Here is a 57,185-nt window from a genome sequence, read left to right on the forward strand (position 1 = left end):
CATTCCTCTGTAACCTCGTAAAAATCGGAAATCATGATAATACAGGCAGTAAGTTGGGGCTGGTCCGAGATCCTGTGGGCTTCACTCATCGGCTTCGTGCTGGTATTCGTCGTGCTGGTGGCGCTGATCTTCATCATGAAGGGCCTCGGTGTCTGCTTCCAGCGGATGGCGACCACCAGCAAGAAGCAGGCGGTTGCTCCGCAGCCGATGATCAGCCAGGAGGAGATCGCGGCGATAGCCACGGCCCTGAAGATCTACAAGAGCGTGCTGCACGACCGCGAGTCGGAGGTGGTGACGATCCTCAGCATCAAACGGGCCTATTCGCCCTGGAATTCGAAAATTCATGGTTTAACCCAGCTTCCCGAGCGGAAATAGCGTTTTTCGTCGGAATCTGACAATCCAGAAACAACAATGAAAGATTACTCACTGAAAATCAACGGACATAATTACAACGTCCAGATCGACGACGTGAACGACAGCTCGACGGTAGCCCATGTGATCGTCAACGGTGTGGACTACGAAGTGGAGATCGAGGGGGGCAAGAAACCCAAGGTCTCCAAACCGCAGGTTGCTCCGGCTCCGAAGTCGGCCAACAGCGGTATGATCATGCCTTCGACGGCGACTCCTTCGCCGCGGCTGTCGGCGATTCCGCCCTCGTCGGGTTACAGCGTGAAGTGCCCGCTGCCGGGTACGGTGCTGAGCGTGAAGGTCGCCGTGGGCGACACGATCTCCCAGGGCCAGACGCTTGTGGTGCTCGAAGCCATGAAGATGGAGAACAACATCGATGCCGACCGCGGCGGCGTTGTGAAGCAGATTCTCGTGCAGCAGGGCGCCACGGTCATGGAGGGCGATACGTTACTTGTAATCGAATAGCCTTATGTGGACTTTGTTGACATCCAGTTCCGATTTCGTATGGGACAGCCTGCAGACCTTTGTCGAATCGACGGGTATATCGGCCCTGGTCGAAAGCATGGGATGGGGGCCTCTGGCGATGATCGTTGTGGCCTTCGTGCTGCTCTACCTGGCCATCAAGCACAAGTTTGAGCCGCTGCTGCTGCTCACGATCGCCTTCGGTATGCTGCTGACGAACCTTCCGGGCGCCAATATGTTCCATACCGAGCTCTTCGCAGGCGGGCAAGTCCACTGGGATATCTTTGTGGCCAACGCCGGGCTGCTCGACTACCTCTATTTGGGCGTCAAGCTGGGTATCTATCCCTGTTTGATTTTCCTCGGGGTGGGGGCCATGACCGACTTCGGTCCGCTGATCGCCAATCCGAAGAGTTTCCTGCTGGGCGCAGCCGCCCAGTTGGGTATCTTCCTGACCTTCATCGGCGCCTATGCGCTGAATTTTTCGCCGGAACAGGCCGCTTCGATCGGTATCATCGGCGGAGCCGACGGCCCGACGTCGATCTACCTGACGGCCATTCTGGCCCCGGAGCTGCTGGGCCCGATTGCCGTGGCGGCCTACTCCTATATGGCGCTTGTGCCGGTGATCCAGCCGCCGATCATGCGTCTGCTCACCACGGAGAAGGAGCGTAAGATCAAGATGCGCCAGCTGCGTCCGGTCTCGAAGACCGAGAAGATCCTCTTCCCGCTGATCATTACGGTGATCATCGCGCTGCTGCTGCCGTCGGCGGCGCCGCTGGTAGGCAGCCTGATGCTGGGCAACCTGATGAAGGAGTGCGGGGTCGTGGACCGTCTGTCGAAGACCGTTCAGAACGAACTGATGAATATCGTGGTGATCTTCCTGGGCATCACGGTGGGTGCTACGGCCACGGCCGAAGCGTTCCTCAATCCCCAGACGCTGAAGATCCTGGTGCTGGGTGTGCTTGCATTCAGCTTCGGAACGGCGGGCGGTGTTCTGCTGGCCAAGGTGATGAACATCTTCCTGAAGGAGGGCAACAAGATCAATCCGTTGATCGGTTCGGCCGGGGTTTCGGCGGTTCCGATGGCGGCCCGCGTGTCGCAGACCGAGGGTCAGAAGGCCGATCCTTCGAACTTCCTGCTGATGCACGCCATGGGCCCGAACGTGGCCGGCGTGGTCGGTTCGGCGGTAGCTGCGGGTATTCTGCTCTCGTTCCTGGCCTAATAGCCGGGGAGGTGGAGGCCCGGCCGGATGAATTCCGGTTTCGGAATCCGCCGTCGATATATGAGAGAAAAAAGCCGGAGTTGTTCCGGCTTTTTTCGTCCCTTTCTTAAAGGAGCTTTTTGGATCGGCAAAAAGCCCCCGGTTCTTAGCCGGGTACCTTTTGATGGCAAAAGGTACCCAAAACCAGCCGCAAGTTGCTTTTTGCGGGGCCGCAGTTTGGCGTCGCGGAAACGGGCGCCTGACGCGGGTTTGCGAGCAAACCGGCCCCGTTTCTTATCGCGCCGCCTGCACTGCGTCCTCTTTCCGCAAAAAGCAAAGTGCGGCGGCAAGGCCCGCCTAAGAGGCGGCTTTTAGGAGCTGCTGGGCCTTTAGCGGTTTCCGAGCCTTGAATCCGCTCCGACCGACGGTCGGGAGCGGTGATTTGCTTCCGAACCTTTCAACATCCCTCCGCCTCTAAAACCGGCTTCTTAAACCGGTCATTTCCGCCTTGAGCGGAAATCCACCCAAAGGTCTCGAAACCGGTATATTTCGAAAAGGGCCTCTGTTTTCGGACCGTTTTCCCCTTCGGTTTCGGCGCCGGGGATCGGAAATCATCGGGGACCGGGACGGACTTTTGTCCGGGAAACGAACGGGTCGGAAAAATATTTGCGAAATGATTTTCAACCTGTTTTGCAGAAACAAAACTTTTTCGTACCTTTGCGCACCCGCAAAGTGCGGGAAACGGATTACAATAAGTTAAATTACACGTAATGGATTCTTTAAGCTACAAGACTATCTCGGCGAACGCTGCGACCGTCACCAAGGAATGGGTGGTGATCGACGCGACGAACGAGGTACTGGGACGTCTTGCATCGCAGGTCGCGAAGATCCTCCGAGGCAAGAACAAGCCCTGCTACACGCCTCACGTGGATTGCGGTGACTACGTCATCGTCATCAACGCGGAGAAGGTGAAGCTCACGGGCAACAAAGTGACCGACAAGGTCTACACGCGCCACACCGGATACCCCGGCGGCCAGCGTTACGCCACGCCTGCCGACTATCTGGCTAAAAAACCGACGTTCCTCATCGAGAAGGCCGTCAAGGGAATGCTTCCCAAGACCCGCCTGGGTGAGAAACTGCTCACGAACCTGAAGGTTTATGTCGGCCCGGAGCACCCGCACGCCGCCCAGAACCCGAAGACCATTAAATTAAACGAGATTAAGTAAGAGTTATGGAAGTTGTAAACACCGTAGGTCGTCGTAAGGCCGCTGTGGCTCGCGTATTCGTGAAGCCGGGGAATGGTCAGATTACAATCAACCACAAGGAACTCGCCGTATATTTCCCGCTCGAAATTCTCCAGTTCCAGGTGAAGCAGCCGCTGCTCGCCACGAACACTGCCGAGAGCTATGACATCACCATCAACCTCGAAGGGGGTGGTATCAAGGGACAGGCCGAGGCCGCTCGTCTGGGTATCGCACGTGCGCTGTGCGAGATCGACGCCGAGATGCGTCCGGTGCTGAAGAAGGCCGGATTCCTGACGCGCGATCCCCGCGAGGTTGAGCGTAAGAAGCCCGGACAGCCCGGAGCACGTCGCAAGTTCCAGTTCAGCAAGCGTTAATACGCACGACCGGAATTTCGGCAACGCACGGTGTCGGTTTTCAAATCGGGAGGACTACTTATATTATATATGTATTACCCTTCGGTTGCCGCGCCGCGGAAAACTCCCGGGATCGACAAGGTCGCTACCCGCCGGAGTTGAAGAAAAGAGAATTAGAATCAATTAACGAAGAGAATTAAAATGTCACGTACAGATTTTAATACATTACTGGAAGCCCGTGTGCACTTCGGTCACCTGAAGCGCAAATGGAACCCGAAAATGGCTCCGTACATCTTCATGGAGAAGAACGGCATCCACATCATCGACCTGCACAAGACGGTGCTGAAGGTCGATGAGGCTGCTGCAGCGCTGAAGCAGATCGCCAAGAGCGGTCGCCGGGTGCTGTTCGTAGCCACGAAGAAACAGGCCAAGGAGATTGTTGCCGAAAAGGTGGCAGCCGTCGGGATGCCCTACGTCACGGAGCGTTGGGCAGGCGGTATGCTGACCAACTTCCCCACCATACGTAAAGCCGTCAAGAAAATGTCCACCATCGACAAGATGACCAACGACGGCACGTTCGATAACTTCTCGAAGCGCGAGAAACTCCAGATTGCCCGTCAGCGTGCGAAACTGGAGAAGAACCTCGGTTCGATTGCCGACCTGACCCGTCTTCCGGCCGCACTGTTCGTCGTCGACGTACAGAAGGAGGCCAACGCCGTGAAGGAGGCCAAGCGGCTGAGCATCCCCGTCTTTGCAATGGTAGATACTTGTTGTGATCCGACCGACATTGATTACGTAATTCCTGCAAATGACGATGCTGCGAAGTCGATTGCGGTGATCGTGGATGCCATGTGCGCCGCCATCGCCGAGGGAACGGAGGAGCGCAAGCTGGAGAAGGAGAAGGAGGCACAGGAGGCTGAGGCCGAGGGTGCCAAGAAGGAGGGCAAACCCCGCATCAAGAAGGCCGTGAAGGCTTCGATCGACGCCGAGGAGGCTGCTGTAGCGGAGGTTGTCGCTGCCGTAGAGACTCCTTACGAGGAGCCGGCCACGGAGGCTGAGGCTGAGGCTGCTGAGGCTCCCGCCGAGGAGGCCGCTGCAGAAAAGGCAGAGTAATTTGCCGCAGGGACCGGATCGGGAGGGGACGTTCTGACCGAGTAGCCGGGGAAGTCCTGACCGAGCAATTGGGGAGGGAAAATTCCGACTGAGTAATTGGGGAAGTTCCGACCGGGTAATCGGCCCCCGGCCGGGTAATTGAAAAATAGAAACAATCGAAAAAGAATAAAGACTATGGAAATCAAAGCTGCTGATGTAATGAAGCTCCGCAAGATGACCGGTGCCGGTATGATGGACTGCAAGAAGGCGCTCATCGAGGCTGAAGGCGACTATGCACGGGCTCAGGACATTATCCGCGAAAAGGGCAAGCTCGTCGTGGCAAAGCGTGCGGACCGCACGGCTTCGGAGGGTGTTGTCGTTACGAAGATCGTGGGTCAGAAGGCCTACATCCTCTGCCTGGCCTGCGAAACGGACTTCGTGGCACAGAATGCCGAGTACACGGCTTCTGCCGAGGCAATGCTGGAGGTAGCGGTTGCTGCCGACGCAGCCGACCGCGACGCGCTGCTGGCTGCGAAGAACGCCGAGGGCCACACTGTCGAGGAGATGGTTACCGAGAAGTCGGGCCAGACGGGCGAGAAGATCGAGCTGGCATACTATGCCCGCATCGAGGCTCCCTACTGCGCTGCCTACGTACACTTCAACAAGAAGCTGGGTACGCTGCTGGGCTTCAACAAGGAGGTTCCGGCCGAGGTTGCCCACACGGTAGCCATGCAGGCTACGGCTATGGCCCCGGTATCGATTTCGGAGGCTGACTGCCCGGCCGAGGTTGTCGAGCACGAGCGCAAGATCGCCGTGGAGGCCATGAAGCAGGATCCGAAGAACGCCAACAAGCCGGAGGCCATTCTGGAGAAGATCGCCGAGGGCAAGATGCGCAAGTTCTTCGAGGAGAATACGCTGCTGAACCAGACCGTGGTTGGCGAGAAGGAGACGATCGCCGAGTTCATCCACAAGGCCGACAAGGAGGCTACGGTAATTGCCTACAAGCGTTTCGCACTGGGCGAGTAATCGTACCGACATACCGTCAGAAACAGGCCGGGGTAGGGAGAAAACCTGCTCCGGTCTGTTTTTTTGTGCAAGGCGGGCGGGGGTGTTGGAGGCTCCAGTATCAACAGCCGTTTGGTGGCGGGGTAAAACCTGCTCCGGTCTGTTTTTTTGTGCTTGGAGGGGTGGGGCGTTAGAGCCCGTACCGTTTCAGCAGCCACAGAGGGTATTTGCGAAAGGATCCGAGCCGCATCCAGAGCCGGCCTAACAGCAGGTGGAGGGGGCTGCACGCCACGGCGCCGTAGATTCGTCCGCGGGGGATGGATTCGGTGCCGACGGGGTTGCCGTCGCCCTGGAGGATGATCCGCTCCGCTCCGATGCGGCGGACCCGATGGATGACGAAACTCCCGGCGTCGGTTTGGCCCAGCACGACGTGCCCGCGCTGCAGGTCGTCCGGCCGGATCGGATGCAGCCGGATGCGGGCTCCGCTCCGGAAGAAGGGGAGCATACTCCGCCCTTCGATCCGCACGGTGACTTCACGCCCTTCGGCGAGGAGGTCACGGAGGAGTTCGAAACCGGCCTGATGGGAAGTTATCTGCATTGTCGGTCGGGATTTTCCGGACCGGACCGGAGTGGGGTGAGGGGTCCCCCGAAGAGGGTCTCGCAGGCGAGCCGGGCGGCATCGGCATCGGGACGGCACTCCAACAGGTAGACGGGAACCAGCCCGATTACCTGCCCGAGCAGGGTGCAGACGGCATCCTGAAGGCGTGTGGCGTGGATGAAGGCAGGGGGAGTCGAGGGAAAGAGCGCTCCGAAAGCTTCGATCGGAGAGAGGCGCCGGATCCGGTTTTCGGGGGCCTGGACGAGCCGCACGATGGCTGCGACGGGACAGGACTCGTTGCGGTAGCAGGGGACCTTGCCGCTCCAGGGGGATCCCCAGACGCGGACCGTACCGTCCGCAAGCCCGAGAATGGGGCTGTCGTCGTTGAGCAGGGCGGAGCCGGGGATGTTTTCGCGCCACAGTCGGCTGTGGGTGCTCTTGCCGGTCCCGGATTCGCCGAGGAAGAGGACTCCGCGGCCTCGGTAACGGATTGCCGAGGCGTGGATGGCCACGGCGTTCCGATGGAGTGCCGTAAGGTTGAAGAGGGTCCAGATCCCGAACCGGAAGAGGGCGGGGTGGTGTGCGGGTGTAAAGTCGCAGCAGGCGAGGAGGCCTTGTTCCGGGATCCGGAATCGGGCCGGGAGTGAACCGTCCCGGGGTGACATTTCGAGGAGAAAACCGGCCTTGTCGTATCCGAAACGGCAGTCGGCATTGGCATCCGCGAAGTCGAAACGGTGGAGTTCGTGCCATCCGGCGGCTTTATGGATACGGACGCCGGATTCCAGAATCAGTTCCGGCTCGGAACCGGTTTTCGGGGCGACCTCGGACGCTGCGGTCCTCGCCCGCGCGACAGCCTCCCCCGGGGCGACCTCGACCCTTGCGGTCCTCGCCCGCCCGGCCTCCTCTCTCCCTTCTTTTCCCTCACTTGCAGCTTCTGCCCCCGCAACGGCAAACGCCTGCAACGCCCCGGCGAAACGGGGCGGAATCAACGAATCCGGAAGCGAAAGCCGGAGTCCGGCAATGATGTATTCCATAAGCGCAGGTTTTTTAATTTTCGAGTTCGATGATCCTCTGGCACCCGGCGAGGGAGTGCCCGTTGTGGGCGATTACGAAGAGCGTCATGCGGGGATTCCGCGCGGCAAGCTCCTCCAGCGAGCGGAGCAGTTCGGCTTCGGTGCGGGGATCAAGCGACGAGGTGGCCTCGTCGAACAGGAGCACGTCGGCATTCCGGTAGAGGGCCCTTGCAATGGCGATCCGCTGCCGCTGTCCGCCCGAAATCCGGGCTCCGCATTCGCCGACCGGCGTGTCGATGCCCCGGGGCAGCGTGGCGGCGAATGCTTCGAGGCGTGCCGTCCGGATGACCTCCAGGACCCGCTTGCGGTCGATGTCGTGCGGAGGAACCTCCGGTGCGATATTTTCGGCCAGGGATGCGTTGCGGAGAAAGGCGCGTTGCGAGACGTATCCGATCCGTTGCTGCCAGGCCCGGCGGTTGGCGGCGGTGAGCGGTACGCCGTCGATGCGGATCTCGCCCAGTGTGGGTTCGTAGAGTCCCGCCAGCAGATGGAGAAGGGTGGTTTTCCCGACTCCCGAAGCGCCGCGAATGCCGATCCGGTCGCCTTTCCGGAATGTAAAGTCGACGCCGTGCAACACCTCCCGGCTGCACCCCGGATAGCGGAACGCGAGTTGCCGCACCTCGATCGTCCGCTCGAAGGGTAGAGGCCCGGACTCCTCCGGCGTTGTTGTGCCGGATGCGATGGCGGGGTTCTCTTCGGTTTTTGCCTCGGTTTCCGCCGTGAGGGCCTGTCGCAGGATGTCGAGCGTATAGCGGTTGTAGCGGATCGAGACCCAGCCGTTCAGAATGGCCCGCACCGCGGGCATCAGGCGCAGGGCAGCCACGGCCGACACCCCGAACCACAGAGCGGAACCCTCCTTCCCGAAACTCCCGACAGCCAGCAGGGCCAGCCCGATGGCCAGTGCGGTTTCGACGACAAGCGGCGGCAGGCGGTTCAGGTCGGCTTCCCGTGCGCGGGCGCGGATCGCTTCGTCGAGCGAACGGTCGAAGGCCCGCAGCATCTCCGGGAATGCGCCGTTGAGTTCGATGTCGGCGTATCCGCGGAAGGTTTCGCCGACGATCCTTGCCTTTTCGCGCAGCGCCCGATTTTCCGCAGTACCGTATCGTGCGCAGCGCCTGCGGAAGCAGCGGATGTACCCCCATCCGACCGGAAGGAATACCGCAAGGGCCAGCAGGACGGCCTGCGGAGCATACGGGAACAGGACCGCGGCAGTCACTCCCAGCAGGGCGGTTTCGGCGACGATCACGGCAGCGGGGCGCAGAACGCCGGTGGTAAAACTCCGGGTGACGGCGTTCACGTTCCGGACGAGCGTCGCGGAGTCGGAGGCGTCGACGAAGGCCATGCCGCGGTCGTGACAGGCGATGAAGATCCGTCGGGAGAGCGCCCGGTAGAGGTCGAGCAGACAGCGGTTTTCGATCCGGGCGAGATGAAAGGTCGCCGCGCCCTTCAGCAGCGTGAAGAGCACGACCCCTCCGCAAACCATCCCGGCGAAGAGCCGGGTTGAAGCGATTCCCGAACTGCGGTAAGCCGCAGCCAGGCATCCGTCTCCGGTGAAGGCTTCTGGGTCGAGCAGCAGGGCCAGCAGGGGCAGCAGCAGGGCCAGTCCGGCGAAGTCGAGCACGGCCCGTGCGAGGAGCGTGGCGACCACGCCGCAACTCCGGCGGCGGAAGCCGTCGGGAAGGATGTCGAGGATTTTTTTCAAAGGCTCACGGACTCGATTTTATCGAGGAGGACATACCACAAAAACCCTTCCGTTTTTGTATATCCCATTTCGTGCAGCAGTTGCATGTATTCGCGGATCTGGCGCCGGTATCGTTCGGCGTCTCGTTCTCCGAACTTGTAGTCCACGACGACGGCGCGACCCTCCTCGCCGAGCATCACGCGGTCGGGGCGGCGTGTGGAGGCGCTTCCGGGGAGGATGATCTCCTGTTCGTTGCGCACGCGGCGCCACTTTCCGCCGAACCATTCGCGGGCTTCGGGGTGTTCGAGGGCCCGGGCGATCTTTTGTCTCAGGGTTTCGGCCTCGGTCTCCGAGAGTATGCCGTCGGCCTGCATCTGCACGACGGCCTCGTCGATCTGTGTTTCGTTGTCGGCCTGTTCGAAGGCGCGGTGCATCAGGATCCCGAAATCGCGGGGCGAGAGCCCGCTTTCCCCCTCCTCGAAGTAGCGCTGCGAGGGGAGCCGCAGCCGCAGGTCGGCCTGTGCCGTGGGATACTCCTCCAGAACGATGTGCCGGACCTCGGCCTGCTCCTTTTTTTCGGCAGCGGGGCCCGCGAACTCCCCGAATGCGAAGTGCTCGCCCGCCTCATCCGCCGAGTATCGGCCTTCGAGGTCGTCGAGCATGGCCTTGTTGCCCTCGACGCGGATGCTCCGGAGCAGCAGGGCGCCGACCGTCCGGTCGTTTTTCCGGGGAATGAAGAGGTGCAGGGACTCGGCGGCCCGGGTAAGGGCCACGTAGAGGAGGTTGATGTTGTCGACGTGCGAATAGACCAGTTCGCGGTAGTACTCCGGGGAGAACTCCGAATCGGCCATTGCCTTGCGGTAACGCACCGGGAAACGTCCGATTGCCTCGGCCTCGCCTTCGCGGGCTTCGGCCCAGACGATATTTCGGATCGAGCCGCTTGTCTTGGGCTCCAGCTGCCACGAGCAGTAGGGGATCACGACGGCCGGTTTTTCGAGCCCCTTGGCCTTGTGAATGGTGGTGATTTCGACCGTCGAGCGGCTTTCGTCGACGCTCAGCGAGCGGTTGCAGCCCGTTTCGTCCCACCAGCGCAGGAAGAGTTCGATATCGGCTACCTTCGTTGCGCAGAAGGCGATGATCTGTTCGTGAATGGCCTGGAGATAGGCCGTCTGGGAGCGGTCGCCCTGGAGGTCGAACGCCATGACGATCCGCTCGAAGGCCTCTTCGGGCGAGAGCAGGCGGATCGAACGGAAGAATTCGTTTTCGGGATCGCTCAGCGGTCGGTCGAAATCGCGGCGGAGGTAGTGGTTGAACTGGGCCCGGGCGAGGGAGTCGTCGGGATTCAGGGCGAGCCGGAGCGCTGCGGCGATGAATGCACTGACGGGGGCATTTCCCACGATGAGGGCCTCCTGCGTCATGACGTCGAAGCGGTAGCGGGGATCGGTGTTCCGCTGCTTGAAGTCGAGCAACTCGGCGGCGATGCGTGCGCCGTCCGAGGCGCTGCGCACGAGGATCAGGATGTCGCAGGGCCGGAATCCGCGGTCGAGCAGTGCGCAGATGCGCTCCACGACGGGCGGGCGTTCGTCGAAGGTCTCGACCGAGACGTAACCCGGATGTTCGGCTTTCCGGCGTGAGGTCTGGGCATGGTCGCGGTAGGCTGCGGCGAGCGTGCCGCGCAGGGCGTCGGCATCGGCGGGAGCGATTCCGTGCTTTTCGACCGCCTGGTCGAGGGCGGTGTCGAGTGCGCGGTCGTCGGTTTCGACGATCCGGGCGATGATGCGGTTGTTGAACTCCACGATTTGCGGCAGGCTCCGCCAGTTTTCGCGCAGGACCTCCACCTGGGTCTCGGCGGGTCCCAGGGCCTGCCGGGCCTGCTCGTGGAGGATGCGCCAGTCGCCGCCGCGCCAGCGGTAGATCGACTGCTTGATGTCGCCGACGAGCAGGACGGCCGTCTGCTGCTCCTCGGTCTGGGCCATGGCGTTGCGGAGCAGCGGGAGGAAGTTCTCCCACTCCTTGGCCGAGGTGTCCTGGAACTCGTCGATCATGAATCGGTCGAAGCGGTTTCCGACCTTTTCGTAGATGAACGGCGCGTCGTTGTGGTCGATGAATTCCGCGAGGATGTATTTGGTTTCGGAGAGCAGCATGAGGTTCTGCTCCTCGCAGAGCTGCTGCACGCGGGCGTAGAGGTCGGCGAGGAGTGCGAAGCTGCGGTAGTTTTCGCGCAGCAGGTCGCACGTGTTCCAGTGTCGGAGGTTCGCGTCGTAGATGTCGCGCATCCGCTGCAGCAGGGGCCTCAGCTGCGGGGCGAGGTTGCGGGAGGGCGAACCCTTTTTGCCCCACTTGTCGTCCGAGTCGACGGCCTCCGCGACGCGGGTTTTGTAGGGTTCGAGCGAGCCCTCGGCCGCGGTGTAGAACCATTTGGCGAATCCCGTTGCCTTGTATGGGAAGTCGTCGAGGGAGAGTCCCGCGGCGCCGATGATCCCGAGGGCCTGGCGGGCGGTTTCGCGGAGCTCCTTTTTGGAGGCTTCGGCCAGGTGCGTGGCGCGGGCGACGATGCGTCCCAGTTCTTCGCGGGAGCGTGCGTCGGTCAGTGCCGACTTGTTTTTCTCCTTGAAGATCTCGCCCGCGAGTGAGAGGATTCCGTCGCGGACATCCCATTTGAGCCCGTCGTCGATGCGCTCCTGGACGAATTCCGAGAGCCAGCGCTGGAGGTCGCGGTCGACGGTGATCTGTTCGATCAGGGCGTCGGCGCCCTTCGAGAGCACCGACGAGGTTTCGATCTCGACGTTGTAGTTCAGGTCGATCCCCAGCTCCTTGATGAAGGCGCGGAGGATGCGCTGGAAGAAGGTGTCGATGGTGAGGACCGTGAAGCGCGAATAATCGTGGAGGATCTTTGCGCGGACTTCGGCGGCGCGTTTGCGGATGGTTTGTTCGTCGAGGGCGAGCTCTTCCGAGAGTTGCGTCAGATAGGAGCTGTCGTTTCCGGCCGCGAGGTTGTGAATCTCCTTCAGGATGCGGGATTTCATCTCCTCGGTGGCCTTGTTGGTGAAGGTTACGGCGAGGATATGCCTGTAAAGTTCGGGCTCCTCGATCACGTCGCGGACGTACTGGAAGGCCAGTTGGTAGGTTTTTCCGGAGCCGGCGCTGGCATTCAGGATCTTCGCTCTCTTCGTTTGCACTGTTCGGAAATTCTTTTTGGAAGGTAAAAATACGAAACAAAACCCGAATTTCGCAAGAAATTCGTAAATTAGCCGGACAAAACAGAACCGAAACATGAAAAAAATGCTTTTTAGTCTGCTGCTGCTGACGGTTTTCGGTGCGCTGCAGGCCCAGACTCCGGCGGACGGCGGAGCGCAACGCGAATGGCTCACCTCGTTTACGGCCGTGGAGGTTACGGCACCGCTCGACATCCGTTTCATCCGGGTTCCCGACAGCGAGGCTCCGAAGATCATCTACGATACGAAAGGTTCCTATACGACTCGTTTCCGGTTTGAAGTCCGGGACAAGGTGCTCCGGATCATGGAGCGGCCCGATTCGCGGCGTCCGGAGCGCACGCAGGTCGAGGTTTACTACAATTCGCTGGAGCGTATTGCCGTGGCGGATGCGGTTGCGACGTTCGACAGCACGTTGGTGTCGACGGTCCTCGACCTTACGATCGGGGGTATGGCCCAGGTGACGGTGCCGCTCGACGTGAAGGATCTCCAGTTGGAGCAGACGGGCAAGAGCCGTGCGACGCTGACCGGGTCTGCGCGTTATCTTTCGCTGTTTGTTTCGGCGGGGACGCTCGATGCTTCGGCGCTGGAGGTGATGTCCGCGGAGGTGAACGTGACGGGTTCGGGTTCGGCATCGCTGTGGGTGACCGACCGTTTCGAGGGGAAGACCTCGACGGGCGGCAAGATCACCTACAAGGGAACCCCGACGGTGATCCGCGGGGGCATGAAGTTCATGGGCGGCGACATCACCCGAACCGGGGAGTAAGACGCGCGTCGGGAGGCTCCGCAGGGGTGCCCTGTCCGCTGCGTGCTGCACATTCTGAATCATGAAGAGTTTCCTTTACGAAGTTGCTGCGGACCTCTATGCCCGCTACGGGGAGGGATTGTCGGAATGTTCCGTTCTCTTCCCGTCGCGTCGTGCGCGGCTGTTCTTCATCGACGCGCTGTCGCAGATTGCCGGGCGTCCGATGTGGCAGCCGACGTGGGCAACGATCGACAGCCTGATGGAAGAGATCTCGGGGCTGCGGCCCGGGGACCGCGTGCGGCTCATCACGGAACTCTACAAAATCTATTCGCAATACCACGCCGAACCGTTCGACCGGTTCTACTTCTGGGGCGACATGCTTCTGACGGACTTCGACACGATCGACAAATACGGCGTGAATGCCGACCGGCTTTTTCGCAACATCACGGACATCAAGGAGTTGGAGGCCGATATTTCGTACCTCACGCCGCGTCAGCTGCAGATCGTGAAGGCCTTCTGGTCGACGTTGGGCGACGAGTCCGACCTTTCGGCCGAGAAGCGGCGGTTCCTGGCGATCTGGAAGAGCCTGGGACCGATCTACCATCGGCTGCGGGAGCGCCTTTCCGAGCTGGGCATCGCCTACAACGGCATGATCCAGCGTGCGGCGGCCGACCGGCTGCGGGCGGGCGGCTACTCGTTTCCGGAGCCGCGGCGTTACGTCGTGGCGGGCTTCAACGCCCTGTCGGAGTGCGAGAAGCAGCTTTTCCGCTTTTTGTCGACGGCTGCCGAGACCGATTTCTACTGGGATTACGACACCTATTACAGGGATGCCCCCGAACAGGAGGCGGGGATGTTCGTGCGCGAGAATACCGTGCAGTTCCCGGCGCGGAGCGACATCTCCCACGACAACATGGCCCGGGAGAAGGAGCTGACGGCCGTGGCTGCGGTTTCGAATGCCGTGCAGTGCAAGGCTGCGGCGGGGATCCTGCGCGAACTGGCGGCTGCGGGCCCGCTCGACAAGCGCACGGCCGTGGTGCTGACCGACGAAAACCTGCTGCTGCCGCTGCTCTACGCGCTGCCGCCGGAGATCGGGCGGGTGAACGTCACGATGGGCTACCCGCTGCGCACGACCCTGGCCTATACGTTTGTCGAACGTCTTGTGGCATTGCAGTCGCACCGCCGCCGGAAGGGGGAGGGGTGGAGCTTTTACCACGCCGACGTGGTGGGGATCCTCGCACACCCCTACGTCTCGGAGAGCGATTCTGCGGAGACCCGCCGGATGCAGGAGGAGATTGTCCGCGAACGGCGCATTTCGGTCGATGCCGCGTGGCTCGGGCGCAACGACCTGCTGCGGCAGATCTTCTCGGCGGCCGAGTCGTGGCGCGACCTTTCGGAGTGGCTGCTGGGGGTGGTCGGGGCCGTGGCCCGCATCCCCTGCGAGGGGACGGATGCGCGTCAGCGGGTGGAGTTCCTGGCCGTCATTGCCGGGGAGTTGACCAAACTGCGCAACTCGCTCGAAGCGTGCGACATCGCGCTGACGCCCGAGATCTACGCCTCGCTGCTGCGGCGCCACCTCCAGACGCTGCGCATCCCCTATGAGGGCGAACCGCTCGAAGGGCTTCAGGTCATGGGCATCCTCGAAACGCGCAACCTCGATTTCGACAACGTGATCCTGCTGTCGATGAACGACGACAACTTTCCGGGCAACCACATGGCGCAGGCGTCGTTCATTCCCTACAACCTGCGGGCGGCCTACGGGCTTCCGACGCCCGAGCACCACGAAGGGGTCTACGCCTACTACTTCTACCGGTTGCTGCAACGGGCGCGGCGGGTATGGATGCTCTACTGCTCGCATGCCGACGACAAGTCGACGGGCGAACCGAGCCGCTATATCTACCAGTTGGATTACGAGAGCGGTTTCCCGGTCCGGCGGGTGGAGGTAGGCGTGGACGTGAACCTCGCGGAGACGGCTCCGATCGAGGTGGCGAAGGACGAGCGGGTGCTGCGGAGTCTGGAGCGCTTCACCGATCCCGCCTCTCCGGCGACGCTCTCGCCGACGGCCTTTTTCCGCTATGTGGCGTGTCCGCTCCGCTTCTATTTCCACTCCATAGCGCGCCTGGAGAGCGACGACGAGATTTCGGAGGAGGTCGACGCCCCGATGTTCGGTACGATCCTCCACGCCGCGGTGCAGAAACTCTACGCGCGGATTGCCGGGGAGCACCGCCCGGGCGGGACCCTGCGGGCGCTGCTCCGCACGGGCGAGGTCGCGGCGGCCGTGGAGGCCTCGATCAACGAGAACTACCTGAACGATGCGTCGGCCACGCCGGACGACTATACGGGCAACCTGCTGTTGGTCCGCGACATCGTGACGCGCTATTTGCGCGGCGGGGTGATCCCCTACGATGCGGCGCACGACGGCTTTACGGTCGAGGGGCTGGAGGATTCGGTGGCTTACGGGTTCGATTTCCGCACGGCGGACGGCACCGTGCGCCGCATGAAGTTTGCGGGGATCGCCGACCGCATCGACCGGCTGGACGACGGGACGCTCCGCGTGGTGGACTACAAGACCGGGGCTCCGCACCTGGAGTTTGCGGGAATCGAGTCGCTCTTCCGCGGTGAGGGGAAGCAGCGTCTTTCGAACATCCTGCAGACGCTGCTCTACGCGATGATGCTCTACCATACGCGGGGTGTGGATGCCGAGCCGACACTCTACTACGTGCGTGCGATGAACCGTCCGGACTACGACCCCCGGCTCTTCGACCGCGAACTGGACCTGCGCGGAGGGCGCTATACGCACTATGCCGGACGTTTCGAGGAGCTGGTCGGCGAGACGCTGGCGGAGCTGTACGACCCCTCTGTGCCGTTCCGGCAGTGTGCCGATGCCGATACCTGCAAGTATTGCGACTTCAACGTGCTGTGCCGCCGGTAGCCTCTCCGGCCGGAAAAACAAGGTCCCGCGACTCGGAGGAGTTGCGGGACTTTTCGTGTTTGTGTTCGTGCGTTGTCGGAAGGTTTCATCGGAAGGCCGAAATGAATGGTCGGACAAAGTTCCGATTTTCCCGGATTTTGCAATATCCGGAATTGTATTATCTTTGTAGTGGATTCGAACGGAAACCCTGAAACACCTCACCTATAATGAAAACACGAAGAATCTGGAACATCTGCCTGCTTGCTACGGCCCTGTTGATGCTCGCCTCGTGTGCCGTACACCGGCCTGCCGGGCCTCGGCCGCCGCGCCGTCCGCCTCATGCTGTACCGCCCCCTCCGGGCTACGGGCACCATCGTCCGAAGCCCCCGAAGCCCCCGAAACCCCCGAAACCCCCGAAGAGGCCCAAACCGCCCAAACCGCTGAAGAAGCATCCGCGTTCGCACCGGATGCCCGATGCCCCGGGCAATCCGCCGCAGGGCCCCGAAACCCCGCGGGGTTCCGAACCGTCGATGGATCGGCCGTCGCGGTAGGAGCGGGATGCCGCCTGTTATGCACCCCGGACCGGAAACGGTCCCGGGGTGTTTTGTTTCAGAGTTTGACGACGAAATAGGAGGCGCCGCTGCGGCGTGCGGCCTCGATGCCGATGGGGGAGTCCTCGAAGATCAGGGTTTCGCGCGGCGAACACCCCTCGCGGCGCATGGCCTCCAGAAAACAGTCGGGATAGGGCTTCGCACGGGCGATGTCGGGCCCGGCGAGGATGCCGTCGACCCTTCCGAGCGGCGCTTCGGCCGGCGCTTCCGGACGCCCCTCTCCGCCGTTCGCCGCTTCCTCTACGGGCCCTCCGATTCCGAGGTGGCGCATGACGTTGTCGATATTGGCGCGGCTGCCGGTCGAGACCACCCACACGCGCCCGCCCTGGGCCTGGAACTGGCGGCAGAACTCCCACAGCGGACGGTTCAGCCGCACGGAGCCGAAAAACGAAGGGTAGAGCTCGATTTTTCGCAGCCGCAGTCGTTCGCGCTCCGCGGGGTCGGCGATCCCGAAGCGGGTGAGGAACTCCTCGCAGCGCATTCCGAAGTAGTTGGCCTCGTACTCCTGTTCGGTGAGGGGATACCCGGCTTCGGTGAGTGCCGCGACGTAGGCCAGCGTATTGGCGCGGCGGGTGTCGGCCAGCGTGCCGTCGAAATCGAGCAGCAGGAGCCGGATGCAGGTGTTTTCGGTTGTCTCCATGCTCCGGTTGCCTTAGTCGAAGGATTGCATGCCGGACTGGGCGATGCGCATGAGCCGCTGGTACTCGCCGGGGGAGAGTTCCATGAAGAAGTAGTGGACGGGATCGACGCGCATTCCGTCCTTGCGGACCTCGTAGTGGAGGTGCGGGGATAGCGAGAGCCCGGTATCGCCCGAGAGGGCGATGATGTCGCCGCGGCGGACCTGCTGGCCCTTGCGGACGTTGATTTTCGAGAGGTGGCTGTAAGAGGTTTCGTACCCGTTCCCGTGGTCGATGACGACGGTGCGGCCCTGGGTGGAGCTGCGCGAGGAGACGTTGCGGACCACGCCGTCGGCCGTTGCGAAGACGCGCGAGCCTTCGGGAATGGTGTAGTCGACGCCCTGATGGGCCTGCAGGGTCTTGAAGAAGGGGTGGATGCGCATTCCGTAGGAGGCGGTCAGCAGGGTCAGCTGCTTGTTGATGACGGGCTGGATCGAGGGGATGTGGTCGCACCCGCGTCCCACGGTGTCGATCCGCTGCTGGAGGCGGAGGTAGGAGTCCCCGAGCTCCGCGAGCCGCGCTTCCATCTCCAGCACACCCTCCTTCAGCTCGCGTTTGAGCTGGCGCGTGGAGCGGCCTACGATCTTTTCGTAGGTGGCGGCCTGCCTTTGTTCGACCTCGGCGTCGAAGTCGTAGGGTTCCGATTCGAAGAGGATCCGGAAGACGTTGCGGTCGCGTTCGGAGAGGTTGTCGAGGACCATTGCCAACGAGTCGTAGCGTTGTGCGAGCCGGTCGTACTCCTGGCGGAGCCGGTCGGTGGAGTGCTTCATCTGGTACTCGAACGGGGTGTCGAAGAAGATCGAGAAGCCGATGTAGTAGATCACGGCGACCCCGAACCATACGAAGAGGTGTACGGTTGCGCGGATGATGCGCTGTTTGCGGCGTTTGCGCCTGCGGAGGCGTTCGAGGTCCTTTTTTCCGGCCATGGCATCAATACTTTTCGAAGTTGGTTTCGCGCAGGTTCTCCATCAGCCGTTCGTACTCTTCGGCGGTCATGTCGCGGTTGAAGTAGTTGATCGGGTTGACGGGCACGCCCCGGTGGATCACCTCGTAATGGAGGTGGGGTCCCGTGGATCGTCCGGTGTTTCCGGTCCGGGCGATGATCTGGCCTCGTGTGACCGTATCGCCGGGTTTGACGAGGATGTCGCTCAGGTGCGCGTATCGGGTTTTGTAACCGAATTCGTGGTTGAGCAGCACCTGATGCCCGTATCCTCCGTTGTATCCGACGGGCTGGGCGAGTTCGACGACGGCGTCTCCCGTGGCGTAGACGGGGGTGCCGCGGTCGCAGCCGAAATCGACTCCGGTGTGTGCGACCACGCGGTGCAGCACGGGATGGAAACGCCGCGGGTTGAAAGCGCCGATATGGTTGTTGTGCAGGGCCTTCCGGTCGATGGGCCAGATGGCGGGGACGGCCGAGGCGAGTTGTTCCTTGTTTCGGGAGAGCTGCTGGAGTTCGTCCATCGAGACCGATTCGAGGTAGAGCGTGCGGGCCAGGGCGTCGATCTGTCGCCAGGTTCCGATCATCAGCGGGGCGTACCGGTCGTCGGCCATCGGGGCGTATTTCGAATCGGGGTAGGGATTCCAGACCCCGGGGATCGAGATCGTGTCGGTGGAGAAGAGTGCGCGGTAGACGTAGCTGTCGCGGTGGCGGATCTCGTCGACGCGGCGCTGTGCGGAGCGGATGCGGTCCTGGAGGATGCGGTATCGGATTTCGGTTTCGCGGTTTTCCTGGAGGATGCGGTACATCTTGGGGGTGTAGAAGAAGTAGGAGAAGAGGACGTTGGCAATCGACACGAGGATGAAACCGATGAGGATCTTGCGGATCAGGCGGTAGGTTTTGAGCCGGAAGGGTGCAGCCATGACGTCGCGCGTGAGGACCTGGGCCTCGTGCGAGAGTTCGCCTGCTCCGGCGCGGATCGCCCCGGTATCGAATCGGTGTCGTTTTTTGCTCATTGCGGAAAAAACTCTTACTGCGAGATGCAAATTTAGTTTAAAATGTGTAATTTTGCAACCCGAATCAGGAACGCGAAAATAGGATAAATCGATATATGATGGAGTCAAATAAAATCAGACAGGCCTTTCTGGACTTTTTCGAGTCGAAGGGTCACACGATTGTCCCTTCGGCGCCGATGGTGGTGAAGGGCGACCCGACGTTGATGTTCACCAATGCGGGCATGAACCAGTTCAAGGACATCTTCCTGGGGAATGCGCCGCGGAAGTACCCGCGGGTAGCGGATACGCAGAAGTGCCTGCGCGTGTCGGGCAAGCACAACGACCTGGAGGAGGTCGGACACGACACCTACCACCACACGATGTTCGAGATGCTGGGCAACTGGTCCTACGGCGATTACTTCAAGAAGGAGGCGATTGAGTGGGCCTGGGAACTGCTGCACGACGTTTACAAATTGCCCGCCGAGCGGATGTACGCGACGGTTTTCGAGGGTTCGGAGGAGGACGGGGTTCCGTTCGACCAGGAGGCCTACGACTACTGGAAGCGCTTCCTGCCCGAGGACCACATCATCCGCGGCAACAAGCACGACAACTTCTGGGAGATGGGCGAGACGGGTCCGTGCGGTCCCTGCTCGGAGATCCACTTCGACCTGCGCGACGAGGCGGAGATTGCAGCGAAGCCGGGCCGGGAGATGGTCAATGCCGGCCATCCGCAGGTGATCGAGATCTGGAACCTGGTGTTCATGCAGTTCAACCGCAAGGCCAACGGATCGCTCGAAGAGCTCCCGGCGCGCAACGTCGATACGGGCATGGGCTTCGAGCGCCTCTGCATGATCCTGCAGGGCAAGAAATCGAACTACGATACGGATGTCTTCCAGCCGACGATCTCGCGCATCGCCTCGATGGCGGGCAAGCGCTACGGCGAGGATGAGAAGTCGGACGTGGCCATGCGTGTGATCGCCGACCACCTGCGTGCCATCGCCTTCTCGATTGCCGACGGACAGCTTCCGTCGAACGTCAAGGCGGGTTATGTGATCCGCCGCATCCTGCGCCGTGCCGTGCGCTACGGCTACACCTACCTGGGCTTCACGGAGCCGACGCTCTGCCGGCTGGTTCCGGGGCTCGTGGAGCAGATGGGGGGCCAGTTCCCGGAGCTGAAGGCGCAGCAGACCCTGATCGAGAAGGTGATCGAGGAGGAGGAGGCATCGTTCCTGCGGACGCTGGCCACGGGCATCAACCTGCTGGACGGCGTGATCGCCCGCACGAAGAAGGAGGGCGGCAGTCGCATTTCGGGCAAGGACGCCTTCGAGTTGTACGATACGTTCGGCTTCCCGATCGACCTGACGGAACTGATCGCCCGCGAACAGGGCGTGGAGGTGGACCTCGAGGCCTTCGAGAAGGAGCTGCAGGCCCAGAAGGAGCGCTCGCGCAACGCTGCGGCCGTCGATACGGACGACTGGGTGGAGCTCTTCCCGATCAAGGAGAGCGTTTTCACGGGCTACGACACGCTGACCGAACAGGTCCGCATCGCGCGTTACCGCCGTGTGACGACCAAGGGCAAGACCTCCTACCAACTGGTCTTCGACCGCACGCCGTTCTACGGCAATTCGGGCGGTCAGATCGGTGACATCGGCGTGATCGAGAGCGCCAACGAGCGGATTCCGGTCGTCGCCACCGAAAAGGAGAACGGCCTGATCATCCATATCGTGAACCAGCTGCCGGAGAATCCCGCTGCGGAATTCACCGCGAAGGTCGACCCGGAGAAGCGCCAGAATGCCGCGAACAACCACACGGCCACGCACCTCATGCACGAGGCGCTGCGCAAGGTGCTGGGTACGCACGTCGAGCAGAAGGGTTCGCTCGTTACGCCGGAGATGCTTCGCTTCGACTTCTCGCACTTCCAGAAGGTGACCCCGGAGCAGTTGCGCGAGGTGGAGCGTCTGGTGAACCGGGCTGTGCGCGCCGACTACCCGCTCGTCGAGAACCGCGAGGCCACGAAGGAGGAGGCTGCGGCAGCCGGAGCGATGATGCTCTTCGGCGAGAAGTACGGCGACCGGGTGCGCATGGTGCGCTTCGGGACGTCGGTGGAGCTGTGCGGCGGTACGCACACGCGGGCTACGGGAACGATCGGATTCTTCAAGATCCTCTCGGAGAGCGCCATTTCGGCGGGCGTGCGTCGTATCGAGGCCGTCACGGGCGAACAGGCCGAGAAGATGCTCTACGCAGCGGAGGATACGATGCGCAACGTGGCCGAATACCTGAACAACCCGCAGGTGGTGCAGGCCGTGAAGAAGATGCTCGAAAGCAACGAGGCCCTCTCGAAGGAGGTTGAGACGATGCGTCGCGAGCAGGTTTCGCAGTGGGCGGACAAGATCGCCGCGTCGGCTCCCGAACGGAACGGAATGCAGCTCTTTGCTATGCAGACGGACCGTCGTCCGGATTTCGTGAAGGACCTGGCCTACAATTTGCGGCAGCGGATGCCGCGGCTGGTACTGGTCGTGGGTTCCTTGTACGAGGGCAAGCCGACGCTGACGGTGATGCTGGGCGACGAGATCACGGCTCAGGGCGTGAATGCCGGGGCGGTGGTCCGCGAGGCTGCGAAACTGATGCAGGGCGGCGGCGGCGGCCAGAACTTCTTCGCCACGGCCGGCGGCAAGAATGCCGACGGCCTGCAGGCTGCGATCGACAAGGCCGTGGAGCTGATTGCGGCCCAGATGAAGTAACAATCAAAAAAACGAGAGAGATATGAGCAACAAGGTATTATTGATGATCCTCGACGGCTGGGGCAATGGCCACCACGACAAGGCGGACGTCATTTCGACGGTGCACCCGGCCTACATCTCGGCGATGACCGAGCAATATCCGCACGCCGAGCTGCGCACCGACGGTGAGAATGTCGGACTGCCCGACGGCCAGATGGGCAACTCGGAGGTGGGCCACCTCAATATCGGTGCAGGGCGTGTGGTTTATCAGGACCTGGTGAAGATCAACCGGGCGTGCCGCGACAACTCGATTCTGAAGAATCCCGAGATTGTCAAGGCGTTCGAGTATGCGAAGGCGCAGGGTGCCGGCGTGCACTTCATGGGCCTGACGTCGGACGGCGGCGTACACTCGTCGTTCGAGCACCTCTTCAAGCTGTGCGACATCGCCAGGGAGTACGGCGTCTCGGAGCGCACCTACGTGCACTGCTTCATGGACGGCCGCGACACGGACCCGCACAGCGGCAAGGGCTTCATCGCGCAGTTGGAGGAGCACCTCTCGAAGACGGGAGGCAAGATCGCCACGGTGATCGGCCGCTACTATGCGATGGACCGCGACAAGCGCTGGGAGCGGGTGAAGGTGGCCTACGACGCCCTGGTGGAGGGCATCGGCGAGCACGATACGGACATGGTCGCCGCTGTGCAGAAGTCCTACGACGCCGACGTGACGGACGAGTTCATCAAGCCGATCGTGCATGTCGACGGGGCCGGGAAGCCGATGGGCCTGATCCGTGAGAACGATCTGGTCATCTTTTTCAACTACCGCAACGACCGCGCCAAGGAGCTGACGATCGTCCTCACGCAGCAGGATATGCCCGAAGCGGGGATGCACACCCTGCCGCTGTACTACTGCTGCATGACGCCCTACGACGCGAAGTTCACGGGCCTGCACATCCTCTTCGACAAGGCCGACGTGCCCGACACGATCGGCGAGTGGGTTTCGAAACAGGGCCTGAAGCAGCTGCGCATTGCCGAGACCGAGAAGTACGCCCACGTGACGTTCTTCCTGAACGGCGGCCGCGAGGATAAGTTCGAGGGTGAGGAGCGCATCCTGGTTGCCTCGCCGAAGGTGGCGACGTATGACCTGCAGCCTGAGATGTCGGCTCCGGAAGTGGCTGACAAGCTGGTTGTTGCCTTGAACGAGCGGAAGTTCGACTTCATCTGCCTGAACTTTGCGAACGGCGACATGGTGGGCCACACGGGCGTCTACGAGGCGATCGTGAAGGCGGTGAAGGCCGTAGACGGTTGCGTCGAGAAGGTCGTGGAGGCTGCGAAGGCCAACGGCTACGAGGTGGTGATGATCGCCGACCACGGGAACGCCGACAACGCGATCAACCCGGACGGCACGCCCAACACGGCGCACTCGCTGAATCCGGTGCCCATCGTGGTGGTTTCGGACCGCGTGAAGGCCGTGCATAACGGCATTTTGGCCGATGTCGCCCCGACGGTGCTGAAGTTGATGGGACTTCCGCAGCCTGCGGAGATGACCGGCAAGGTTCTCGTCGAGATGAAATAAGGTTCCGACGGCGGCCTCTCGATAGAGAGACAGGTCGTTCAGATCAGGAAAGCCCCGATCTTCCACGGAAGATCGGGGCTTTTGTGCAGGCTGTGGGCGCGGAAGAGCCGTCAGTAAAGTTCGATATACTCGTAGGAGTTGCCGACGGCGGCGAGGAACCTCGCAAACTCCTCCTGCGCGATGACCACCGTGGCGCGGTTGTCGTTGGGGTGGAACGAGAGGGCGGGCCACTCCCGGAGCCGGGCGTCGAGGAAGAGGTGGACGTGGTTCGCCGGGTCGTTGATCAGCCCGAAAGGCGAGACCGATCCGGGCCGCAGTCCCAGCCAACGCTCCATGCGCTGCTCCGAGGCGAACGACAGCTTGCCCTGATGCAGGCGGTGTTCGAGGTCGTGAATGGCCATCGCCTGCTCGCAGTCGAAGCATACGAGGTAGTGGCGGTCACCCTTGTGGTTGCGGAAGAAGAGGTTCTTGCAATGCTTCGAGCCGTCGTCGTGCCAGTATTGGCGGGCGATCTCGATGGTCGGGGCTTCGGGATGCTCATACCACGTGTAGCGGATCGCGTGGGCGTCGAGCCAGTCGAAGACCCGCTGGCGGCGTTCGTCGGGGGTCAGCGGGGTGGTTTCTGTCGTCTCCATGTTCAGTTGTTTTTCCAGTTTTCGCGGATGTTGCGGGCGATGCACCCGACGAGCACCTCGACCGCTTCGACGGGCGACCAGGCGTTGTGGGGCGAGAGCAGCAGCCGGTCGGGTTCGCGGACGGCGAGCAGGGGATTTCCGGGCTCGAGGGGCTCGTGGACGAAGACGTCGAGCGCCGCCCCGGCCAGCCGTCCGGCATCGAGGGCTGCGGCCAGGGCGGCCTCGTCGACGATGCCGCCGCGTGCCACGTTGATCACGAGTGCCGAGGGCTTCATGAGCGACAACTCGCGTGCCCCGATCAACCCGCGGGTGCGGTCGGTCAGCGGACAGTGCACCGACACGATGTCGGCCCAGGCCAACAGCTCGTTGAGCGGCCGGGCGGGGTAGGGCTCCTCGCGCACGACGCCCGAGGTGGAGGTGTAGGCCACCTCGCAGCCGAGGGCTTCGGCGACGCGGGCGACGTTGCGGCCGATGTTGCCGAGCCCGACGATCCCCCAGCGGGATCCGTAGAGTTGACGGGTCGTGCGGCCGAAATGGAACTGGCGCCCGGCTCCGGCGTAATGCTCTTTGGTGTAGCGGTCGTAGTAGACGACCTGACGGAGCAGGGCGATGGCGGCGCCGATGGTGGTTTCGGTCACGGCGTGGGTCGAGTATCCGACGGCATTCTTCACGGTGACGCCGCATTCGGCCGCAGCCGCGAGGTCGATGTGGTTCATGCCGGTTGCGGCGATGCAGATCAGCCGCAGGCGGGGCAGGGCGCGGAGTGTCGCGGCATCGAAGGGCACCTTGTTGGTGATGACGATGTCGGCCTCGCGGCAGCGGCCGACGATCTCCGCGGGACGGGTCGTTTCGTAGGCCGTGTAGTTGCCGAGCGAGCGGATGGCCGCGAGGTCGGCGCCTCCGAGCGAGTATTCATCCAGAAAGACGATGTTGGGTTTCATGGGTATTTTCGATTGTTTGGACGATTTGCTTTTACGGATGTCCGGGGCGGTTCCGGGGGTCAGTCGAGCTCGCCGATCAGCCCGCGGATGACCACCGAGGCGCAGGCGATTCCGAATGCGGCCGGGATGTAGGAGATGGTCCCGACGTTGGATTTCTTGTTCTGCTCCTCGCAGAGGATCATCGCGCCCTCGCGGATCGGTTCGGGCGAGAAGACGGCGCGGAATCCGCTGCGGATGCCGATTTTGTGGAGGCGTTTGCGGAGCATGTGGGCCAGCGGGCAGTGGTGGGTTTTCGCGATGTCGGCGATCTCGATCCGCGTGGGGTCCGTCTTGGCCCCGGCGCCCATCGAGCTGACGAGCGGCAGGCGGCGTTCGAGCGCCGCGGCAATGAGGGCGAGTTTCGGAGAGAGGGTGTCGATGGCATCGACCGCGTAGTCGTACCGCGCGGCATCGAGCAGCCGGTAGGTCTCCTCGTCGCGGATGTAGCGGTTGACGACCGTGAGGTCGATTTCGGGGTTGATGTCGCGCAGGCGTTCGGCCAGGATGTCGGCCTTCTGCCGTCCGACGGTCGAGTGCAGGGCGACGAGCTGGCGGTTGATGTTCGTAGTGTTCACGGCATCGGCATCGGCAATGGTCATCTTTCCGACGCCCGCCCGGGCCACCATCTCGGCGGCATAGGCCCCCACGCCGCCCAGCCCGACGACCAGGACATGGGCCCGTTTCAAGCGGGCGAGTTTCTCCTCGCCCAACAGCAGTTCCGTTCTCTCCAGCCAGTTATCCATTTTGTGTTTCGAATAGGCGTTTGTAATTTTCGAGGGTGGCGCGTTGCAGCTCCTCCACCGGGCGACCCAACGCTTCGGCCGCCCGGGCGTAGATCTCCTCGATGGTCACCCCGGCGGCGTCGGTCTCGAAGAAGAGCTGTCCGAGGGGCGTTTCGCACAGGGCCCGGAGGGTTTTGGACGACGCGAAGGTCCGCTCTCCGAACGAGAGGTAATAACCTCTCCGCAGGGCTTGCTGGGCCTGTTCGGGGGAGCCGATGAACCCGTGGAAGATCACGGCCCGAGGTTCACAGGCGGCCAGTTCGCGCATCAGCGGCTCGAAGGCCCGCACGCAGTGCAGTACAACGGGCCGTCCGGTGCGTCGGGCCAGGTCGAGTTGCGCGCGCAGGGCGGCGAACTGGGCTTCGCGGGGGACCGGACAGGCGAAGTCGAGTCCGGTTTCGCCGATGGCCTGCACCTCGGCGGCTTCGTTCCCGACACGCTCCGTCCCGGCGGTCTCGTCCCTGACAACTCCCTCTCCGACATGACCCGTCCCGGCGGTCTCGTCCCTGACAACTCCCTCTCCGACACGCCCCGTCCCGGCGGTTGTTTCCCCGGCAACTCCGGTTCCGATGCGTCCGCCCTTGTCGGCGAACCGGGCGGCAAAGGCCTCTACATCCTGAGAATCAGCCTCCCAGGGATGTATGCCCGCGGTGCGGAGTTCGATTCCGCGGCCCGTGGGACGGTGGGTATGTATATTTATATAAGGAAGCATCGATGAGACAAAAATAGGAATTTTAAGTAAATTTAAAAAATAATGCATTGCGGGATGGCTTTTATCGGAAAAATTTTGTACTTTCGCACGCGAAATGATTGTTAGTTTGCTAACAGCCAGGGCCGGACAGGGAAACGCGCAGTGAAAAACGGCGGATTCCGGCGAGCCAGTGACGGACGGTGCACGGGGTGTACCAGTGACGGACGGGACGCGGGATGTGTCGGTGACGGACGGCAGTCAGGAAAGCAACCAAACACACAAAATAATTCAAACTCTTTAACCATGTCGAAAATCATTACATTACGCAAGGGTTTAGACATCAATCTGGTGGGCAAACCCCAGGAGTCGCTGGCGGAAGCGCCGATGGCTTCGGAGTATGCCCTCTCGCCCCTGGATTTCGAGGGTGTGACACCGAAATTGCTGGTTAAGGTGGGTGATCGGGTGAAGGCCGGTACGGCGTTGTTCTTCAACAAGTTCAACGAGCGTATACTCTTCACGTCTCCCGTCAGCGGCACGGTGTCGGCCATCAATCGGGGTGAGAAGCGCAAGGTGCTTTCGGTGGCTGTGACCCCGGACTCCAGGCAGGAGTACGAGACGTTCACGGTGCCGGGTCTCGAAAAGGCCGCGCGTGAGGAGATTGTCGAACTTTTGCTCCGTTCGGGTCTGTGGCCGATGATCATCCAGCGGCCCTACGGCATCATTGCGGACCCCGTGGACACGCCGAAGGCGATCTTTGTCTCGGCGTTCGATTCGGCGCCCCAGGCTCCGGACTACAATTTCGCGCTGAAAGGCGAACAGAAGGACCTCCAGACGGGTATCGAGGTGCTCCGCAAGCTCACTCCGGGGAAGGTTCACCTCTCGGTTCGCGCGAAGAGCGAAGGGCAGATGCCCCAGCTCAAGGGTGTCGAACTGCACACCTTTGCCGGGAAACACCCCGTAGGTAACGTGGGCGTGCAGATCCACCACATCGACTCGATCAACAAGGGCGATCTGGTCTGGACGGTGAATATTCAGGACCTGGCAATCATCGGCCGCCTGTTCAACGAGGGGCGTGTCGACCGGACGAAGACCATCGCCGTGGCGGGCTCGGAGATCGAGCACCCGCAGTACGTGCGCGTCATCGACGGCGCCAGGGTCGACTCGATCGTCAAGGGCAATGTCAAGGCGCAGCAGGAGGGCGACTCGATCCGCTTCATCTCGGGCAACGTGCTGACGGGTACGAAGACGTCGCTCGACGGCTTCCTGGGCTTCTACGCCCATCAGCTGACGGCCATCCCCGAGGGCGACAAGTACGAACTGCTGGGCTGGGCGATGCCGCGCTTCAAGAAGTTCTCGGTATCGCGGGCCTACTTCTCGTGGCTGTGCCCGCGCAAGGCCTACGATCTGGATACGAACCTGAACGGCGGCGAGCGCCCCTTCGTGGTGACGGGGCTCTACGAGCAGTATCTGCCGATGGACATCTACCCGATGTACCTGTTGAAGGCGTGCCTGGCGGGCGACATCGAGAAGATGGAGAACCTGGGCATCTACGAGGTGACGGAGGAGGATCTCGCGCTGTGCGAGTTCGTGGATCCCTCGAAGATCGAGATCCAGCAGATCATCCGCGACGGTATTAACTTAATGATCAAGGAGGCTTAAAGATGGGACTTCGCAAACTGATGGATAAAATCAAGCCCACGTTCTCGAAAGGCGGGAAACTGGGCTTCCTGGAGTCGACGTTCGATGCGTTCGAGACGTTCCTCTTCGTTCCGAACACGACGACCGTGAAGGGTGCGCACATCCGCGACTGCAACGACATGAAACGCACGATGATCATGGTTGTGCTGGCGCTGATGCCGGCATTCCTGTTCGGGTGCTGGTGGACGGGCTCGCAGGTGGGTCTGGAGGGTTTCCGGGCCTTCTTCTACGGACTGGTCCGGGTGCTTCCGATGGTGTGCGTGTCGTACATCGTGGGTCTGGCCATCGAATTCTATTTCGCACAGGTGCGCGGGCATGAGGTCAACGAGGGCTTCCTCGTGACGGGCCTTCTGATCCCGATGGTCTTCCCCGTTTCGACCCCGCTGTGGATGGTGGCCCTCTCGACGGCCTTCGCCGTGATCTTCGGCAAGGAGGTCTTCGGCGGAACGGGCATGAACGTCTTCAACCCGGCGCTGCTGGCCCGAGCGTTTGCCTTCTTCGCCTATACGCCCTCGATGTCGGGCGAGACGGTCTGGTACTCGACCTGGACGATGATGGGCGCACAGGTCGACGGCGTTTCGGGCGCTACGGCCCTCGAACAGTTAGCCTCGACCGGCACGATGACCTATTCGCCGCTGGATGCCTTCCTGGGCATGATCCCGGGGTCGTTCGGCGAGACCTCGACGCTGGCGATCCTGATCGGCGGCGCGATCCTGCTCTTTACGGGCATCGCGTCGTGGCGCACGATGGTTTCGGTCTTCGTCGGCGGTCTGGCGATGGGCTACCTGTTCCAGGCACTGGGCGTGACGACGTATCCGGCATGGTGGCACCTGATCGTGGGCGGTTTCGCCTTCGGTGCGGTCTTCATGGCCACGGATCCCGTGACCTCGGCCCAGACCAACAAGGGCAAGTACATCGTGGGCCTGATGACGGGCGCGCTGGCCGTGCTGATCCGCGTGGTGAACCCGGCCTACCCCGAGGGTATGATGCTTTCGATCCTCTTCATGAACGCGCTGGCACCGCTCGTAGACTACTTCGTGGTCGAGGCGAACATCTCGCGGCGCAAGAAACGTGTGAAACTCGCAAAATAGGGGAACCATGGCAACGAAAAGATTCAAATGCAACGTTTGCGGCTATATCCACGAAGGGGATGCCGCACCCGCAACGTGTCCCGTTTGCGCGGCTCCGGCATCGGAGTTTACCGAACTGAAGGAGTCGGCCGACGCGGCGGCTCCGAAGAAGAAGGGCCTGTTCAGCAATACGGACAACAACGCCTATATTGTTCTCTACTCGACGGTGATGGTCGTCATCGTGGCCACGCTGCTGGCGCTGGCCGCCCTGGGGCTCCAGAAACGCCAGTACGAGAACGAACTCAACGAGAAGAAGAAATCGATCCTGCTGTCGCTCTACGCGGGCGACGCCCAGAAACAGGGCGTTGCAGCCGAGGATCTGATCCAGACGGTGAAATATGAAGATGTGATCGACGCCTATGTGATTGACAACACCGGGGCGCGCGTCGAGGGCGAGGATGTCTTCGCGCTGCTGAACGACCTTCCGGGGGCCTTTGCCGCCGGGAAGTTCCCGATCTTCGAGTCCAAGGACGGCCGCGTGGTGATTCCCGTGACGGGTATGGGCCTGTGGGGCCCCGTGTGGGGATATGTGGCCCTGGAGAAGGACATGAATACCATCGCCGGCATCATCATGGCCCACAAGGGTGAGACCCCGGGTCTGGGTGACGAGATCGCCACGGCGAAGTATCAGGCGAAATTCGTCGGGAAGACGATTTTCGAGGGTGACGAGTTCGTGTCGGTGACGCTTCGCAAGGGCGGGGCGAAGGACCCGGCGCACGAGGTGGATGCCATTACGGGCGGCACGAAGACTTCGGACGGTGTGACGGCGATGCTCCGCAACAGCCTGGAGAACTACCTGCCGCTGCTGGAATCGAAGCGGGTCGCCGCGGAGACGGAGGCTGTGGCCGCGGAAGTGTCTAACGAAGAAAATGCAGAAAGCCATGAGTAACAACATGAAATATCTGACGGGTCCGTTCTCGGCGAACAACCCGGTGATCGTTCAGATTCTGGGAATCTGCTCGGCACTGGCCGTGACCGTCCAGCTCAAGCCCGCGATCGTGATGGCGCTGAGCGTAACGGTCGTGACGGCCTTCTCGAACCTGGTGATGTCGCTGCTGCGCAACGGCGTTCCGGCGCGTATCCGCATCATCGTGCAGCTGGTGGTGATTGCGGCGCTTGTGATTCTGGTGGACCAGGTGCTGAAGGCCTACGTCTACGAGATTTCGAAACAGTTGTCGGTCTACGTGGGACTGATCATCACGAACTGTATCGTCATGGGCCGCGTGGAGGCCTTCGCCCTGGGCAACAAGCCGTGGGCTTCGTTCCTCGACGGTATCGGCAACGGCCTGGGTTACGGCCTGATCCTGGTGATCGTGGCCATCTTCCGGGAGCTGCTGGGCTCGGGGAGCCTGCTGGGCTTCCGGATCATTCCCGAGAGCTGGTACATGGCCGAAGGCGGTTTCTATTCGAACTGCGGTCTGATGCTTTTCCCGCCGATGGCGCTGATCATCGTGGGTTGCATCATCTGGGTGCACCGCTCGCGCAACAAGGACTTACAGGAAAAATAGGAGGGTAGCATATGGAATCATTGAATCTCTTTATCCGGTCGATCTTTATCGACAACATGGTCTTCGCCTTCTTCTTCGGCATGTGTTCGTACATCGCCGTGTCGAAGAGCGTGAAGACGGCCCTCGGACTGGGAGCAGCCGTTACGTTCGTGATGGTGATGACCGTACCGTTGAACTATCTCCTGTATGAATACATTCTCAGGCCGGGCGCGCTTCATGCGTGGATTCCTGCGGTTCCGGAGAGTGTGGATCTGAACTTCCTGTCGTTCATCGTCTTCATAGCGACGATTGCGGCGTTCGTGCAGCTGGTCGAGATGATCGTCGAGAAGTTCTCGCCGGCGCTTTACAACCAGTTGGGCATCTTCCTGCCGCTGATTGCGGTGAACTGTGCGATCATGGGCGGTTCGCTGTTCATGCAGCAGAAGGTCGACGCCGGGGAATTGGATACGCTGTGGCAGTCGGTCGTCTACGGTCTGGGCTCGGGTCTGGGCTGGTGGCTTGCGATCGTGATGATGGCGGCCATCCGCGAGAAGACGACCTACTCGCACATTCCCGCGGCGTTGAAGGGCCCGGGTATCGCCTTCATCATCACGGGTCTGATGGGTATCGCCTTCATGATCTTCTCGGGCATTCAGTTCTAATCTAAGAAGAATTCGCAACAATGACTACAACGATTTTAATAGCGATTGCGGCCTTTTTGATCATCACGCTGGTGCTGGTGGCGCTGCTTCTGTACGCGAAGGCGAAGCTGACGACGTCGGGGGCCGTTACGATCGACATCAATAACGGCGAGAAGGTCATTACGACGGAGAGCGGCTCGACGCTTCTGTCGACGTTGGCCAACAACAAGGTATTCCTTCCCTCGGCGTGCGGCGGCGGCGGTTCGTGCGGGATGTGCAAGTGCCAGGTTCTGGAGGGCGGCGGCGACATCCTGCCCACGGAGACGGGCTTCATCACGCGGAAGATGGCCAAGGACCACTGGCGTCTGGGATGCCAGGTGAAGGTGAAGAACGACCTGAAGATCCGGGTTCCGGAGGCTGTTCTGGGCGTGAAGAAGTGGGAGTGCACGGTGGTTTCGAACCGCAATATCTCGACCTTCCTCAAGGAGTTCGTGGTGAAGCTTCCGGAGGGTGAGAACCTGAAGTTCCGCAGCGGCGGTTACATCCAGATCGACATTCCGAAGTACGATGCGATCAAGTTCTCGGACATGGACGTGGACGAGAAGTTCCGCGCCGACTGGGACAAGATGAAGATGTGGGATCTGGTGACGACGAACCCCGAGCCGACGTTCCGCGCCTACTCGATGGCGAACCACCCGGCCGAAGGGAACATCATCATGCTGAACATCCGTATTGCCACGCCTCCGTTCGACCGTGCCACGGGTACGTTCATGAAGGTGAACCCGGGTATCTGCTCGTCGTACATCTTCTCGCGCAAGCCGGGCGACAAGGTGACGATTTCGGGACCTTACGGGGAGTTCTTCCTGCCGGACAACCTGCCCGATACGCAGGAGCTGATCTTCATCGGCGGCGGTGCGGGTATGGCGCCGATGCGGAGCCACATCATGCACCTGTTCAAGACCGAGAAGACGAAGCGTCCGGTATCGTTCTGGTACGGAGCGCGCGCCATGAAGGAGGCCCCCTACCTGCACGAGTTCCACGAGATCGAGGAGGAGTTCCCGAACTTCAAGTTCCACCTGGCGCTGGACCGTCCGGATCCGGAGGCCGATGCCGCCGGTATCCCCTATACGCCGGGCTTCGTGCACAACGTGCTCTACGAGAACTACCTGAAGCATCACCAGGCACCGGAGGACTGCATCTACCTGATGTGCGGACCCCCGATGATGATCTCGTCGGTGGTGAATATGCTCGATTCGCTGGGTGTACCGCCGGAGAACATCCTCTACGACAACTTCGGATCGTAGCATCCGGGTTGCAGATTCTGAAAATCGGGACCGTGAGGCCCCGATTTTTTTGTGTTCGGGGCTATGCCGGGGATGGAGGCTGCCCGGTCGCGTCAAACCGAAAAACATCGTTTTTTTGTTTGGCACTGCACACAGCTTTTCGTATCTTTGTAGAAATTCAACCTAAAATACGCGAAATTATGAACATTCCAACGATTTTCTGGGTCGTACCTGCGGCATCGGTCGTGGCCCTGGCCTTTGCGTGGGGCTTCTACCGGCTGATGAAGCGCGAGGACGAAGGTACGGACCGTATGCGTGAAATTGCCGCACACGTGCGCAAGGGTGCGATGGCCTACCTGCGCCAGCAGTACAAGGTCGTAAGCATCATCTTTGTGGTGCTGGCGCTGTTCTTTGCCTACCTGGCCTACGGCGCGGGGGTGCAGAACGAGTGGGTTCCCTTTGCCTTCCTGACGGGCGGTTTCTTCTCGGGTCTGGCCGGTTACTTCGGCATGAAGACGGCGACCTACGCTTCGGCCCGTACGGCCAATGCGGCGCGTCAGTCGCTGGACCGCGGTCTGAAGGTGGCCTTCCGCAGCGGTGCGGTGATGGGCCTTGTGGTCGTGGGCCTGGGTCTGCTGGACATTTCGTTCTGGTACCTCATCCTGAACGCCTTTGTTGACGTGACGGGACCCCAGAAACTCGTGATCATCACCACGACGATGCTGACCTTCGGCATGGGAGCCTCGACGCAGGCGCTCTTCGCGCGCGTCGGCGGCGGTATCTATACGAAGGCCGCGGACGTGGGCGCCGACCTGGTGGGCAAGGTTGAGGCCGGGATTCCGGAGGACGACCCGCGCAACCCGGCGACGATTGCCGACAACGTGGGCGACAACGTGGGTGACGTGGCCGGTATGGGTGCCGACCTCTACGAGAGCTACTGCGGTTCGATCCTGGCCACGGCGGCCCTGGGCGCTGCGGCCTTTGCCGCGGCGGGGAACGAAGCCCTGCAGCTGAAGGCGGTGCTGGCCCCGATGCTCATCGCTGCGGTGGGTATCGTGCTGTCGATCCTGGGCATCTACCTGGTCCGCACGAAGGAGGGGGCCACGATGCGCGAACTGCTCCGCTCGCTGGGTGTGGGTGTGAACTTCAGTTCGGCGCTGATTGCCGTTGCGGCGTTCGGGATTCTCTATCTGCTGGGGATCCAGAACTGGGTGGGCCTTTCCTTCTCGGTGATCACGGGACTCGTGGCGGGTATTGTGATCGGCCAGGCCACGGAGTACTACACCTCGCATTCGTACAAACCGACGCGGAAGATTGCCGAGAGCTCGCAGACGGGACCTGCGACGGTGATCATCTCGGGCGTCGGGTCGGGCATGATCTCGACGGCCATCCCGGTGGTGACGATCGGCGTGGCGATCATCCTGGCCTACCTCTGCGCGATCGGTTTCGACGTGAAGAACATGCTGGCTCCGCAGAACCTGTCGCTGGGCCTCTATGGCATCGGCATTGCGTCGGTGGGAATGCTCTCGACGCTGGGCATCACGCTGGCCACGGACGCCTACGGTCCGATTGCCGACAACGCCGGCGGTAATGCCGAGATGAGCGGCCTGGGCCCGGAAGTCCGCAAACGTACCGATGCCCTCGACGCACTGGGCAACACGACGGCCGCCACGGGCAAGGGCTTCGCGATTGGCTCTGCCGCTTTGACGGCTTTGGCCTTGTTGGCCTCGTACATCGAGGAGATCCGCATCGGCTTGCTGCATAACGGGGTGACGATGCTCGATCTGCCGAGCGGAGCGACGCGCTTCGTGCAGGATGCCTCGATTCTGGACTTCATGGACTACTACCATATTTCGCTGATGAACCCCACGGTGCTGATCGGCCTGTTTATCGGAGCGATGATGTCGTTCCTGTTCTGCGGCCTGACGATGAACGCCGTGGGACGGGCCGCCGAGAGCATGGTACAGGAGGTGCGCCGCCAGTTCCGCGAGATCAAGGGCATCCTTACGGGTGAGGGTACGCCGGACTATGCGCGGTGCGTGGCCATCTCGACCCGCGGGGCACAGCGTGAGATGCTGCTCCCGAGCCTGCTGGCGATCATCGTTCCGGTGGCTGTCGGGCTGATCTTCGGTGTGGCGGGCGTGATGGGCCTGCTGGTCGGCGGATTGAGCTCGGGCTTCGTGCTGGCGGTCTTCATGGCCAACGCGGGCGGTGCGTGGGACAACGCCAAGAAGATGATCGAGGAGGGACACTTCGGCGGCAAGGGCTCCGACTGCCACAAGGCTACGGTCGTGGGCGATACGGTGGGCGATCCGTTCAAGGATACGTCGGGCCCGTCGCTGAACATCCTCATCAAGCTGATGTCGATGGTTTCGATCGTCATGGCCGGTTTGACGGTGGCGTGGCATATCTTCTGATACCGCTTCGCTCCGTAAGGGCGGTTCCTCCGTGCGGGGGAACCGCTTTTTTGCTGCGGGAGGTGAGCGGTAGCGGTCTGAAAATTTGCTTCTGCGCCCGGGGATGCGTATCTTTGCGGCTGTGAAGCGTGAGACCATGAAAAATATCGTTTTCGATCTGGGCGGCGTGCTGTTCGCCCGTGACAGGAAGAAGTGCGACCCGGAGCTGCTGGAGTTTTTCGGATTTCTGCGGGCTCCGCAGATGCCGCGCTTCTGGGAGGAGTACGACCGGGGCACGAATACGCTGGAGGAGGTGACCGCAACCCTCGCGGAGATGACGGGCCGCCCGTATGAGCGTTGTGCGGAGGTGCTGCAGCAGGCCATCGACCTGCAGGAGCCGATTCCGGCGACCGAGGCGCTGGTGCGCGACCTGAAGGCGGCGGGCTATCGGCTTTACGTGCTTTCGAACATGGCCCGCGAATTCATTGCGCACCTGCGGCGCTTCCCGGTTTACGGATTGTTCGACGGCGATGTTGTTTCGTGCGAGGAGTTGACGGTGAAGCCCGAGCGGCGCATCTACGGGATCCTGCTCGACCGTTATGACCTCGATCCAGCCGAAACGCTCTTCATCGACGACCGTGCGGCGAATATCGAGGCGGCCGGGGCGCTGGGGATCCGGGGATTCCTGTTCGACCATCGGGATCCGGCCGCATCGTGTGCCGGGCTGCGGGAGCGCCTGCTCTGACCGATCCCTCTTTCGAATCCTCTCTGAAATGCGTTTCGGACCCTGCGGCCCGGAACGTCTGTCTCAGGACGCATGTCTGGCGCCTTCCCCGAATTTCGCCCCTTCCCAATCCTCTCCCCACCCTCATACACTGCTATCCGCTACCCCTCCCCGAAATACCTTTCGCCCCGATTTTTACGAAAAGTAAGCGGATCGGGTTGTTTTAATAAAAATTTCCTGTAAAAAGGTTGTAAATTCGAAAGGCTTTATTACCTTTGTTATTGTAATAACAGTAAAACGAATTACAAATGGCACGAAATCTCAAAATCAGAGATCTGACGTTGCGCGACGGCCAGCAGTCGTCCTTTGCAACGCGTATGAACCAGGGACAGATCGACCGCTGCCTTCCGTTCTACAAGGATGCGAACTTCTATGCGATGGAGGTTTGGGGCGGCGCCGTACCCGATTCGGTGATGCGCTATCTGAACGAGAGCCCGTGGACGCGTCTGGAGACGATCTACCGGGCCGTAGGCAATGTCTCGAAACTCACGGCTCTGTCGCGGGGACGTAATCTTTTCGGTTATTCGCCCTATACGGACGAGATTATCGACGGTTTCTGCCGCAATTCGATCGAGAGCGGTCTGGGCATCATGCGTATTTTCGATGCGCTGAACGATGTCGACAACGTGAAATCCACGGTGAAATACGTCAAGCAGTACGGCGGTATCGCCGACTGTGCGGTCTGCTATACGGTGGACCCGAAATATCCGGAGCTGAGCCTCTGGGACAAACTCAAGGGAAAGAAAAATCCGGCACCGGTCTTCACCGACGCCTACTTCCTGGATAAAGCCAAACAGATGGCGGCTCTGGGCGCCGACATGATCACGATCAAGGACATGTCGGGGCTGATCCCGCCGCGGCGTGTGGCCACGCTGGTCAAGCTCTTCAAGCAGCACCTCTCGATTCCGGTGGATTTCCATACCCACTGCACGCCGGGTTACGGTCTGGCTTCGGTGCTGGCGGCCATCGTTGCCGGTGTGGACATCGTGGACACGAACTGCTGGTATTTCGCCGGCGGTACGGGAGCTCCGGCCATCGAGCTGGTCTATGTCTTCTGCAAGAAACTGGGTATCGACCTGGGAGTCAACATGGAGGCCGTGGCGAAGATCAACACGCAACTGCGTGAGATCCGCAAGGAGCTCAACCAGTCGGTCTTCGGGGTGGAGAAACCCGAACCGAAGGCGTTCAACCCGCTGACGGATGAGCTTCCGGCGGAGATTGACGCGCTGTTCGACTGCGCCATCCAGGCTGCTCAGGCGGACGACGAGGCCGGTACGATCGACGCGTGCCGCAAGATTGAGGCCTATTTTGGCTTCCCGGCCCCGAACGAACTCGTTCAGAAGGCCGAGATCCCGGGCGGCATGTATTCGAACATGGTTGCCCAGCTCAAGCAGTTGAAGGCCGAGGAGATTCTGCCGCGGGCCATGGAGTTGATTCCGACGGTTCGTCTGGCCGCGGGTCTTCCGCCGTTGGTTACGCCGACGTCGCAGATCGTGGGGGCTCAGGCCGTGAACTGCGCGCTGGATGAGAAGGCCGGGCGTCCGATGTACACGAACAAGTCGTCGCAGTTTGTGGGCTTGGTGAAGGGTGAGTACGGCAAGACGCCGGTGAAGATCGACCCGGAGTTCCGGTTCAAGATCTGCGGGGTGCGTGAGGAGACTCCTTACGATACGTCGAAATACCAGATGCAGCCCAATCCGGAACTTCCGGAGGCCGGCGGTGTCAAGCTGGCCGCCAATGAGAAGGAGGTGCTGCTGCTGGAGTTGTTCCCGCTGGTGGCGAAGACCTTCCTGACGAACGAGAAGGTGAAGGCCTACGAGGCTTCGAAACCGGCTGCCGCTGCCGAGGAGAAGAAGGCCGCTGTTGCCGAGGAGGCTCCGATCACGATCATGGGCAAAGCCGTAACGGCACCGCTTCCGGGTCGTGTGATCGAGGTGAAGGTGAAGGTCGGCGACCGGGTAAAGGCCGGGGACGAGGTTCTGGTGCTGGAAGCGATGAAGATGGAGAATTCCATTACGACGGACTATGCCGGTGAGGTGAAGCAGATCTTCGTCAGCGAGGGCCAGAATGTGGCTACGGACGCTCCGCTGGTTGACATCGGCTGACCGGCCTTGTAAGTTTGTAGGAGTGTGAAGAAATCCGCCCGCAACAGATGTTGCGGGCGGATTTCTCGTATATTTCCGTGTTTTGGGAGATGGGGTGTGCTGGGCACGACCCACAAAAAAGGACCGAATCCAGATTCGGTCCTTTTCAGTAGCGGGAGAGAGACTTGAACTCTCGACCTCATGATTATGAATCATGCGCTCTAACCAGCTGAGCTATCCCGCCATTGCTGTAATATATGTAATGCAGGTTCAGTAAGCGGTATGCATGTCGTTTGTTAGTCTTTGTCATAATCTTCCGCAACTCTTTTCTTGCGAAGTTAATATGTTTCCATTGCAGGGTCATCACATCCACCACACGGAGTCCGCAGGCGTGGAACGCAAAGAAGAAGATTTTCAATATTCCTGTGGAGGAGCAGGGGTCATGTACTTTAGGCAAACAAACCCGTTTTTTGAGAAAAAAACAGCCGCGACAAACAAATCGTCTTTGTTCATCGCGTTGGTATTTAATTGTTTAGCTGGTTCGAAGGTTATTAATATTTTTCCTTGTTGAATAAGTTTTATGAGTTGATTATCAATATATTATGCAATAATCAATGAAAATTTTGCGCAAACAAACCGCGCCGCCAGAGGCGGTCTGAGGCGACAGGAGGAAAAGACGAAAAAATCACAAAACGTACAACCGTATCGCAAGACTTCATAAAATAAAAAGGGGCATTGGGATCAGGAAATCACCGGCATTGCAAAAAGACGCAACATTCAATGGAAAAACATGACCATTTTCCCGAATAATGATCGTATCTTTGAAAAGTAAATATATTTAAGTCATGAAAACCAATCGGGAAGAGATTCTGCAAAATGCCCTGCAACTCTTCATGGCGATGAATTACGAGAGTGTAAGCCTGCAAATGATCGCCCATAGCGTCGGGTTGACCAAGACGGGGATCTTCAACTATTATCCCACCAAACTCGACCTCTTCATCGCCGTGGCCGACCGCTATCTCTTCCATCTCCAGGATCCAGGGAACAAGTTCGCCCCGTCAGACGGGTCGCTGCGCGACTTCATCGACAAATACGTCGAGGGTGTGGAGCGCACGATGGCCGAAATCGTGCGATTGGGCAACATCCAGCGGGAGAAGATGCCCGGAAGGTTGGCCAATGCCGGTTATTTTCACCTTTTCCAGCAGGTGCTTTTCTATTATCCCGATGGCAAGCATAAGCTCCATGAATGGATGGAAAAGGAGTTCCGGCTCTGGTGCGACGTCATCGGCCGGAGTGTCGAGCAGGGCGAACTGCGCGAAGAGATCGATATTCAAGAAGCTGCAGCTCTGTTCCGGCAGGTCTTCATCGGACTCTCATACCAGATGTCTTTCTCCGATGGCCTTGATGTCGGAATTCTCCGTAAACGTTTTCTCTATATATATGGGTTGCTGAAGCGTTGAGCAGGCTTTCAGCGGCTTTTTTTACGATTTGAGGCAAAAATATGACCACGCGGTCATATTTTTGCTTTTTTATGCTATCTTTGTCTCCATGAAAAAATGACCAAACGGTAACTTTTATGGAAAACAAACCTTTCGAACGCATCCAAAGGAGCTTCAACTACACTCCTGCGAGCATCTTCACGAACCAATGGTCGAACCTGGCCTTTGGCGTGGGAATGATTGTCATTCCGGCCCTCTTTCCCTTCGGCCTTCGTATCCGCCACCTGCGGATTCTCTCGCCGGCAGTCTTCTCGACCATTCTGATTGTGGGCGGCGTGCTGCTGCTCTTCTTCACCTGGCGGGGCATGCGAAATGCCCGGGCCCTGAAAGCCGCCGGAGGAAAGATCTCCGTAGACGGCACGCGCGTAACCTACCCCGAAGTCGAAAAGGGGAGGGTCGAATACCGCTCGTTCCTCACCACCGATATCGAGTATGTGAAGGATGACGGGGAGGAGCACCAGTGCAAGGTCAAGACCCCGGACAATTACATCATTTTCGAGGCCAAATATTTCGATTCGTGGGAGGAGTTCGAAGCCTTCCGCGCACTTCTGGGATAACAAATATAAAAACATACGGACATGATTACCAGACTGACGAAAATTGCAGTGGCGATTGTTGCCGCCACCTTGACGCTCACGGCCTGCGGGTCGGGCGAAACCTTCCCGATGGCCTCCGCCGAGGGACTTGCCAAAATCCGGGAGCTCGTTGCGGAGCATGTAGACACCTCGAAGTACAAGATTTACGAGGTGGAGTGGAGCGAGGACAACCGCGACCGCCAACTGGAGAACATCCTCACGTATATCGACGTCTACTACATCGACGCCGACAACAACAACTACCACCTCGCGTTCCAGCTCACCGACGGGAAGTTCACGACCGACGGCCCGGAACAGAGCGACCGCCAGACCAACTCCTATGCATGCTCGACGCCGCTCAGCCTCGATGCCATCAATTTTGACTACCTCCAGAAAATCGGCGAAAAGGCGGATGCGCTGGTGATGTCCGATGAGGAGGGCAAAAAACTGGCGTTGAAGTCGGCTGGAATGTTCCGTTTCCGCGTCTGGCCGGTGCCGTTGAGCAGCGTCGACCGCTGGAACCGCAGCGAGAAGTACCGCGCGGAGTCGGAACAGATGCAGGTGCAGTTCGAGCTGAACTACGTCGATGAAAGCGAATCGCCCGAATACCAGGGTCGCTTCACAGTGACGAACTACTACACCGTGGCCTTCACGGCCGACGCTGCGGGAGAGGTTGCCATCGACGATTAGCTGTACAGAGATGGGACTGAAGGGAGGCACCCCGCCGACTGCGGGAGCGGACTCCGGACGACTCTTTGCGGCCGGAGTTACCTATATCTGCTGCGGAGCGTGGACCTTGGCCTACGACTGCTTCGTACGCAGTGCGCATGAGGATGCCCCGACGCGCTACAATCAGGCCTTGTGCTGCTTCATGGCGGGGTGGTATGAGGAGTGCCACCGGCTGGTCGCAGAGGCCGAACGGCTGCTGGACGGCACCCTCTGCGAAGTCCCCTGCCCGGGTGTCCCGTCCATGTCGCGGCGGCAGCCTCCCGAAGCCTTCCGTCGCTGGGATGCCGCGAGCGAATTGCCCCGCTGTCCGCTGCTGCCCGAGACGCCGCACGACGACGCCCTCACGCTGATCCTCCGCCTGCGGGCTGAGGCTGCCTTCCGGCTGGGACGCTGCGAAGAGGTGCGCACGGTTGCAGCCCGCCTCGGACACCGATACAAACATCTTGAAGACCTGCTCAAACCAATCGACCGATGACACCGCTCCGGGAACTCTACGACCTTTATTACTATCCGAACCCTGCAAAGGAGGAGCGTCGGCAGCAACTCCTTGCCGAGATTCCGACCGACGCACGTGACGGGGAGAACTACGGCCGCACGTCGCTGCATATCGCGGCGGAATTTGCCGACTGCGAGGCCATCGCTTCGCTGCTCGACCGCGGGGCCGAGGTGAACGACCGCGACGGAGAGGGGCACACGCCGCTCTTCCGCTTGGCCTCGCGCCGCAGCAGGGGCTCCGCCCTGGAAGAAGCGATTGCCTCGGCGGCACGGCTGCTGCTGGATCGCGGCGCGAACCTTCCGCGTTCGGCTCGCGGCACAACGGCGCTGATCGAGGCCGTGCAAAACCGCCACCATGCGATGGCCGCCGTGCTGATCGACTCCGGGCAACGCATCGACTCCGCAAACAGCTACGGCGACAACGCCCTGCACATCCTCTGCCGCCGCGCCGCCGATACCGCAAGGGAGATCGCCGGCAAGGAGCGTTTTATCGCCAGTTTCGGCGAACGATGGGTCTCGGAGAAGCGGCAGCGGGAGGCCCGTGAGGAGTTGGAGGAGCTCCAGGCGGAACAGATGCGCTGCTATGCAACGGCGGCACTGCTGCTCCACAGCGGACAGATCGACCCCGACGAGAAGAACTCGGCCGGACGACGGGCGTTCGACCTTGCCATGGAGGGCGGCGCTCAATGGGTGGGCGCCCTGCTTTCGGGCGAGGATCCGTTTGACGAACTCACGATGGAGACCGGCGGGATGAACCTCTTCCAGGCGCTGCGCAAAAAGGACCGGAAAGCGCTGGAGGCCCTGCTGCAGGCGGGTGCCGATCCCGATGCGGAGTGCGATGACCGCGAGATGAACGACTGGACGGGCAAGACGCCGCTGGTCTGTGCTCTGGAGTGGGACGAGACCGAAATCGCGGCGATGCTGCTTCGGGCCGGTGCCGACCCCGACCGGCGGACCTCGAAGGGTACGGCTCCGTTTGCCGTCTGGATCGATCGGGGCTGCCGCATTTCGGACGGCATGGAACGATTTGCCCCGCTCATGGAGCTCTTCGAGCAACGGGAATGGCACCCCGATGCCCCACAGACGGGAAAGGATGAACGGGCCCTCATGCTGGCGTGCCGGCACGATGACTACGAACTGGCCATCTGGACCTTGCGGCGCCTGCTGAAACGGAAGGTCGAGGTGAATGCCCGCGATGCGATGGGTCGCACGGCCTTGATGCATCTGCTGGGCTCGCACAGCGCCGGGCCGTATCAGCCTGAGATGCTGGAACGGTTGCTGGAGGCCGGCGCCGACCCCTGTGCCGCGGACAACGAAGGGCGCACGGTGCTGCACTATGCGGCGGAGGGCTACACGCATGCGGCGGCACGGCAGGCGGCCGAAATGCTCTTCGACTTCGGACGGCCCGACGTCTCGGCGGCCGACAATGAAGGGCGTACGCCGATGGACATTGCCATGCGCAGCAACAACGAGCCGCTTGTAAAGTTTTTGCTGAAACACGTCTGAAATCAATGCTATGGATAACTTCCAAACCTTTCTGAACGCCTGCCGTAACGGGCAGAAAAACATCGTGAAGATCCTCCTCGAACGGGGAGGCATCGACCTCGACCGGCGCGATGCCGAGGGCAATACGGCGCTCCATTACGCCTGCCGCGAGGGATACCGGGATCTGGTCGTGCTGCTGCTGGAAAAGGGAGCCGACGCCTCGTCCGCAAACAACCGGGGCGAAACGCCCCTCCACACCGCTGCCCGAAAGGGGAACCGCGAGATCCTGGCCCGCCTTCTCGACGCCGGAGCCGATCCGGATGCCGCCGACCGGGAGGGTTGCACGCCGCTGATGCGGCTCGTGGAAAACCACCGTACGGATGCCGCGCTGTGGCTGATCGACCGCGGTGCCGACACCGGGGCCACGGACCGGACGGGACACAGCGCGCTGGACTACGCCACGGCACACGGGCTGACGGAGGTGGTGGCCCGGTTGAGCCAAAACGGATCCGGCGCGACGGACAGCCACGATGCCGAAGGCAATACGCCGCTGCATCAGGCGGTCTACAACGATCAGGCCGAGGTCGTGCGCACGCTGCTTGCGGTCTCGAAGGCGCAACTCGATGCGCCGAACGACGCGGGCGATACCCCGCTGCTGGTGGCGTGCGGACGCGGGAATCTGCACATTGCCCGGATGCTCCTCGACGCCGGAGCCGACGCCTCCCGTGCGCTGCCCAACGGAACAACGCCGCTGCATGGGGCGGCACAGGCGGGCAACCGCTTTCTTGTGGAGGCGCTGCTCGGGGCCGGCGCGGCGGTTGACGCCCGCAACGGAGTGGGCGAAACGGCCCTGCTCGTGGCGGCACGTGCCGGGAACAACGAGGTCGTGCGTCAGCTGGTGGAGCGCCATGCCGAAGTCAATGCGGCGGACAACCTCCAGCACACGGCACTCTACTACGCCGGCGAGCGCGGCTTCACGGAGATCGTCGAACTGCTGCTCGGGGCCGGCGCCGAAGGATAAAATGAATCGAAAACCTTAAAACATACCGAACATGGCAAACGAGAAGATGAAACCTCAAAGCCCGGAGGAGATTGCCCGGGCGGCACAGGAGGCGGCCCTGGAGCAGATGCGCGCAATGATGGGCTCGATTCCGGGAATGCCCGACATGGGCGACATGCAGGCACAGATCATGGCCCGGATGCAGGCCGCCGTGCCCGATCTGGCCGGGATCCAGGCGCAGCAGGCTGCGATGGGAACGCTCGACGGCGTGGATGCTGCCGCCGTGGCCGAAGCCGCCCGGCAGAACATGGCGCAGGCTACCGCAACGATGCAGGCGATGCAGGACGGGAGTCTCGAAAGGGAGTTGCGCGAGGCGAATGCCGCGGCGCTCGACTGGCTGGGCGAGGACGACGGCTGGGAGATCAAGCGCGCCGAGGCGTGCCGGCTGACTGCAGAGCAGTGCCGGCTGATGGCCTTTGCCGCGCCGCTGCTGGTCTACAACGACGAGGCGGTTGATGCCGTCGAAAGCGAAGTTCTTCCCGAGACTTACCGCACGCAACTGCAGAGTTGGTGGGACATCACGGACCGCGACTCGACGCTCGGAATCGTGCAGTGGCTGCTCCACGAAGGACACCATGCGGATGCCGACGCGGCGCTGGCGCTCATGCGCGGCGGCCAACCCGATGCGGGAGATCCCGAGGAGAAAGCCGAGGATGTGCGGTCGATCGCGGAGTTTATGATCGAAAACGGGTATTGTACGGCCGAAACGCTTCCGCGGACGGTCATCGCCTGGGATCTGGTGCGTATTGCCAACCTCGGGCGCTGGGCCCTTCACGCCGGTTATCTCTCCGGGGAGGAGATGTGGCAGGTGATGCAGGTGGCGGCCGATACCGCCCGCGAACACTTCTCGTCGTGGGAAGAGTACGGATGCAGCTTCGCTATGGGTCGCGGCGTCTGGCACGGCGACGAGGAGGATTGCCAAACAGCCTGGGAGATCGTCAGCGCGCTGCTCGAAGAGGAGACCTCGCCGTGGCGGCAGATCCCGTGGAACGCATAGCAACCCGCCAAGATTGGAACGATGGAACGGGGACTTGAATTCTATGTGATGCTGGCCGCCGTGGCGGTCGGTGCCCTGACGTGGCTCTACAGGAAAGGCAGCCGGATCTGGCGAACGGTGCGCAAGCTGCGCCGGTCGTTTCAGGAAATTTGCCTGAACCCGAAATCGGCACTCGATGATGAACACTGCCGCCAGCTGGCCATCGGGGCGATGTACGCCTCGCAGCAGGGGGCCTGGCAGAATTCGCTGGAGACGGGGATTTTCGACACGCTGTCCGAAATCCTGGGCGGCTGGTGGGGGATCGATTCCACCACGGAGGCCCGCGGGCAACTGGACTACCTCTGCGAAAAGGGATTCCGCTACTACTGGCCCACGGTGTTCGAAGCCCTTCGGCTCGACGACCGCGAGCGGCAGGACGAGCTTCTCCAGCAGCGGATGACCTCGCAGGAGGATTACGACAAGGCCTCGTCGCAACTCGAAAACCTGCGAGAGACCCTCGGCGAACTCCTCTCGTGCGGCGTGGTCGCCTCGAAAGAAGAACTCAACGGCTGCAACGTGACGGGTTGGGATGCCGGGCGCATTGTCTTCCTGGCACGGGCCTGCTGCGAAATGGGCTACCTCACCGAAGGGGAGGCCTGGGCGTACATCGGCCGGGCCGATGCGCTGGCACATGAGGCATGCGGGTCGTGGCGCGAACTGGCGATGAGCTATATTCTCGGGCGTTTGCTCTGGGGAGGCAAACGGGCCTACAGTTCGGTGATGAAGACGACGGCCGACGTACTGCTGAGCGACCCCAAGAGCCCGTGGGTGCGCTACCCGTGGTAAGGGTCCGACTAAACAGAGATGAAAGCCGCACTGGAATACCCGGTCTTCTACCTTGCCCCCGCGGAGCATATGGTCTATGTCTTCTGGCGGGAGGAGAACGTGACGACACGCCGGCTGCTCGCCGAGGCCGACGGCTGGGCCGGGCAGGAGGTGATCGACGCTTCCGGACGACTCTACACGATCCGCCGCTGCCGGGAGACCGGTCCGGTCGGGCTCTACGGTCGTATCGGACCAACCGATCGGCGCACCGTCCGCTACGACACCGACTTCGAAGAGGAGGTTCGTGATTGTCCGCTCCCGGAGCTACAGGCGTGGATCGCCCGTGAATATCCCCGGTCGGAGTGGTTCCGGGAGGCGTGCTGGCGCAATGCCGCCGACTTCCGGCGGGAGGTCTGCCGCTGCCGGAGTTTCGAGGAGCTGGCACGGATGTTCCGCTGCCGCCCCGAGGAGGAGCCCTCTATCCGACGCGATCTTGTGCGCTTTCTCGCCGTGGCCCTCGTTGTGGGGCTTGTTATCTGGCTGCTGGCCCGCTACACATAAAAACAAAAACCATGAGAATCAATCATCTGATCGTATTTCTCCTTCTGCTCACTGCCACGGGCTGCGCAAGCACCCGTAAATCCGCCGAACCCGACCCGACATTCGTGGCTTCCGAGTCAACCTGGCTCTATCGGGATGCCGAGGTGGTAAACCGCCGCCTGAAGCCCCTCGAACGTCCGCAGGTGCGCTTCGAGGTCGAGCACGCCATCCTGCACGGGGATTCTGTCTGGGTGGTGGCTCGCGCGACAATTCCCCACCGCTCGATCCGCCGCGGGGAGTGTTTCAGGGCGACGTGCGTTCTTCAAGCCCCGGAAGGCATCATGGAGCTGGGCGAGCTGTCGCTCGACTCGGGCCATTTCATGCCCGACGAAGAGGAAGACGTGGATGTGGCAACCCGTCCCGGACGGATGCAGAACCTCTATCTGTCGTGGCGCTTTGCCTGGGACGAGCGCATGCGGACGAATGCCTTCATCGTGGTCTTTGCAAGCCTGACCGACGGCCGCCACCTGTTCCAGTATCTGCCCCTGATGCTGCCGCTCTTCTGGAGCGACGACACGGAGGATGAGCTCCTGTGGCCCCGGTCGGCCGGGATTCCCGAGGAGGCCCTGCTCGATCGTTCACCCTTTGAAAAACGATAACCCCGCGGTTCCATGATACCACTACACATCCAACCCCTGCCGGACAGTACTCCCGATGTTGTCCAAAAGATCGACGCACTCAACCGCAAACTCGGATCGTTCATCCACGCGCCCCTCAATCTCAAGGAGGTGCTGCGCATGGAGCCGTTCGCCGCCGACGCGGAGGTGGTGAGGGCCGTTGCGGCCTCGCTCGACGGCTACGCCATCCTCCCGACCTCGCCTGCAAATCGTGAGCGCCAACGCACGACGGGTCTGCCGAAGGACTACGACATCGTGGGGTTCTGGTATTGCGTGGCGCTTCTCGCCCTTTCGGCAGAGCCGGAGGCTGTGCGTTATCTGCTTGTGCTGGCGCGCATATTGATGGCCGAGGATCCCGCGGAGCTGTTCCTGCTGCGGCGCATCGTCCGCCTGTTGGAGGGATTTCCATCTCCCCACCTCCAGGAACTCGGAAGCTGGATCGAAGCCTTCTACGACACCGTTACGCACCAGCTGGAGGCCTTCCGGTGGCTGGAGGCCGCCGGGATCCCGTGGCCCGAGTCATACGAATGGGAGGTCATCGCGCAGTTCTCCTCCGACGGCGAGCCCTATGCCGATCCGGCGGCACCGAAGGAGGAGCGGCGCCGGCGCGTGGTGCTGACGTTCCGGCTGAACAGCCCCCGCAGCCTCTACGGCAGTTGCCGCCAGCACAACAGCTACGAGATCTCGCTCCGCAACGACGACAACACGACACGCGGTATGTGGAACGAGGGCCACGGCGATCTTTTCATCGAAGACCGCCCCGTGATGCAGCACCGGATGTTTACGCCGTTGCAGCTCCCGGAGCTGTTCGACGCGCTCGAAGGGTTCGGCATCCGGCTGGTGCGCAAACCCGTGATGGTCTACACGAGTCAGGGAATCCGGAATGCCCATGTGAAGGTGTTTCAGATGCTCGAGAATCAGCTCGGGCGCAAACCTCCGGAGGCCGGACAGACGGTAGAGGAGGGGCAAGGCCAGCCGAAGGCGGCGGACGATGCGGGCGGCACATCGGCCGGGAAGAACGAATTTCCGGAGGTCGGGCGGGCCGTGGAGGAGGCGCTGGACCTGCTCAAATACGACGGTGACGTGAACGACTCGCTGGCCGAGATACGGGAAAAATGGGGCGGAGAGATTTCGGCGCTGCACGACGCCCGATTCGACGAGATCGGGGTGCAATATGCCTGCCGCTCGCATGAAGAGGGACTTGCGGCTCTCGGGCAGGAGCTGACCTGCCACGGTTACCGGCTCTACGACCTCGACGGTGACGACATCTACCTCCTTACGTTACTTCCCGAGGTGGAAGCCGCAAATTTCGAAATGGCCTGCGGGAAGGCGCGACAATATTGCCGGCAGTTGAAGCAGCCGGGGCGTGCACCGGGCACTCCGGCCCGCGAAATCGACCCCGGGCGCAAGATGCCCTGCGAAGAGGTGCCGTGGCCCGATGACGCCGTCTACATGCTCGACTCGCTGGCCGGCGACTTCTGCAGCGGACGGTGGAAAAGCCGCGAAGCGGAGGAGTGGCAGGGAAATTTCGTCGCCGATCTCCGCCAGCGTCCGTTGCAACCGGTCAAGGTGCGCTGGAACCGGTTTTGCTGCCTGACCCACTCCCCGGAGATGGATTTCTATGCGGCGTTCTACTACATTCCGCCCATGCAGTGCTGGATGCTCCTCGGGGGCAAGGATCCCCTGGAAGCGAACAACTGGAAGCGGCTGTGCGACCTGCCGAAACAGGAATCGCCCTTTCTTTTCCTCGACCAGCGTCCCCGATGGTTCGGCCGCTACCTCTGTTTCGGCGATCGGCAGAGCGCCACAATCCTCACGATGAATCCGCAGGGGGTGGAGCGCGTCCAGCGTTTTCCGCTGCCCAAGGCGCAGCACCCTTGCGGGTTCGCCTGCGACGGCCTCGGACGCGTTCTCCTTGCTCACGGCGAAGAGACGTATCGTTTCGAAAACGGCTCGCTTTCACCGCTGGGCTTTCACATATTGAGCAGCGACGGGTTCAACGGCTCCATCCCTGTTTCCGCAACCGGCCGCCTGGTGATGTGCGGCTTCTCGGACCGGGAACTGGTAGCCCGACTATTGGAACTCGACGTCGACACGCGCCGCTGCCGGACTACCCGTATGCAGAACGTAGATCCCTGGTCGAACCTCCTGCCGTTTGGCGGCGACTGGGTGCTGATCAAAGGATCTTGCGATTCGATGCGGCTGGATTTCGCCCGGCTTTGGAACCGCACGACCGGCGAAGTGCTGCGCATCCGCCCCGGGATGTTCGGCCGCGAAAAGCTCGAACACATCGGACGGCTGAGCGACGGCCGTGTGGTGCTGACCACGCTCCGTTCCCATGTGGGACAAGTCGTGCACTTTCCCACGGATTTCTGGAATTTTCTCCGCACGGCCAGCCGTCCGCAAACGCTGGAACCGATGCAACCCTGCGAAGCCCTCTATCCCGATATTCCGTTGTCGTGGCCTGAATAGGACCCTTTAGTCTGTCACTATGGCTATTCGATAGTGTTTCAAAAAGTGTGTCAGAATCAGGATAAAAAGTCTACAGATGCATAACATGGGAAAAACCGCAATTTATCCAAACAAACCACATCATCAAGCACCATAAAACACCAGCGCGATAAACAAATTATCTTTGTTTATCGCGCTGATATTCAATTGTTTAACCTGTCTGAAGGCTATCAGTATTCCTCCTCGTTGAAGATGTATGATATATCTTGATTATCATATATCTATGTGTAAATATATTCAAATTATATAGTTAATGGAAAGTTTATTTTACTGCGAATTCTTAGTAGATAATTTCAAAAGCTGTAATATAAATTTAGATGTTTTCTTAATGTGCATAATGTGATTAAGTAGTTTTAGAAATAAAATAATATTTATGTTTTTTAGTAAAGGCAAAATTTTCTTAAAGAAGAGAATTAAATTTGTTGTTTAATTTGAATGTAAATTTTGATATATCATCCCAATAAAAATAATCACAATCCCAGTTCATTGAACTTCTTATATATTCTCGGTTCTTCTTCAAAAAATTAACTGCGTTTAAAATTTCTTGATATATATTCGTTCTATGATAGAGATATTTTATGTATGCATCCATTAATGAGGTAATGTGTTCGTCCTTAGAATATCTACATTGAACTTCAAATTTAACAGACTTTTCTTTGTCTTTATATGATTCTTTTTCTTTGTCTGTCATATATGAAAATGTACAAAATCCACTTTCTTTTGTTTCTTTAAAATATGATGGTAGCAATTTTTTTAAATATACATCAGACGGATTAGCATTGCTACATGCATACTCCTTTAATATATAAGTGTCATCGTCTCCTATTTTTGAACGAATATACTCTTCTGTAGATATAGTGTAAGATTTTATTATTTCTTCAACATTTAGTGAATTGACATAATTCTGAATGGCTGTATTCATAGCATTAATTTTTTTGATGTATGAAAACTCCCCATTTATATATGCTCTTACATCATCGGTATATATAAATTTTTCAACGTCTTCGTCTTCTGCTAAATGTATATCATCCACGAGATTTCTTTCAATATTCAATTGATTTTTATCAGTGTTATAAATTATAGAGCATTTGCACGAAAATTCTACATAACTATATAAAGGAATAGTTGTGTTAATAATAGCATAGACATATTTCTTTGTAGTAACATTCCATATTATACATTCATTTTTTTGTAGATATAAAATATATCCATATTGTTTCGTTGAATAATCATTGCTAAAATCACTAATTTCCAATTTACGAATAATCTTTAATGAGTATTCTTGGGTAAATCTATTATGGATGGGATAGCCTATTTGAGGTATAAAATCAAGATGGTATAACTGTGGGCTATATCCAAATGTATTGTTACTAATTATTTTTACATTGTGTCCACCAAGAATTGCTTTTAAGTTTTTACAACCAAAACAAAAGTAATTAGGTAAAAAGGTAATATCATTAGGTAAAGTGATTGTCTCAACAATATTATTATATTGAAACATTCTTTCCGATAATTTTGTTCCTTCAGGAACAATTACGTGTTTATTGATTTTCCAGTCCATTTCTTTATTTATTATTTTTGTCTTATTGTATCGACTGTGAATTTACTAAAAATCAGTAATGATCAATGCAGGTTATTATAACATAGGAGAAACTTTGTGAGTTTAATTCTAAATCAAGTGTGTTTGTTGATAATTATAATGTTCCCATAAATTCTTTTTTTTGCCCTGAATCAACTTGTATGTGGAATATGTCAATTTGAAATAAAATTTATCATACGAGTCACTACTGTCCCGTAAAAGTGGATAAATAGTTCTTTGAAATTATTGAAATATAGTCAATTACACGGTTTTTTGAAATGAAACGGACTTGATTTTGCAACTTTGCAGTCTAATACAAATGGCTGCTATGTTCCAAGACAAATACGTATTCTCTCAATTAACCGCTTTTCTGAACAGGACTCAGTTCAACAACTATGTTCGCAAGTATGATGGCAACAGATATGTGAAACATTTTACTTGCAGGAATCAGATGCTCGCGATGATGTTTGGACAACTGAGTAACCGTGAAAGCCTGCGAGACTTAATCGTTGCTTTCGAGGCGCATAGGGCCAAGCAATATCATCTTGGTTTAGGTCGTGAACCGATAGCCAAGACAACTCTTGCGACAGCCAACCAGAACCGTGATTACAGAATCTTCGAAGATTTTGCATTCTATATGATGAAGGAAGCCTGCGAGAAGCGGACGACCAACATCCTTGACATTTCCGGAAAGAAATATGCGTTTGATTCAACAACGATTCCGTTGTGTCTTGCAACATTCCCATAGGCAAAGTTCCGAAGCAAGAAAGGAGGGGTGAAAGCTCATGTCTTATACGACATTGAAGCACAAGTTCCTGCTTTCTATACCGTAACCACTGCTTCAAAGCATGATTCCACAGCAATGTCTTCAATCCATTATGAACCAAATGCTTATTATATATTCGACAGGGCTTATGACTCCTTTAAAGAACTCTATAGGATACATCTTACAGACTCTTTCTTTGTTGTCAGAGCCAAGACAAACTTAAAGTATAAGACAGTCAAATGGAAGCGAAGAATGCCAAAGAACATAATGACAGATGCGGAAGTGAAACTGACCGGATATCTCTCCGAGATGAAATATCCTGAGTCATTCAGACTCGTCCGATATTACGACGAAGAGGATGACCGTGAGTTCACTTTCTTGACGAATGCAAAACAACTTTCTGCACTGGATGTCGCCAATCTTTATAAGAAAAGATGGTTAATCGAGCTGTTCTTCAAATGGCTCAAGCAGCATCTCAAGATAAAGAAATTCTGGGGCACAGCAGAGAACGCTGTTCGCATACAAATCAGTGTGGCTATTATCACGTACTGTCTTGTGGCTATTGTCCAACATGATATGAAGTTGAAACGTTCAACCTATGAAGTTTTGCAAATTCTCAGCATATCATTGACTGACAAAACCCACTTGCGTGACCTGTTCGACAAGACTAATTTCAATGATGTCAAAGATCTAAATGATCCCCTGATTCCGGGGCTTTTTGATTAATTGTTTAACTCGTCCCATTTTAACGGGACACTAATGTAGGCGAAATGCAAACTATAACTCGATGTCTCCGTCAACACTGCCCTGCTGCCCCCATCCTTCTATCTGCACTCCGTCTAGTTCAATCTTATCGGAGGATACATTTATTTGAACTGTCAGGCATCTTCCTCCATCAAGCATGCTGACGGGCCTGCCGTCCTGATCATTGTCTGGAACACTTAGTGTACGCACCATGTCACCGAGACTTACTTCAAGCGTCACATTGTCTTTTTCCTGAGGAACTATAAAACATGATACCTGACTGCCCTGCATGGTTCCCACCTCTGACAGTCCGGAGGCCGTACCGTTCTGTATTGCCCCTTTTGCCAGATCTATGCCGCATGAGGAAAGAGCCTTGACCGATGTGGATATCTCAGACAGCTGCTCATCCGTCAAATCATCGGACACATACTTTACCACAAGTTTGTGCAGAGCATGCTTGAATACCAGACTCACTGCATCTTCTGAGTTTTTCCCGACTTGCACCGCCTCGGCCAGCAACAGGTCGGTTTTTTCCGCTGGGGAGACGACAAATGTCAATATTCCGTCCACTGCCTTCCCCTGGACAGGATAGCAGCCTGAGAAATATACGTTCCCGGCATCTTCCGGCAGATTGAGATCCGCCCATGAGAGATCAGTCGTCCCGACAGTGTAGCTTGTGTCTATATTCGGGAAACCGCTTCCTGAAACCACAAGCGTAAAGATATCCCCGTTGGAGAAATTTCCCTCTCCGTTCCCGTCAAGTGCGGGTGATTTGGTCAGGGCCTCGATGGATGCCCGGATATCTATCATCCTGTCAGTCTCATCTGTGCCTTTGTCCACAGGGGATTTCTCGCAGGAAACAGTCATCATTGCAAACAGGACAACCACTGCTATAATTAAACTGTAATATTTCGTCGTATTGTTCATCGTTATTTCAACTTATTGAATAAAACTTTCATTAATCTCAACTTCGGGAAATTCTTTCTGCCAGATATCCCGTTTCAAATCCACAACCGTTATACAGGATATGGGATATATGCTGGAATCTCCCATCAGCACTTTCCAAGGTCCATCTTCCCGGTATCTAATCTCCTGGCGTATCAGGCGGTGGCGCTGGTAATTATTGGAACCTCCATTAACCTCAAAGTTATAATGGTCATTATTGTCTACATAATATATGGCGGATACATAACCCTCATCATCAAATTCCACACCCCAGATTGTCATAACGTGCGTAACCCCTTGGTTCAGGTTAGACTGTTCGAAACCCAGCCCCTGCTTATTTTCCAGAGCGCCTTTGATAATCCTGTTGAAACTCTCTTTATTCATGGCGTCTTCAGGTCTGAACGCAACATCTATGTTGTCGAATATTTCCGTGAAATATCCTCCATAATTGTCATCAATATCAGGATCCGGAGATGATATTCCCGGAGTCCCGCAGATAAACCAGTTAATTCCGACGGCATCCGAACCCCCTCTGTTTCTGGATATGTCTCTGAAAAAGTCGAAAATTTCACTGCCTTCAGTATCGGAAAACCCGAAAGAGGGACGCGGATATGCCGGCCATGGATTTGAACTGTACCTTGCATCATACGCCTCGATATACGGTTCATTGAGCCGTGTCCACCAATGCAGCAGATTTGACGCACCCGCCGCCCAGCACATATTGCTGTCATGGTATCCAGGATGGGATCCACTATCGTCCGGATCGTCCTTATCGCAGTCATACCATAAAAAGTCGCTCTGCCAGTTCAGATACGCAATGCCGGATACTTTGTACCATATACCGTTGGGGAAGTTTTCAGGCACCAAGAAACTGTACTCAGGGACGGACTCGTTGTCTTTTGGATAATCGGGCAGGCTGGCGGTCTTGACCCCGTAAACCCAGCACGTCTTGCCGCCGTAGTCTATATCCGGGTCAGGGTCAGGATCAGGATCCGGGTCAGGGTCGGTTCCGATATCTCCGTCGGATTTGAGACGCAGGTTGAGTACGGTCTCCTTCCCGCTCTCCAACACACTGCTTTCTCCGATCGTAGCCGGTGCCTTGTAGACGGATGTCTTTCCACCTGCGGAAATCTCCACCCATCCTTCGGCATATTCCCCAAGATCCCCGGGGAAAAGAATCGCCGAATACTTTCCCTCGGACAATATGCGGGGCGTTATGTCCTCCATTGTACCGGAAGGAGTGTCAATACCTCCTGTCGAGAGGTCGAATGAGCCTTCCGTAATATTCCTCACAGTGACAGTCAGATCATCAGGAAGAGAGCCTTCGTCACTTGAGATATTGATTGACAGACGGTGCATACCGTGCATAAAGGGCATCTCTATCACATCCCCGGTAATATCTTCCTGCTCTATGTCAAGGTGGCTCCACAACAAGTCAGAGTCCTCATACCCGTTACCGGTCTGGTCGGTGTCCACACGATGCGTGTGCAGGTTTGTCTCAGGCGAGACATCCTCTCTGGCCGGATAGTATGCTGAAAGGCGCACAGTACCCGAGCCAAGCTCACTTTTCTGCAGTTTCGGAGTCCATTGCCCGTCCTCCATGGTCAGTATGACCTGTCTTGTCTGCTCTCCATAGATATAAAGTCCGACTTTGTCTCCTTCTGTGAAAGATCCGCTGCCGTCTTCTCCAATCTCAGCTTTCGTACCCTTATTGTCTTGCGTGAAGACCATCTCTACATACTCACTGTCATTCTTCGAGGATGAATAGTCCTCAAATTCCGCGCATCCGGACAATAACACCGGAACTGCTGCCAATAACCGGAACAGGAGCTTACTTGTTTAGTAGATGACAAAATATAAATTATGTTGTTATATGCCTAATTATTAGTTGTTTATATTTGCAAAAGTCCCTAAGAATCAGTATCTTTAAAGAAAAGTTTGCCCGCTTTTTCGTATGAAGACAACTGACTTTAAGGACTTGGGCAAAGTTAACCAAATCCTTCCGATGATGCAAGAACATTTTGGGAAATCGATGAATCTGGCCCGCATAAAGTTTATGGCTTTCATGCTCCATGCCCTGTGTGTAGTACAGACCGTAAGCCTCCATAAACTCGCGGCGGCAATGCCAACCTCTGTTGAAAGGGACTCCAACCTTCGCCGCATTCAAAGATTCATAGCCAAGTACGCCCTCAACTTTGACCTTGTGGCGCAGATGATATACTCTCTGCTTCCCGTCAAGACAGGGCTGGTGCTGAGCATGGACCGTACAAACTGGAAGTTCGGTGATTTCAACATCAACATCCTCATGCTCGGCGTGGCATACAAGGGGATTGCATTCCCATTGATGTTCAGCCTTCTGCCTAAGAAAGGGAACTCCAATTGGAAGGAACGCAAGGCAATCGTTGAACGATTTGTCCGGCTGTTCGGCTCCGAATGCATCGACTCTCTTGTTGCCGACCGGGAGTTTGTCGGCAAGGATTGGATCGGTTGGCTCAACCGCAATCATATACGATATTATATCCGGATCCGGCAGAATTTCTGGCTTGTCAAGCCTTCCACAGGGGAAAGAATCCGTGCATGGTGGCTCTTCAATTCCCTGAAAGTGGGGCAGGAAAGATTTTATTACAAGCTTTTCCTGCACAAAGGTGAGTACGTTTATCTTGCCGGAAGCCGAATCAAGAACTCCGACGGTGTGCCTGAACTTCAGATCCTCATCTGCTTCAAACGCCCGGAAAAGGGTGTCGACACTTATAAAAGGCGATGGGAGATCGAGACCGCATTCCGGGCTATGAAATCCTCCGGATTCAATATCGAAGACACGCATTTGCGCGACACAGAGCGGATTGCAAGACTTCTGGCAATGGTTTGTATTGCTCTTGTATGGGCGTATCTCGTTGGGGAACATAAAGATGAAAACGTAAAGCCTATAAAGACATTGAAACATGGACGTAAAGCCAAATCTTTAGTAAAGTACGGCTTGGAGGAAATCTCCAACGTGCTTTTTCGACCAATTTATGTCCCGAAATTTGATGTATTCAAATTTTTGTCATGTACTTAGGCTTACTTGTAATCAATTCTTTGTTCATTTTATGGATAGTTGAATTTCACCGCAAAAGTAGTAAAAAAACAACACATTGACATCAATAATGACCTGCCTGAATCCTATGACCGTGAAGTCTTCAATTCCAAGACGAACTTATTGATGAATCATTTCATTGATATGGCTGTACAGGGTTATGGCTGGCTTACAGCCTAATATTAATGATTATTAATTTGATAATACCGTATACATCCTAGTGCAAAGGCATCTATTCGAAATGAATAGATGCCTTCATCTTATCTGTGCATTGACTTTTTGGATGGGGTGTTGACTATTCGGATAGCACATAGTAAGCATCTTCTCCTATACGCCTCTTCCTCCTCATCTGGTCTGCGGCCATCCCAGCGAAGGTCTGAGTCGGCGTTGCCACCACCTCCGCCGGATGAAACAGCGACAGGCTGCCCGCCAATCAAAGCATCAGCAATAGAAAAGATTCGTACCCGCAAAGAAGGCTCAGCAAGCTGGTCAAGAAATGTCTGTATCTGCTCAGTCTGATTATCGTTGAGCTCCGTCAGTCGTGCATACTCCTGTTGCAGCCTTTTAAGCTCCCGATAGTCCAACAACGCATTATTCTGCACTGCCTGTATTTGCTGTTC

General features: G+C 58.7%; 50 protein-coding genes, 1 tRNA gene and 2 pseudogenes (2 of these 53 running past the window's edge). 36 read left to right on the forward strand and 17 right to left on the reverse strand.

What is annotated here, in order from left to right; genetic code table 11:
• From ABGT65_RS11355 to tsf, 8 genes are all read left to right on the forward strand, one after another.
• On the forward strand, window positions 1-13 hold the 3' end of the coding sequence (locus ABGT65_RS11355; RefSeq protein ID WP_346702266.1) for an acyl-CoA carboxylase subunit beta. Its footprint begins 1,553 nt before the window's first position; 13 of the gene's 1,566 nt are visible here — the last part of the coding sequence; its start codon lies beyond the left edge, outside the window; its stop codon occupies window positions 11-13.
• Between the two features lie 20 nt (window positions 14-33).
• Window positions 34-375: an OadG family transporter subunit gene (locus tag ABGT65_RS11360; protein ID WP_346702268.1), complete on the forward strand. Its 342-nt coding sequence runs from the start codon at window positions 34-36 to the stop codon at window positions 373-375.
• Between the two features lie 36 nt (window positions 376-411).
• Window positions 412-873, forward strand: a complete 462-nt coding sequence (locus tag ABGT65_RS11365) for a biotin/lipoyl-containing protein (RefSeq protein ID WP_346702269.1) — start codon at window positions 412-414, stop codon at window positions 871-873.
• Window positions 874-970: 97 nt separating this feature from the next.
• Window positions 971-2,089: a sodium ion-translocating decarboxylase subunit beta gene (locus ABGT65_RS11370; protein ID WP_346703088.1), complete on the forward strand. Its 1,119-nt coding sequence runs from the start codon at window positions 971-973 to the stop codon at window positions 2,087-2,089.
• A 749-nt stretch (window positions 2,090-2,838) separates the two neighbouring features.
• Window positions 2,839-3,294: a 50S ribosomal protein L13 gene (rplM, locus tag ABGT65_RS11375; RefSeq protein WP_346702270.1), complete on the forward strand. Its 456-nt coding sequence runs from the start codon at window positions 2,839-2,841 to the stop codon at window positions 3,292-3,294.
• Window positions 3,295-3,299: 5 nt separating this feature from the next.
• Window positions 3,300-3,686: a 30S ribosomal protein S9 gene (rpsI, locus tag ABGT65_RS11380; protein WP_346702272.1), complete on the forward strand. Its 387-nt coding sequence runs from the start codon at window positions 3,300-3,302 to the stop codon at window positions 3,684-3,686.
• A 180-nt stretch (window positions 3,687-3,866) separates the two neighbouring features.
• Window positions 3,867-4,778 (forward strand): 30S ribosomal protein S2, encoded by a 912-nt coding sequence (rpsB, locus tag ABGT65_RS11385; protein ID WP_346702274.1) that lies wholly within the window; start codon window positions 3,867-3,869, stop codon window positions 4,776-4,778.
• A gap of 174 nt (window positions 4,779-4,952) precedes the next feature.
• A complete protein-coding gene (tsf, locus tag ABGT65_RS11390; RefSeq protein WP_346702276.1) occupies window positions 4,953-5,783 on the forward strand; it encodes a translation elongation factor Ts in 831 nt (276 codons plus the stop codon).
• 169 nt (window positions 5,784-5,952) lie between these two features.
• Here the strand turns inward: tsf and ABGT65_RS11395 are convergent, their stop codons facing one another.
• From ABGT65_RS11395 to ABGT65_RS11410, 4 genes are read right to left on the reverse strand one after another with little or no spacing between them, the layout of a single operon-like run.
• Window positions 5,953-6,360 carry a S24/S26 family peptidase gene (locus tag ABGT65_RS11395; RefSeq protein ID WP_346702278.1) on the reverse strand — a complete coding sequence of 136 codons (408 nt, stop codon included), beginning with the start codon at window positions 6,358-6,360 and terminating at the stop codon, window positions 5,953-5,955.
• A complete protein-coding gene (locus ABGT65_RS11400; protein WP_346702280.1) occupies window positions 6,351-7,394 on the reverse strand; it encodes a hypothetical protein in 1,044 nt (347 codons plus the stop codon). The genes ABGT65_RS11395 and ABGT65_RS11400 overlap by 10 nt, the downstream gene beginning before the upstream one ends.
• Before the next feature lie 13 nt (window positions 7,395-7,407).
• A complete protein-coding gene (locus tag ABGT65_RS11405; protein WP_346702282.1) occupies window positions 7,408-9,135 on the reverse strand; it encodes an ABC transporter ATP-binding protein in 1,728 nt (575 codons plus the stop codon).
• Window positions 9,132-12,293: a UvrD-helicase domain-containing protein gene (locus tag ABGT65_RS11410; protein ID WP_346702284.1), complete on the reverse strand. Its 3,162-nt coding sequence runs from the start codon at window positions 12,291-12,293 to the stop codon at window positions 9,132-9,134. The genes ABGT65_RS11405 and ABGT65_RS11410 overlap by 4 nt, the downstream gene beginning before the upstream one ends.
• A 94-nt stretch (window positions 12,294-12,387) precedes the next feature.
• Here ABGT65_RS11410 and ABGT65_RS11415 point away from each other — a divergent pair, with 94 nt between their 5' ends.
• The 3 genes from ABGT65_RS11415 to ABGT65_RS11425 all read left to right on the forward strand — a co-directional run bounded on the left by ABGT65_RS11415 (window position 12,388) and on the right by ABGT65_RS11425 (window position 16,530).
• Window positions 12,388-13,092: a head GIN domain-containing protein gene (locus ABGT65_RS11415; RefSeq protein WP_346702286.1), complete on the forward strand. Its 705-nt coding sequence runs from the start codon at window positions 12,388-12,390 to the stop codon at window positions 13,090-13,092.
• Window positions 13,093-13,153: 61 nt separating this feature from the next.
• Window positions 13,154-16,000: a PD-(D/E)XK nuclease family protein gene (locus tag ABGT65_RS11420; RefSeq protein WP_346702287.1), complete on the forward strand. Its 2,847-nt coding sequence runs from the start codon at window positions 13,154-13,156 to the stop codon at window positions 15,998-16,000.
• Between the two features lie 206 nt (window positions 16,001-16,206).
• Window positions 16,207-16,530: a hypothetical protein gene (locus tag ABGT65_RS11425; RefSeq protein WP_346702289.1), complete on the forward strand. Its 324-nt coding sequence runs from the start codon at window positions 16,207-16,209 to the stop codon at window positions 16,528-16,530.
• 58 nt (window positions 16,531-16,588) lie between these two features.
• Here the strand turns inward: ABGT65_RS11425 and ABGT65_RS11430 are convergent, their stop codons facing one another.
• From ABGT65_RS11430 to ABGT65_RS11440, 3 genes are read right to left on the reverse strand one after another with little or no spacing between them, the layout of a single operon-like run.
• Complete coding sequence (locus tag ABGT65_RS11430) at window positions 16,589-17,230, reverse strand: HAD family phosphatase (protein WP_346702291.1); 642 nt, start codon at window positions 17,228-17,230, stop codon at window positions 16,589-16,591.
• A 12-nt stretch (window positions 17,231-17,242) separates the two neighbouring features.
• Window positions 17,243-18,193 (reverse strand): peptidoglycan DD-metalloendopeptidase family protein, encoded by a 951-nt coding sequence (locus tag ABGT65_RS11435; RefSeq protein WP_346702293.1) that lies wholly within the window; start codon window positions 18,191-18,193, stop codon window positions 17,243-17,245.
• A gap of 4 nt (window positions 18,194-18,197) precedes the next feature.
• Window positions 18,198-19,220, reverse strand: coding sequence for a M23 family metallopeptidase (locus ABGT65_RS11440; RefSeq protein ID WP_346702295.1), 1,023 nt, complete (start codon window positions 19,218-19,220; stop codon window positions 18,198-18,200).
• Window positions 19,221-19,318: 98 nt separating this feature from the next.
• Here ABGT65_RS11440 and alaS point away from each other — a divergent pair, with 98 nt between their 5' ends.
• Both alaS and gpmI read left to right on the forward strand, forming a co-directional pair.
• On the forward strand, window positions 19,319-21,940 hold the full coding sequence (gene alaS, locus ABGT65_RS11445) for an alanine--tRNA ligase (protein ID WP_346702296.1): 2,622 nt from the start codon (window positions 19,319-19,321) through the stop codon (window positions 21,938-21,940).
• A 22-nt stretch (window positions 21,941-21,962) separates the two neighbouring features.
• Complete coding sequence (gene gpmI / locus ABGT65_RS11450; protein ID WP_346702298.1) at window positions 21,963-23,492, forward strand: 2,3-bisphosphoglycerate-independent phosphoglycerate mutase; 1,530 nt, start codon at window positions 21,963-21,965, stop codon at window positions 23,490-23,492.
• Between the two features lie 110 nt (window positions 23,493-23,602).
• Here the strand turns inward: gpmI and ABGT65_RS11455 are convergent, their stop codons facing one another.
• The 4 genes from ABGT65_RS11455 to ABGT65_RS11470 are packed head-to-tail and all read right to left on the reverse strand — an operon-like array spanning window position 23,603 to window position 26,601.
• Window positions 23,603-24,127: a prolyl-tRNA synthetase associated domain-containing protein gene (locus tag ABGT65_RS11455; protein WP_346702299.1), complete on the reverse strand. Its 525-nt coding sequence runs from the start codon at window positions 24,125-24,127 to the stop codon at window positions 23,603-23,605.
• A 2-nt stretch (window positions 24,128-24,129) separates the two neighbouring features.
• Window positions 24,130-25,068 (reverse strand): NAD(P)-dependent oxidoreductase, encoded by a 939-nt coding sequence (locus tag ABGT65_RS11460; protein WP_346702301.1) that lies wholly within the window; start codon window positions 25,066-25,068, stop codon window positions 24,130-24,132.
• 59 nt (window positions 25,069-25,127) lie between these two features.
• On the reverse strand, window positions 25,128-25,850 hold the full coding sequence (locus ABGT65_RS11465) for a tRNA threonylcarbamoyladenosine dehydratase (protein WP_346702303.1): 723 nt from the start codon (window positions 25,848-25,850) through the stop codon (window positions 25,128-25,130).
• Window positions 25,843-26,601 (reverse strand): TatD family hydrolase, encoded by a 759-nt coding sequence (locus ABGT65_RS11470; protein ID WP_346702305.1) that lies wholly within the window; start codon window positions 26,599-26,601, stop codon window positions 25,843-25,845. The genes ABGT65_RS11465 and ABGT65_RS11470 overlap by 8 nt, the downstream gene beginning before the upstream one ends.
• Before the next feature lie 282 nt (window positions 26,602-26,883).
• On the opposite strand from ABGT65_RS11470, the gene ABGT65_RS11475 reads away from it, so the two are divergent.
• The 9 genes from ABGT65_RS11475 (at window position 26,884) to ABGT65_RS11515 (ending at window position 38,104) form a co-directional block, all read left to right on the forward strand.
• Window positions 26,884-28,239, forward strand: coding sequence for a Na(+)-translocating NADH-quinone reductase subunit A (locus ABGT65_RS11475; RefSeq protein ID WP_346702307.1), 1,356 nt, complete (start codon window positions 26,884-26,886; stop codon window positions 28,237-28,239).
• Window positions 28,240-28,259: 20 nt separating this feature from the next.
• Entirely contained in the window at window positions 28,260-29,369 is a 1,110-nt protein-coding gene (gene nqrB / locus ABGT65_RS11480) for an NADH:ubiquinone reductase (Na(+)-transporting) subunit B (protein ID WP_346702308.1), read from the forward strand.
• Window positions 29,370-29,376: 7 nt separating this feature from the next.
• Complete coding sequence (locus ABGT65_RS11485; protein ID WP_346702309.1) at window positions 29,377-30,297, forward strand: Na(+)-translocating NADH:ubiquinone reductase subunit C; 921 nt, start codon at window positions 29,377-29,379, stop codon at window positions 30,295-30,297.
• Window positions 30,290-30,916 (forward strand): NADH:ubiquinone reductase (Na(+)-transporting) subunit D, encoded by a 627-nt coding sequence (locus ABGT65_RS11490; RefSeq protein ID WP_346702311.1) that lies wholly within the window; start codon window positions 30,290-30,292, stop codon window positions 30,914-30,916. Before ABGT65_RS11485 ends, ABGT65_RS11490 begins: the two co-directional genes overlap by 8 nt.
• 11 nt (window positions 30,917-30,927) lie before the next feature.
• Window positions 30,928-31,557 (forward strand): NADH:ubiquinone reductase (Na(+)-transporting) subunit E, encoded by a 630-nt coding sequence (gene nqrE, locus ABGT65_RS11495; RefSeq protein WP_346702312.1) that lies wholly within the window; start codon window positions 30,928-30,930, stop codon window positions 31,555-31,557.
• Between the two features lie 20 nt (window positions 31,558-31,577).
• On the forward strand, window positions 31,578-32,840 hold the full coding sequence (gene nqrF, locus ABGT65_RS11500) for an NADH:ubiquinone reductase (Na(+)-transporting) subunit F (protein ID WP_346702314.1): 1,263 nt from the start codon (window positions 31,578-31,580) through the stop codon (window positions 32,838-32,840).
• Between the two features lie 179 nt (window positions 32,841-33,019).
• Complete coding sequence (locus ABGT65_RS11505) at window positions 33,020-35,236, forward strand: sodium-translocating pyrophosphatase (RefSeq protein WP_346702315.1); 2,217 nt, start codon at window positions 33,020-33,022, stop codon at window positions 35,234-35,236.
• Between the two features lie 136 nt (window positions 35,237-35,372).
• Complete coding sequence (locus ABGT65_RS11510; protein WP_346702316.1) at window positions 35,373-35,960, forward strand: HAD family phosphatase; 588 nt, start codon at window positions 35,373-35,375, stop codon at window positions 35,958-35,960.
• A gap of 287 nt (window positions 35,961-36,247) precedes the next feature.
• On the forward strand, window positions 36,248-38,104 hold the full coding sequence (locus ABGT65_RS11515; protein WP_346702318.1) for a biotin/lipoyl-containing protein: 1,857 nt from the start codon (window positions 36,248-36,250) through the stop codon (window positions 38,102-38,104).
• A gap of 149 nt (window positions 38,105-38,253) precedes the next feature.
• Here the strand turns inward: ABGT65_RS11515 and ABGT65_RS11520 are convergent.
• Together ABGT65_RS11520 and ABGT65_RS11525 are read right to left on the reverse strand one after the other, a co-directional pair.
• Window positions 38,254-38,327, reverse strand: a tRNA-Met gene (locus ABGT65_RS11520).
• Window positions 38,320-38,501: pseudogene (locus ABGT65_RS11525) on the reverse strand (tyrosine-type recombinase/integrase); the annotation flags it as partial. The pseudogene ABGT65_RS11525 and the gene ABGT65_RS11520, both read right to left, overlap by 8 nt.
• A gap of 427 nt (window positions 38,502-38,928) precedes the next feature.
• Here ABGT65_RS11525 and ABGT65_RS11530 point away from each other — a divergent pair.
• The 11 genes from ABGT65_RS11530 to ABGT65_RS11580 all read left to right on the forward strand — a co-directional run bounded on the left by ABGT65_RS11530 (window position 38,929) and on the right by ABGT65_RS11580 (window position 49,416).
• Complete coding sequence (locus ABGT65_RS11530) at window positions 38,929-39,543, forward strand: TetR/AcrR family transcriptional regulator (protein WP_346702319.1); 615 nt, start codon at window positions 38,929-38,931, stop codon at window positions 39,541-39,543.
• Window positions 39,544-39,659: 116 nt separating this feature from the next.
• The gene (locus ABGT65_RS11535) at window positions 39,660-40,139 is read left to right on the forward strand and encodes a hypothetical protein (RefSeq protein WP_346702321.1); all 480 of its coding nucleotides are present in this window, start codon (window positions 39,660-39,662) and stop codon (window positions 40,137-40,139) included.
• A gap of 21 nt (window positions 40,140-40,160) precedes the next feature.
• Window positions 40,161-40,847 carry a hypothetical protein gene (locus ABGT65_RS11540; protein ID WP_346702322.1) on the forward strand — a complete coding sequence of 229 codons (687 nt, stop codon included), beginning with the start codon at window positions 40,161-40,163 and terminating at the stop codon, window positions 40,845-40,847.
• Between the two features lie 10 nt (window positions 40,848-40,857).
• Complete coding sequence (locus ABGT65_RS11545; protein ID WP_346702323.1) at window positions 40,858-41,361, forward strand: hypothetical protein; 504 nt, start codon at window positions 40,858-40,860, stop codon at window positions 41,359-41,361.
• The gene (locus ABGT65_RS11550) at window positions 41,358-42,887 is read left to right on the forward strand and encodes an ankyrin repeat domain-containing protein (protein WP_346702325.1); all 1,530 of its coding nucleotides are present in this window, start codon (window positions 41,358-41,360) and stop codon (window positions 42,885-42,887) included. The genes ABGT65_RS11545 and ABGT65_RS11550 overlap by 4 nt, the downstream gene beginning before the upstream one ends.
• A gap of 10 nt (window positions 42,888-42,897) precedes the next feature.
• Window positions 42,898-43,887, forward strand: a complete 990-nt coding sequence (locus ABGT65_RS11555) for an ankyrin repeat domain-containing protein (protein WP_346702326.1) — start codon at window positions 42,898-42,900, stop codon at window positions 43,885-43,887.
• 31 nt (window positions 43,888-43,918) lie between these two features.
• Window positions 43,919-44,923, forward strand: a complete 1,005-nt coding sequence (locus ABGT65_RS11560) for a DUF1266 domain-containing protein (RefSeq protein WP_346702328.1) — start codon at window positions 43,919-43,921, stop codon at window positions 44,921-44,923.
• Window positions 44,924-44,944: 21 nt separating this feature from the next.
• Entirely contained in the window at window positions 44,945-45,748 is an 804-nt protein-coding gene (locus ABGT65_RS11565) for a DUF1266 domain-containing protein (RefSeq protein ID WP_346702329.1), read from the forward strand.
• Window positions 45,749-45,766: 18 nt separating this feature from the next.
• Window positions 45,767-46,288 (forward strand): hypothetical protein, encoded by a 522-nt coding sequence (locus tag ABGT65_RS11570; protein ID WP_346702331.1) that lies wholly within the window; start codon window positions 45,767-45,769, stop codon window positions 46,286-46,288.
• Between the two features lie 11 nt (window positions 46,289-46,299).
• Window positions 46,300-46,926 (forward strand): hypothetical protein, encoded by a 627-nt coding sequence (locus ABGT65_RS11575; RefSeq protein ID WP_346702333.1) that lies wholly within the window; start codon window positions 46,300-46,302, stop codon window positions 46,924-46,926.
• 12 nt (window positions 46,927-46,938) lie between these two features.
• Window positions 46,939-49,416, forward strand: coding sequence for a hypothetical protein (locus ABGT65_RS11580; RefSeq protein WP_346702335.1), 2,478 nt, complete (start codon window positions 46,939-46,941; stop codon window positions 49,414-49,416).
• 439 nt (window positions 49,417-49,855) lie between these two features.
• Here the strand turns inward: ABGT65_RS11580 and ABGT65_RS11585 are convergent, their stop codons facing one another.
• Window positions 49,856-51,016: a hypothetical protein gene (locus ABGT65_RS11585; protein WP_346702337.1), complete on the reverse strand. Its 1,161-nt coding sequence runs from the start codon at window positions 51,014-51,016 to the stop codon at window positions 49,856-49,858.
• Window positions 51,017-51,353: 337 nt separating this feature from the next.
• On the opposite strand from ABGT65_RS11585, the gene ABGT65_RS11590 reads away from it, so the two are divergent.
• Window positions 51,354-51,782, forward strand: coding sequence for a DUF4372 domain-containing protein (locus ABGT65_RS11590; protein ID WP_346702339.1), 429 nt, complete (start codon window positions 51,354-51,356; stop codon window positions 51,780-51,782).
• A gap of 15 nt (window positions 51,783-51,797) precedes the next feature.
• Window positions 51,798-52,526, forward strand: a pseudogene (locus tag ABGT65_RS11595) (IS4 family transposase); the annotation flags it as partial.
• Between the two features lie 51 nt (window positions 52,527-52,577).
• Here the strand turns inward: ABGT65_RS11595 and ABGT65_RS11600 are convergent.
• Both ABGT65_RS11600 and ABGT65_RS11605 read right to left on the reverse strand, forming a co-directional pair.
• Window positions 52,578-53,471: a fimbrillin family protein gene (locus ABGT65_RS11600; protein ID WP_346702341.1), complete on the reverse strand. Its 894-nt coding sequence runs from the start codon at window positions 53,469-53,471 to the stop codon at window positions 52,578-52,580.
• A 12-nt stretch (window positions 53,472-53,483) separates the two neighbouring features.
• Entirely contained in the window at window positions 53,484-55,304 is a 1,821-nt protein-coding gene (locus tag ABGT65_RS11605) for an IdeS/Mac family cysteine endopeptidase (protein WP_346702343.1), read from the reverse strand.
• Between the two features lie 139 nt (window positions 55,305-55,443).
• On the opposite strand from ABGT65_RS11605, the gene ABGT65_RS11610 reads away from it, so the two are divergent.
• Window positions 55,444-56,547, forward strand: a complete 1,104-nt coding sequence (locus ABGT65_RS11610; protein WP_032528339.1) for an IS4-like element ISBf13 family transposase — start codon at window positions 55,444-55,446, stop codon at window positions 56,545-56,547.
• Window positions 56,548-56,825: 278 nt separating this feature from the next.
• On the opposite strand, the gene mobV is transcribed toward ABGT65_RS11610, so the two are convergent.
• Window positions 56,826-57,185, reverse strand: partial view of a MobV family relaxase gene (mobV, locus tag ABGT65_RS11615; RefSeq protein ID WP_346702345.1) — the 3' portion only. 1,188 nt of this gene lie beyond the right edge of the window; 360 of the gene's 1,548 nt are visible here — the last part of the coding sequence; the start codon falls outside the window, past its right edge; the stop codon is at window positions 56,826-56,828.

It is taken from the genome of uncultured Alistipes sp. (genome assembly GCF_963931675.1).
Classification (GTDB): Bacteria; Bacteroidota; Bacteroidia; order Bacteroidales; family Rikenellaceae; genus Alistipes.

What these genes read in the sequence shown, in the direction of transcription:
- ABGT65_RS11365 (WP_346702269.1), top strand. Translation starts at nt 412, where the DNA reads ATGAAAGATTACTCACTGAAAATCAACGGACATAATTACAACGTCCAG.
- ABGT65_RS11360 (WP_346702268.1), top strand. Translation starts at nt 34, where the DNA reads ATGATAATACAGGCAGTAAGTTGGGGCTGGTCCGAGATCCTGTGGGCT.
- ABGT65_RS11490 (WP_346702311.1), top strand. Translation starts at nt 30,290, where the DNA reads ATGAGTAACAACATGAAATATCTGACGGGTCCGTTCTCGGCGAACAAC.
- rplM (WP_346702270.1), top strand. Translation starts at nt 2,839, where the DNA reads ATGGATTCTTTAAGCTACAAGACTATCTCGGCGAACGCTGCGACCGTC.
- ABGT65_RS11425 (WP_346702289.1), top strand. Translation starts at nt 16,207, where the DNA reads ATGAAAACACGAAGAATCTGGAACATCTGCCTGCTTGCTACGGCCCTG.
- ABGT65_RS11590 (WP_346702339.1), top strand. Translation starts at nt 51,354, where the DNA reads ATGGCTGCTATGTTCCAAGACAAATACGTATTCTCTCAATTAACCGCT.
- ABGT65_RS11530 (WP_346702319.1), top strand. Translation starts at nt 38,929, where the DNA reads ATGAAAACCAATCGGGAAGAGATTCTGCAAAATGCCCTGCAACTCTTC.
- ABGT65_RS11435 (WP_346702293.1), bottom strand. Translation starts at nt 18,193, where the DNA reads ATGGCCGGAAAAAAGGACCTCGAACGCCTCCGCAGGCGCAAACGCCGC.
- nqrE (WP_346702312.1), top strand. Translation starts at nt 30,928, where the DNA reads ATGGAATCATTGAATCTCTTTATCCGGTCGATCTTTATCGACAACATG.
- ABGT65_RS11485 (WP_346702309.1), top strand. Translation starts at nt 29,377, where the DNA reads ATGGCAACGAAAAGATTCAAATGCAACGTTTGCGGCTATATCCACGAA.
- tsf (WP_346702276.1), top strand. Translation starts at nt 4,953, where the DNA reads ATGGAAATCAAAGCTGCTGATGTAATGAAGCTCCGCAAGATGACCGGT.
- rpsI (WP_346702272.1), top strand. Translation starts at nt 3,300, where the DNA reads ATGGAAGTTGTAAACACCGTAGGTCGTCGTAAGGCCGCTGTGGCTCGC.
- ABGT65_RS11545 (WP_346702323.1), top strand. Translation starts at nt 40,858, where the DNA reads ATGGGACTGAAGGGAGGCACCCCGCCGACTGCGGGAGCGGACTCCGGA.
- ABGT65_RS11515 (WP_346702318.1), top strand. Translation starts at nt 36,248, where the DNA reads ATGGCACGAAATCTCAAAATCAGAGATCTGACGTTGCGCGACGGCCAG.
- ABGT65_RS11600 (WP_346702341.1), bottom strand. Translation starts at nt 53,471, where the DNA reads ATGAACAATACGACGAAATATTACAGTTTAATTATAGCAGTGGTTGTC.
- nqrF (WP_346702314.1), top strand. Translation starts at nt 31,578, where the DNA reads ATGACTACAACGATTTTAATAGCGATTGCGGCCTTTTTGATCATCACG.
- ABGT65_RS11465 (WP_346702303.1), bottom strand. Translation starts at nt 25,850, where the DNA reads ATGGATAACTGGCTGGAGAGAACGGAACTGCTGTTGGGCGAGGAGAAA.
- ABGT65_RS11470 (WP_346702305.1), bottom strand. Translation starts at nt 26,601, where the DNA reads ATGCTTCCTTATATAAATATACATACCCACCGTCCCACGGGCCGCGGA.
- ABGT65_RS11395 (WP_346702278.1), bottom strand. Translation starts at nt 6,360, where the DNA reads ATGCAGATAACTTCCCATCAGGCCGGTTTCGAACTCCTCCGTGACCTC.
- ABGT65_RS11475 (WP_346702307.1), top strand. Translation starts at nt 26,884, where the DNA reads ATGTCGAAAATCATTACATTACGCAAGGGTTTAGACATCAATCTGGTG.
- ABGT65_RS11510 (WP_346702316.1), top strand. Translation starts at nt 35,373, where the DNA reads ATGAAAAATATCGTTTTCGATCTGGGCGGCGTGCTGTTCGCCCGTGAC.
- ABGT65_RS11440 (WP_346702295.1), bottom strand. Translation starts at nt 19,220, where the DNA reads ATGAGCAAAAAACGACACCGATTCGATACCGGGGCGATCCGCGCCGGA.
- ABGT65_RS11505 (WP_346702315.1), top strand. Translation starts at nt 33,020, where the DNA reads ATGAACATTCCAACGATTTTCTGGGTCGTACCTGCGGCATCGGTCGTG.
- ABGT65_RS11540 (WP_346702322.1), top strand. Translation starts at nt 40,161, where the DNA reads ATGATTACCAGACTGACGAAAATTGCAGTGGCGATTGTTGCCGCCACC.
- ABGT65_RS11610 (WP_032528339.1), top strand. Translation starts at nt 55,444, where the DNA reads ATGAAGACAACTGACTTTAAGGACTTGGGCAAAGTTAACCAAATCCTT.
- ABGT65_RS11415 (WP_346702286.1), top strand. Translation starts at nt 12,388, where the DNA reads ATGAAAAAAATGCTTTTTAGTCTGCTGCTGCTGACGGTTTTCGGTGCG.
- gpmI (WP_346702298.1), top strand. Translation starts at nt 21,963, where the DNA reads ATGAGCAACAAGGTATTATTGATGATCCTCGACGGCTGGGGCAATGGC.
- ABGT65_RS11585 (WP_346702337.1), bottom strand. Translation starts at nt 51,016, where the DNA reads ATGGACTGGAAAATCAATAAACACGTAATTGTTCCTGAAGGAACAAAA.
- nqrB (WP_346702308.1), top strand. Translation starts at nt 28,260, where the DNA reads ATGGATAAAATCAAGCCCACGTTCTCGAAAGGCGGGAAACTGGGCTTC.
- alaS (WP_346702296.1), top strand. Translation starts at nt 19,319, where the DNA reads ATGGAGTCAAATAAAATCAGACAGGCCTTTCTGGACTTTTTCGAGTCG.
- ABGT65_RS11535 (WP_346702321.1), top strand. Translation starts at nt 39,660, where the DNA reads ATGGAAAACAAACCTTTCGAACGCATCCAAAGGAGCTTCAACTACACT.
- ABGT65_RS11430 (WP_346702291.1), bottom strand. Translation starts at nt 17,230, where the DNA reads ATGGAGACAACCGAAAACACCTGCATCCGGCTCCTGCTGCTCGATTTC.
- rpsB (WP_346702274.1), top strand. Translation starts at nt 3,867, where the DNA reads ATGTCACGTACAGATTTTAATACATTACTGGAAGCCCGTGTGCACTTC.
- ABGT65_RS11570 (WP_346702331.1), top strand. Translation starts at nt 45,767, where the DNA reads ATGAAAGCCGCACTGGAATACCCGGTCTTCTACCTTGCCCCCGCGGAG.
- ABGT65_RS11550 (WP_346702325.1), top strand. Translation starts at nt 41,358, where the DNA reads ATGACACCGCTCCGGGAACTCTACGACCTTTATTACTATCCGAACCCT.
- ABGT65_RS11460 (WP_346702301.1), bottom strand. Translation starts at nt 25,068, where the DNA reads ATGAAACCCAACATCGTCTTTCTGGATGAATACTCGCTCGGAGGCGCC.
- ABGT65_RS11580 (WP_346702335.1), top strand. Translation starts at nt 46,939, where the DNA reads ATGATACCACTACACATCCAACCCCTGCCGGACAGTACTCCCGATGTT.
- ABGT65_RS11420 (WP_346702287.1), top strand. Translation starts at nt 13,154, where the DNA reads ATGAAGAGTTTCCTTTACGAAGTTGCTGCGGACCTCTATGCCCGCTAC.
- ABGT65_RS11370 (WP_346703088.1), top strand. Translation starts at nt 971, where the DNA reads ATGGGATGGGGGCCTCTGGCGATGATCGTTGTGGCCTTCGTGCTGCTC.
- ABGT65_RS11575 (WP_346702333.1), top strand. Translation starts at nt 46,300, where the DNA reads ATGAGAATCAATCATCTGATCGTATTTCTCCTTCTGCTCACTGCCACG.
- ABGT65_RS11555 (WP_346702326.1), top strand. Translation starts at nt 42,898, where the DNA reads ATGGATAACTTCCAAACCTTTCTGAACGCCTGCCGTAACGGGCAGAAA.
- ABGT65_RS11455 (WP_346702299.1), bottom strand. Translation starts at nt 24,127, where the DNA reads ATGGAGACGACAGAAACCACCCCGCTGACCCCCGACGAACGCCGCCAG.
- ABGT65_RS11565 (WP_346702329.1), top strand. Translation starts at nt 44,945, where the DNA reads ATGGAACGGGGACTTGAATTCTATGTGATGCTGGCCGCCGTGGCGGTC.
- ABGT65_RS11560 (WP_346702328.1), top strand. Translation starts at nt 43,919, where the DNA reads ATGGCAAACGAGAAGATGAAACCTCAAAGCCCGGAGGAGATTGCCCGG.
- ABGT65_RS11400 (WP_346702280.1), bottom strand. Translation starts at nt 7,394, where the DNA reads ATGGAATACATCATTGCCGGACTCCGGCTTTCGCTTCCGGATTCGTTG.